This window comes from Kocuria sp. NBRC 114282, assembly GCF_030268385.1.
Lineage (GTDB): Bacteria > Actinomycetota > Actinomycetes > Actinomycetales > Micrococcaceae > Kocuria > Kocuria palustris.
In genome coordinates this window covers 396,189-451,826 of record NZ_BSQO01000001.1, presented here as the reverse complement: position 1 = coordinate 451,826, position 55,638 = coordinate 396,189, and the positions used below count along the sequence as shown (strand labels likewise).

Here is a 55,638-nt window from a genome sequence, read left to right as displayed (position 1 = left end):
GCGTGCGCCTCGGCGAGCATGAGCATGGCCCTGATCGCGTATTCGGCGCGTGCGGAGATCTCCATGTGTCGATTGTTTCACGGACTTTGACGCCCTTCCCAGGGCCCTGGAATGCTCGCGCACAGCAAATCCCATCATCCTGATGGGAATAGTGGATCGGCTGCGGAAGCGGCGCTCGCCCCGCCCGCGCGGCGCTGCCGAGTCAACGATCCGCCCCACCCCACTGCCCGGGAGTCCCGCATGCGCATGCTCGTCCTCATCGCCCTCGTCGGCCTGGCCGCCCAGCTCGTGGACGGCGGCCTGGGCATGGCCTATGGCGTCACGACCTCCACGCTGCTGCTCACGATCGGGGCCAACCCGGCTGCCGCCTCGGCCACCGTGCACCTGGCCGAGGTCGGGACCACGCTCGTGTCCGGGCTCTCCCACTGGCGCTTCGGCAACGTCGACTGGGGCGTCGTGGCCAAGATCGGCATTCCCGGCGCGATCGGCGCCTTCCTGGGGGCCACGGCCCTGTCGAACCTCGACGCCGCGGCCGCCAGGCCCTTCATGTCCGCAGTGCTGCTCGCCCTGGGCCTGTTCATCCTGGTGCGCTTCACGCTCGGCGGCCTGCGCAGCGATCGACTGGGACGAGCCATCCCCGCACGGCTGCTCGCCCCGCTCGGGCTCTTCGCCGGCTTCATGGACGCCGCCGGAGGCGGCGGCTGGGGCCCCGTCGGCACGCCCGCCCTGCTCGCCGACGGCCGCCTGGAGCCCCGGAAGGTCGTGGGCTCGATCAACTCCGCGGAGTTCCTGGTCACCGTGGCCGCCTCGCTCGGCTTCCTCTTCTCCCTGGGCAGCCAGGGGATCACCTGGTCCTGGGTGCTGGCCCTGCTGATCGGGGGCGCGATCGCAGCACCCATCGCCGCCGCGCTGGTCCGCTGCGTCCCCTCGCGCGTGCTCGGCCCGGCCGTGGGCGGGCTGATCGTGCTCACCAACGCCCGGACCCTGCTCGGGGCGGATGCGCTGGACGCCCCTGCGACGGTCTCCCACGCCGTGCTGCTGGGGATCGCCGTCCTGTGGCTGGCCGCCGTCGGCTGGTCGGTCCTGCAGCATCGCAGCGGCTCGCATGCGGGGAGCGTCTCGGAGGCGACGACCGCCGATGAGGTCGCGAAGCCGACGGCCGCGGCCGCGAGCGGGTCGTCCGCTGCTCAGTGCCCGGAGTCGGTGCACTCGGCGCGCTGAGGACGGGGCCCGGACGTCGCGGCCCCGTCGCGATTGATCGCGGGGTCGGGCCTCCCCGTACGATGGAGACATGATCCGAGCCATCCTCATCATCGGCGTGATCGCTCTGGCTGTGGGCGTGATCATCTACTCGCTGATCGACTGCGCGCGCTCGGACGCCCGCGACATCCGCGGCCTGCGCCGCGGTCCGTGGCTGGCGATCATCCTGCTCCTGCCGGTCATCGGCGGCATCCTGTGGCTGACGCTGGGCCGCCCGCGCTACGCCTCCCCCGGCTCCGTCCCCACCCGCGGCAAGGGCCCGGACGACGACCCCGAGTTCCTGCGCCAGCTGGACCGCCAGCGACGCCAGGCCGAGCGCGAGCGGCAGCGCCGCGAGCAGCCCGGCGAGGAACAGGCCGGCAACGATCCGGCCGATGAGCCGCAGTCCGACCAGGACCGGGCCCCGGGCTCGGAGGACCCGGACGACGACGCGCCGAGCGCCCCCGGGGCGGATCCCTCCGCGCGCTGAATCCCTCGGGATCCCCGCGCGCAGCTCAGCCCCAGGGATCGAGCTGCGGCGCATCCTGCGGGTCTGCTCGACCGGCCAGCCAGGCGAGCAGCCGGCGCTGGCTCGACAGCGATTCCCAGCTCTGCGGGACGGTTGCGAGCAGCTGCGGAAGGTCCCAGGCCACGTACTCCTGAGGCCAGTCGGCGGACGTGTACTCGAGGCCGAGGTCCACATGATGCATCTCGACCTCGCGCAGCCGGTGCGCCGGCTCCTCGCTCGTGTCGTAGGAGTCGCGGCCCAGGAGCTCAGGGTGGGGCCAGCCCGCCGCATCCATGGCGGCGAGCACCCCGTCCAGACGGCCGCAGGACTCCTGCAGGTCGCGCAGGATCTGCGCCGCGGGCCGACCCTCGCCCTCGTCGATCTCGTCCCGGCGCTGCTGCGCACCACCGGGATACCTCGGCTCATCCGCTCCCCGAAGGGCTGCGGCGAGTCGGCGGCTGTGCCCGTCGGCGTTGCGCGCCAGGTGGGTCAGCACGTGCCCGATTGACCACTCCGGCAGCAGCGAGGCACGTCGGATCTGGGCGTCATCGAGGCCTGAGGCGGTGCCGAGCAGGCGCTGGTGCGCCAGGCGCACAAGCTCTGCGGCGCGACGGGGCTCCGCAGAGAGGTCGCCGGAAGGATCGTCCATGGCAGCGGGCATGGCACCCCCTCCTCCGAGCCCACAGGACCCGAGACCCGCCCGAGAACTGCCATGAGGGGCGGCCCGGGAAGCGGAGGGACCCCGCGTCGTGCGACGCGGGGTCCCTCCGGTCTCAGGAAGCGGCCGGAGCCGGAAGCCGGCTCACAGCCCCGAATAGGAGTGCAGGCCCTCGAAGAGGGTGTTCACGATGAAGTAGTTGAACAGCACGCACAGGAAGCCGGCGATCGACAGCCAGGCCGAGCGGGTTCCGGTCCAGCCCCGGGTGGCGCGGGCGTGGAGGTAGGCGGCGTAGACCACCCAGATCACGAAGGTCCACACCTCCTTGGGATCCCAGCCCCAGTAGCGGCCCCAGGCGTCGCGGGCCCAGATCGCGCCGGCGGCCAGGGTGAAGGTCCAGAACACGAAGCCCACGCTGTTGAGGCGGTAGGCGAAGTTCTCCAGCGTCTTGGCCGAGGGCACCGAGCGCATGAAGGCCCAGCCCGGCTCGCCGCCGTCGAGGATGCGGCGCTCGCGGCGGTCCTGGATGAGCTGCAGGATCGACATGGCGAAGGTGACCGCGAAGATCGCGGACGACGCCACCGCGATCGAGACGTGGATGATCAGCCAGTACGACTGCAGCGCCGGCTGCAGCGGGGAGACCGGGGTGGGGTAGGCGATCGTGGCCATGGTCAGCAGCAGCGTGACCAGGCCCGAGATCATCACGCCCACGAAGCGCAGATCGCGACGGATCAGCATGATGAGGTAGATCCCGGCGATGATCAGCGCAGAGGTGGTCGAGAACTCGTACATGTTGCCCCACGGCACGCGCTGGGCTGCGATCGCTCGGGACACCACGGCCACGAGGTGGATCGCAAAGGCCATGACCATCAGCACGATGGCAGCGCGCGCTGCCGGGCGGCGCTCGGAGGTGCCATAGCCCATGCGGGAGTCGGCGACCTGGCCCTCGAGCTTCTCCGAGACGCCCCGGCGGCTTCCGGCGCGGTTGCCCGCACCGGAGTCGTTGCGCTCGTCGCGCTCCGGTTCCTCCGGCCCGGAGGCGCTCGAGGCCCCGCCGCCGGCGCCCACGAGCTCGCGGCTGCGGGAGGAGCTGCGCGCTGCCGTGCGCTTCTCGGCCTCGCTCAGGGTCTTCGAATGGGACGCCATGTCCCAGGCGAAGCAGATGAAGACGCAGAGGTAGACCAGGGCGGCCAGGAGCATGAACAGCTCCGACCATGTCCCCAGCGCGGTGTTCACTTCAGTGCTCATGCTCGTGATTCTCCCACCTTCGAGGCGCCGGGCGCCTCCGCATCCTCATCGATATCGTCTGCGACGCCGATGTGCTCCCATTCACCGCTGAACAGCTCGTGCAGCGCCTCGTCCTCGGACTCCAGCCGCGGGTCCTCCCCGCGGGCCAGCAGAGCGTACTCCAGGACCGCGCGCGGCCCCTCCGGGGTCTGCTCGGTGCGCACTCGCACCCAGGCGCGGCGTCGCACGATGAACAGCGACATGATCAGCCCGGCGAAGGCCAGGATGAACGAGATGAACACCCCGGCCGTTCCCGGATCGTAGTTCACGTCCAGCCCGACGTAGCGCTCGGTGCCCAGGTACTCGATCTCCCCCAGGCCGTTCGGCAGCTCGGCCTTCGGGTTCTGCTCGTTGAGCACCAGCGGACCGCCGGGGGTGCTCGGCGAGGCCTGCTCCTGCAGACCTTCGACGTCCAGGACGTACACGTTCTGGGGCGCACCGCTGTCCAGGCCCAGATCGCCCGAGTACACGGACAGCACCAGCGTGGGGTTGCCCAGATCGGGGTCGATCGACGTCAGCTGGCCGGAGGCCTCGTCGACGTAGCCGGTCGGCAGGAACGTGCCGGTGAAGCCGAGCTGCTCGGGCTGGGAGTCCGGGACCTTCAGCGTGAACGCCGAGATGTTCGTCAGGTCCTCGGGGACGGTGATGACGGGGCCCTCATACGCGACGTCTCCGTCGCCGTCGGTGACCCGCACGGTCGGCGCGTAGCCGTTGCCGATCAGGTACGAGCGCACCCCGTTCGAGGAGACCGGCTGATTGGTCGACAGCTTCTCCTGGCGCGGCTCGTCGTCGGGACCGTCCTGGACGGTGACGTCGGCGTCGAAGCCCAGCGGCTGGCCGTAGCTGCCGGGGTCATCGGTGTCGCGGTTGTAGTCGATGTGGAAGTCGTCCACGGTCAGCGTGAACGGGGCCAGCCAGTCGGCGTCGTAGTTCGAGCCCGGGGTGAACGAGTCGTAGCTGATCAGCGAGTTCGCGAAGGTCTCCCCCACCGTCAGGATCTTCTGGCCCTTGAAGCCGAACATCGCGCCGACTGCCATGAAGATCAGGATGCCGAGCAGTGCCACGTGGAAGACGATGTTGCCGACCTCCTTCCACATGCCGCGCTCGGCGCCCACCGACGGCGTCGGCGTGTCCATGTCGCGCAGGTGCACGCGGTAGCCGCGCTTCTTCAGCAGCGCCGCGCTGCGCTCGACCATCTCCGCGGCCGACGGGGCCTCGGTGCCATCGGCCCCGCCGATGCGCAGGCTGCGGTGCACGGGCAGGCGGGAGAACCGACGCGGAGTGCGCGGGGGCTGGGCCCGCCAGGCCTGCCAGTGCTTGCGCGCACGAGGCAGCACGCAGCCCACCAGCGAGATGAACAGCAGCAGGTAGATGGCCGCGAACCACACCGAGGAGAAGACGTCGAACATCTGCAGCCGGTCCAGGATCGGCCCCAGCCGCGGGTTCGAGTCGATGTAGTCGTTGACGGCCGCGACGTCCTGGACCCGCTGCGGGAAGATCGAGCCAGGAACAGCGGCGACCGCCAGCATCAGCAGCAGGAACAGCGCCGTGTTCATCTTGGTCAGCTGGGCCCAGGCCCAGCGCAGCATCCCCAGGGGCCCCAGCGACGGAACGGTCACCTCCTGGTTCGATCCTCCCCCGGGGTCCTTCTGCGCTGTGCTCACTGTGCTCCCTCGTCCGCTGCGGGCGCCGTGCGCCCTGGTGTGCTCATCCCTGCCCGTGCCGTGCTCCTGTCCGGGAGCCGGGGCATCATCCTGTGCGCTGTCCATCCTCCGCCTCAGATCACCGGCACGAAGTCCTGGACCAGCTCCGACTGGATCCACGAGACGATGGCCGTCCATACGCCGCTGACCATGAGCAGGCCGATGACCACGAGCATCAGCCCGCCGAAGCGCTGCAGGGCCACCCGGTGCCGCTTGAAGAAGTCCAGGGCGCCCATCCCGCGGCGCAGCGCCAGGGCGGCGATCAGGAACGGGATGCCCATGCCCAGGCAGTACACGACGGTCAGCAGAGCGGCCTTGCCCACAGAGGAGCCGCCGCTGTAGGCCAGGGCCTGCACCGCCGCGAACGTGGGCCCGATGCACGGGGCCCAGCCCAGTCCGAACGTGATGCCCAGCAGCGGGGCCCCCCACAGCCCGGGGGGCGGGCGCCGCTCGATCTTGCGCTCGCGCTGCAGGGCGCCGATCCCTCCCATGAAGACGAGCCCCATGACGATCACGAGCACCCCGAGCACGACCATGACCCAGCCCTGACCGCGCAGCCACGGCAGCGCGCCCAGCTGCGCCAGCACGACCGACATCAGCAGGAACACCAGGGTGAAGCCGAGCACGAACAGCCCGATCCCCGCGAGCATCCGCCCGCGCTTCTGCTTCTGCAGGTCGATCCCGGTCAGCCCGGTGACGTAGCCCAGGTAGCCCGGCACGAGCGGCAGGACGCAGGGCGAGGCGAAGGAGACCAGCCCCGCCAGCGCCGCCACCGGCAGCGCGGCCAGCAGCGAGCCGTCCAGGACGGTCTCGGCGAAGGGATTGCCGTCGATCACGAGCGCCTCAGGCCGACGTGACGTCGTCGAGGACGGTGCGCAGGATCGAGGGGTCGGCGATGCCCAGGATCCGGGTGGCCACGCGCCCCTGGGAATCGAGCACCAGGGTGGTCGGCACGGCCTGCGGCGGGACGTGCTTGGACAGGGCCAGCAGCACGCCTCCGTCGCGGTCCTCGAACGACGGGTACGGGATCTCGAAGGTGCGCTCGAAGGCCTCCGCAGTGGCCTGCTCGTCGCGCACGTTCACGCCGTAGAACGCGACACGGTCCTCGAAGTCCTGGGCCAGTTCGACCAGGTCCGGGGCCTCCTTGCGGCACGGAGCGCAGCCGGCGTACCAGAAGTTGAGCAGCACGGGCTTCCCGCGCAGCTGCTCGCCGGTGACCTCGGTGCCGTCGAACAGCGCGCCCTCGAAGTCCACGGGATCGGAGCGGTCGTCCTCGGGGTACTCGCTCACGGAGCCGTCCCCGGCGATATATCCGGTGTCCCCGCCGGCGTTGGCCTGCTGCGCGAGGTCGTCCTCCTTGGCCGAGCAGGCGGAGAGCACCAGGGCCCCCAAGCCGGCTCCGCCCAGGCCCAGCAGCACGCGGCGCGTGGGGCGGACCCGGGCGTCGTCGACCGCGCCAGCGGCGCTGTCGACGTGCGGGCGGGCAGTGCGGGGAGGACGGATCACGATGCGCTCACCTGAGGATGGGGTTCGGAACGGACGAGGGGCGCGGGCGGTGCGGAGGGGCCCGCGGAGGCGCGGGCCATCATGACCCGGGAAGCTGATTGACCCCTGAGTAGAGGTGCGCCGACGGCTCCGCATAGGTCACCGCGGGTCGGCGCCCGGAGTCGAGGTCAGTGAAGTGCAGGGAGGTCAGCGACCCCAGGTTGCACTGCCGCTTGCGGGGGTCATGCGGCAGGGGGCGCCCCTCGGCCGAGAGGCGGGTCAGCCAGATCGGCAGCTGGTGGGAGACGATCACGGCCTCCGCGCCGTCGCCGCCGATCTCCACGGCCCGGCGCCCCGCCGCCAGCGCCGCCTCGGCCATGCGCGCCACGATGCTGCGGTACGGCTCGCCCCACGACGGGCGCAGCGGGTCGATCAGGTGCGGCCAGTGCACCGGCTTGGCCAGCTCGGCGGCGTCCACGTGGAGGCCCTCGAAGTGGTTCCAGGGCTCGATCACGCGCTCATCCGGGTGGATCTGCAGATCGAGGGCCTCGGCCACCGGCTGCGCCGTCTGGCGGGTGCGCAGCAGCGGCGAGGCCACCAGGTGCACGATCCGCGCGCCCTGCTCGTCGCGTCGCTGGGCCAGCGACTGGGCGGCGACCCGGGCCATCTCCTGGCCGCGCTCGGCCAGGCGGAACTCGGGCAGGCGGCCGTACACGATCCGGTCCGGATTGTGGACCTGGCCGTGACGCAGCAGATGGACGATCGCTGAGGACATGGGGGCCATCATCCCAGACCCGGGCACAGGGCTCGAATCGAGCCCGCTCAGACCCCGCGCTGGACGAGCAGGCGCTCGAGCCTGCGCGGGTCGATCTGCCAGAAGTCGCGCTGCCGGCCGTCGATCAGCAGCACGGGGACCTCGATCTGCCAGCGCTGCGTCTGCTCGGACTCCGGCAGCTGCGTGATGTCGGTCTCGGCCCACTCCAGGCCGTGGCGCTGGGCTGCGGCGGCGACGGTGTCGCGGGCCGCCTGGCACAGGTGGCACCCCTGACGGGTGATCAGCCGCAGCGGCGGCACGGAGAGGTCGATCTGCCCCGGGGTCTGCTCGGTCATCGTCCGATCCTATGACGAGGGCGCCGCGCCCCCTCCACGAGGCCGCGCGGCCGGCAACGCGGCGTCATGCGAGGCTGCTGCCGCGCACATGGCGAGGGGCCCCGCTCGCGAGAGCGGGGCCCCTGTCGGCTCACTGCCAGCAGGTCACTTCTTGTTGCGACGCTGGTGGCGGGTCTTGCGCAGCTGCTTGCGGTGCTTCTTCTTGGACATGCGCTTGCGGCGCTTCTTGATCACAGAGCCCATGGGCTTCCCTCACTTCACGTTTCGTTGGTCCGAACCGGCGCGGCGCGTCGGCGCGCTGCTGCCCGGCACGTCTGGCACGACGCCCGTTCCGGTGCGCGACCGGGTGACGACGAGGCGGGCATGATCCGCCCAGTCGAGAATTCGTTCCCCGGAAGTCTACCTGCTATGCCCCGCAGGGTGGTATTCCGCCGGGGCCGTCGCCCTCAGCCGCCGGTGGACTCCGAGTCCTCGGCGGACCGGGAATCCTGCGCTGCCGGAGCGGCGCTCGGCGAGCCGCCCGCCTGGTTCTGCTCGGCGCTGCCGCCCTCGGCATGCGGCGCAGCCGGCATGGCGCCGGTGGCGGCCTCCTTGACGGGGCCGTCGTGCGAGGCCCCGCGACCGGCGGCCGCCGCCTGGACCAGTCCCCCGGCCCGCGACGACGCACGCCCCGGCTCCTGGCCCTCGTCCTCCGAGGCCCAGACCCGGCCCGAGGCCGTGGGCCCGGGGATCAGCCCCGTGGACACGGACTCGGGACCGCGCGTGCCGCGATCGGGATCCACTCCGGCCTCGACGTACTGGTACTCGATGTGCTCCTCGACCAGCCGGGCGGCCAGGTTGCGGTCCCCGGCGAGCACCGCCGAGAAGATCGCCTGGTGCTCGGCCCGGATGCGGTCCACGGTCTTGGACCACAGGGGCACATGGCCCACCAGCGCCATCGTGTACTCGTAGATGGAATCCCGCAGCGCCGACATCAGCGAGGCGACGAGGGTGTTGCCCGCCGTCTTCACCAGGGCGATGTGGAAGCTCACGTAGTGGTGGTGGAACTCCTTGAGGGAGATGTCATCGCGTGCCATCTCCCGCAGGATCGCTCGCAGCTCCGGCATGGCCGGGCTGCGGTAGTCCGAGCTGCGCAGCGCCCAGGTCTCGAGCAGGACCCGCGTCTGCACGATGTCCCTCAGCGGATATGCCGCTGTGGCCATGTGCAGCTGCAGCGCGGGTCCTGCCGAGGAGGCCGGTTCGCGCACGAGCATGGGCAGGATCGACTTGCGGCTCCCCTCGTAGAGCCGCAGGACACCCTGCGCCTCGAGGATCTTGAGGGCCTCGCGCATGGTCCCGCGGCTCACGCCGAGGATCGCCGCGAGGTCCTTGTCCGACGGGAGCTGCTGTCCGAGGACCAGGTTCCCGTCGAAGAGCTCGTTCTCCAGCCATTGGAGGACTCGTCGATGTGTTGCCATGTGCTCAGCCTACGTTCATCCTGCCTGCTCAGATGACGCCCTGGGCCAGCATGGCGTCGGCGACCTTGATGAAACCGGCGATGTTGGCGCCCGCGACGTAGTTGCCCGGCTGGCCGTACTCGTCGGCGTGGGCCGCGCAGGTGTCGTGGATGCCCTTCATGATCTCGGTCAGGCGGGTCGAGGTGTAGTCGAAGGTCCACGAGTCGCGCGAGGCGTTCTGCTGCATCTCCAGGGCGGAGGTTGCCACGCCGCCGGCGTTGGCCGCCTTGCCCGGGGCGAAGAGCACGTCCGCCTCCTGGAAGATGTGCACGCCCTCGGTCGTGGTGGGCATGTTGGCGCCCTCGGCCACGGCCAGCACGCCGTTCTCCACGAGCTTGCGGGCATCCGCGCCGTTGAGCTCGTTCTGCGTGGCGCAGGGCAGGGCGACCTGCGTCGGCACCTCCCACAGCGAGGCCTTGCCGACCTCGGTGAACCGGGCCTGGCCGCCGCGGCGCTGGACGTAGTCGTTGATGCGCCCGCGCTCGACCTCCTTGACCTCGCGCAGGATGTCCAGATCGATGCCGTCCGGGTCGTGGACGAAGCCGCTGGAGTCCGAGGCGGTGACGACCTTGGCGCCCAGGCTCTGGGCGAGCTGGATCGCGTAGATCGCCACGTTGCCCGAGCCGGAGACGGAGACGGTCTTGCCGTCGAAGTCGTCGCCCTTCGTCTTGAGCATCTGGCGGGCGAACTCGACGGTGCCGTAGCCGGTGGCCTCGGTGCGCACCAGGGAGCCGCCCCAGGACAGGCCCTTGCCGGTCAGGACGCCGGACTCGTAGCGGTTGGTGATCCGCTTGTACTGCCCGAACAGGTAGCCGATCTCGCGGCCGCCCACGCCGATGTCACCGGCAGGGACGTCGGTGTACTCGCCGATGTGGCGGTAGAGCTCGGTCATGAACGACTGGCAGAAGCGCATGACCTCGCCGTCGGAGCGACCCGACGGGTTGAAGTCAGCGCCGCCCTTGCCGCCGCCGATGGGCATGCCGGTCAGCGAGTTCTTGAAGATCTGCTCGAAGCCCAGGAACTTGACGATGCCGAGGTAGACCGACGGGTGGAAACGCAGGCCGCCCTTGTACGGGCCCAGCGCGGAGTTGAACTCGACGCGGAAGCCGCGGTTGATCTGGGTGCGCCCCTGGTCGTCGACCCACGGCACGCGGAAGATGATCTGGCGCTCGGGCTCGCAGATGCGCTCGAGGATGGCGGCGTCGAGCAGCTCCGGGCGACGTGCGACCACAGGCCCCAGCGATCCGAAGACCTCGTCGACCGCCTGGATGAACTCCTTCTCACCCGGGTTGCGGGCGATGACGGCCTCGCGGACCGGCTGCAGTTTCTCGTGCACGATGTGCTCCTCTCCGGAAACGGGACCCTCGTCCCGACCAGAGGCGAGTCTGGCAGACGCAGCGCGCCCGTGGCGACCAGTGCGCTCGGCTGCCGCGGAAAACATGCGGCGGCCGGCATCCCCGGGACCGCTGCGATCAGCGGCGACGCCTGCGCAGCACCGAGGAGACCAGCCCGCTCACGCCGCGCCCGCGAGCCGGGGGCTGCCCGTCCTGCACCGCGCTGAGCGGGTCCAGGCGCTGCGGCGCCGCCTCCTGGGCCGCTGATGCGGCCGGCGCAGCGGCCAGGGCGGCCTCCCCGACGACGGCCTCGTCGGCGGAGTCGGCCGGCTGCTGCGGGAAGCGAGCCTGCTGCGCGGCGGGACTGCGCTGCTCGACGGACGTCTGCTCAGCGGGTGCCGCCGGCTGCGCGCCCTCCTGGGGCTCGGGCGCCTCCTGCCTCACGATCCGCACGGGCTCGGTGCTCAGCGCCGGCTCGAGCGGCTCGGCCGTCTCGACCGGTGACGCGCTCGATGCCGCCTCCCGGTGCTGCCTGCCGACCAGCTCGCGCAGGGCCTCGGCGGTCTCCAGCAGGGGCGCGGCCTCGATGCGGTAGAAGCGCTTCTGGCCCACGGCGCGCTGATGCACCAATCCGGACTCCCGCAGCACGCGCAGGTGCTTGGAGACGGTCGGCTGGGAGGCCTCCACCGCGGCGACGAGCTCCCCGACTGCCCGCTCGCCGATGCTGAGCTCCTCCAGCAGAGCGCGTCGCGTGGGGTCGGCCAGAGCGGTGAAGACGTCCTGAGTCATTCCAGGGATCCTACCGGGCGAGGACCCGAGAGCTGGCCAGCGCGCGGCCGGTCAGTCGTACCAGGGGTCCAGGCCCCACAGCGGGAACACAGCCCGCCGCGTGGCCATGACAACCCGGTCCGTGGGGTCGTCGGGGTCGAAGCCGACCTCCCACGAGCGCCACCACAGATCGACGTCATCGCCCATCGAGGGGTGGGGGTCGGTGCCGTAGGCCTCGCGGATGTGCTCGCGCCACGCCTCGGGAACGGGGCGGGCCAGTCCGATCGGATCTCCGGTGGCCACCGCGACCAGGTGCGTCCAGGACCGGGGCACGGCGTCGTAGCAGTCGTAGCCGCCTCCCCCGGTGGCGATCCAGCGGCCCTCGCACCAGCGATCCGCCTGCCGGGCCACATCCATCATGATCTCGCGCTGGGCGTCGACGCTCACGCGCAGGTGGGTGAGCTGGTCCCTGAAGTGGGAGTCGCAGCCGTGCTGGGAGACGATCACCTCGGGGCGGAACTGCTCGATCAGCTGCGGCACGACCGCGAAGTAGGCGCGCAGCCACTGGGCGTCGTCGCTCATGGGCGGCAGGGCGATGTTCACCGCAGTGCCCTCGGCCTGCTCCCCTCCCAGCTCCGTGGCGAAGCCCGTGCCGGGGAACAGCGCCGCGCCGGTCTCGTGCAGGGAGATCGTCATGACGCGGGGATCGTCCCAGAAGATCGACTGGGTGCCGTCGCCGTGGTGGCCGTCCACGTCCACGTAGAGCACGCGGGAGACCCCGCCCTCCAGGAGGCGATGGATGCCCACGGCGCAGTCGTTGTAGACGCAGAAGCCGCTGGCCCTGTCCGCGAAGGCGTGGTGCATGCCGCCGCTGAAGTTCACGGCGCGCACGGCGGAGCCGTCGAGCAGCGCCTGGGCCGCCTGCAGGGTGCCGCCGGCCAGCCGGGCGGAGGCCTCGTGGATGCCCGCGTAGCCGGGAGTGTCCTCGGTGCCGAGCCCGCACTCGGCGATCTCCTTGCCGGGGTCCTCGCTCACGGCGCGCACCGCCCGGATGTACTCGTCCGTGTGCGCCAGCCCGAGCTCGGAGTCCTGCGCGGCCTCCGGCACCTGAACGGCGACACCGGGGCGCGCATCCAGCCCGAACTCCCGGACCATCCGCCAGGTGGCGTCCAGTCGCGACGGATGCATGGGGTGGTAGTCGCCGAAGTCGTACTGGAGCAGCTGCGGGCTCCAGAACAGAGCGGTGGGTGTCGTCTGCGTCACAGACTCATTAGAACACTCCGGGCGACTCGGTCGGGAGCCGACGGCGGCACACGACGCCAACCGGGCACCATGAGGTCCATACTGTGCGTGGATCCGAGCCGGATCCCGCCCCGCCGAGATGATCCTGGAGGCTCCACGGTGCGTGCCACCCTCGGGGCTTCTCCGCCCCAGACCGAGACCCGTCGGCTGCGCGATCAGCTGGGCGGGCTGCGCGATCTGCTCGACCGCGTGGCCCAGTCCTCCCCGGCCCGCCTGGCCGTGCTGGTCTTCGTCGGCGTGGCCGGGCTGTTCACCCTGCTGCTGTGGCTGCCGTGGTCTTCCCACGCAGGGCGCTCCACCACCTTCGTCGACGCCGCCTTCACCGCCGCCTCCGCCGTGACCGTGACGGGGCTGACCGTCGTGCCCACCGCCGATCACTGGTCCTTCACGGGCCAGCTGATCATCCTGGTCGCCGTGCAGATCGGCGGTCTGGGCACCCTGACCATGACATCGCTGCTGGCCCTGGCGATCGGGCGCAAGCTCGGCCTGCGCTCCAAGCTGGTCACGCAGAACGCCATGAACGTCGGGCGCCTGGGCGAGGTCGGCTCGCTGCTGCGCACCGTGGCCGCGACCTCGATCGTCATCGAGGGGTCGCTGGCGCTGATCCTCACGATCGGGTTCCTGGTGGCCGGCGAGGCCCCGCACACCGCCCTGTGGCACGGCGTGTTCTACTCGGTGTCCGCCTTCAACAACGGAGGCTTCACTCCGCACTCCGACGGCCTGGTGCCCTACTTCACCGACTCCGTGCACGTGTGGCTGATCCTGTTCCCGATCAGCATGGGCGTGCTGATCGGCTCGCTGGGCTTCCCCGTCATCCTGGTGCTGCGCCAGGTCGGCTGGCTGCGGTTCTCGCGGTGGAACCTCAACACCAAGGTCACCGTGGTCACGACGCTCGGCCTGATGCTGCTGGGCTGGGTCCTGTGGGCCGGGCTGGAATGGACGAATCCAGCCTCGATCGGCGACGAGTCCCCGGGGCAGAAGATCTTCAACGGCTTCTTCGCCTCCGTCATGATGCGCTCCGGCGGCTTCAACATCGTGGAGATGGCGGATCTGCAGCCCGTCACGCTGCTGCTCACCGACGCCCTGATGTTCGCCGGAGGTGCGCCGGCCTCGACCGGCGGCGGCATCAAGGTCACGACCTTCGCCGTCGTCGTGCTCGCGATCCTGGCGGAGGCCCGCGGCGATCAGGCCGTCCTCGCCTTCCATCGCACCATCCCCGACGGCGTGCTGCGCATCGCCATCTCCGTGATCGCCATGAGCGCCACGATCGTGCTGACAGCTGTCGGGATCCTGCTCGTGCTGACCGGCGAGCCGCTGGAGCGGGTGCTCTTCGAGGTCGTCTCCGCCTACGCCACCTGCGGGCTGTCGGTCGGGCTGTCCGGGGAGATGGGCGCGGCCGGCAAGGCCGTGCTGATCGTGGTGATGTTCATCGGGCGCATCGGCACGACTACCGTGGCCACTGCCCTGGCGCTGCGATCGCGCCGGCGCCTGTACCAGTACCCCGAGGAGAGGCTGATCATTGGGTGAGCATCGCCACCGCGGCAGGAGCCATGCCGTGCCCGTGCTGGTCATCGGCATGGGCCGCTTCGGCACCGCCACCGCCCTGCAGCTGGCCTCCCAGGGCCGAGAGGTCATGGGCGTGGAGCGCGACCACACCCTCGTGCAGAAGCTCGCCGGCCAGCTCACGCACGTGGTGCAGGCCGAGGCCACGGACATCGACGCCCTGCGCCAGCTGGGCGCCGCCGAGTTCACGCAGGCGGTCGTGGGCGTGGGCACGTCGATCGAGTCCTCCGTGCTGATCACGGCGAACCTGGTGGATCTGGGCGTGGGCAGGATCTGGGCCAAGGCGATCTCCAAGGCCCACGGCAAGATCCTCTCCCGCATCGGCGCCCACCACGTGATCTTCCCGGAGGCCGATGCCGGACGGCGCACCGCCCACCTGGTCTCGGGGCGCCTGCTGGACTACATGGAGTTCGACGACGACTTCGCGATCGTCAAGATGCACCCGCCGCGCGAGACCCAGGGATTCACGCTGGCCCAGGCGGATGTGCGCGCCAAGTACGGCGTGACGGTCGTGGGCGTGAAGGCGCCGGGAGACGACTTCAGCTACGCCACCCCCGACACCACCGTGACCGCGCGCGACACCCTGATCGTGGCCGGGCACGTGGAGCTCATCGAGCGCTTCGCCGCCCGGCCCTGAGCCGGGTGGCGCGACACCGCGAACCGAGAGGAGCCCGGCATGGGCGAACGACGGCGCATCGGAAGACGACGCCTCCTGACGGCTGCGGCGATCGTCGTCGTGCTGGCCGTGGCGGTCACCGTTGGAGTGCTCATCCGGCAGGACCGTCTGCGCAACTGCTGTCAGGCGCGCTTCCCGTCTTCGGGAGAGACCGCCCAGCCCGCAGCGGCGCTTCCCGAGCCCGGGGTGCCCGAGATCCTGGAGGGGCAGCGGCTCTCCGACCGGACGACCCGCTACCGGCTCTCCACCGAGCTGGTGCCGGCCGAGCAGACCCAGGACGGCCCCTCGGCGGTCGTGACCCTTCCCCGGGACTACGACGAGACCCGCGACTACCCCGTGGTCTACCTGCTGACGGGCACCGACGCCGGGGCCTCCCCTCGGGACTGGTACGACCGCGCCGCCCTGGAGGACTCCCTGGGGGATCTGCAGGCGATCACCGTGGCCCTCGATGACGGCGCGTACGGCTGGTACACCGACTGGACCGGACCCACCTCGCAGCCGCAGGGCTGGCGCACGCACCATCTCGAGGAGGTGCTCCCGTGGGTGGATCAGCGCTATCCCACGATCGCGTCCCCGGAAGGGCGAGCGGTCGTGGGCGCCTCCGCCGGCGGCTACGGCGCCATGGCCTACGCCGAGGACCGCCCTGATCTCTTCGGCGCCGCGGTGTCGATGTCCGGGCTGCTCAGCTTCGACGCGACCGCCGATCGGAAGCTGCTGCTGGGCGAGGCCGAGGCGGCCACCGGCGAGGGCTCGGACCTCTTCGGCGACGGACAGCGCACCACCCGCGCCGACTGGGAGTCCCACGACCCGTCCCGGCACACGCAGCCGCTGTCCGGCATGCCGATCTGGCTGTACTCCGGCTCCGGCGAGGAGTTCGAGGCCCAGCTGCAGAAGACCACCGCGGCCTTCGAGACCAGCGCGGAGTCGTCCGGGGCGCGGGTGAGCACGAGCACCTACGAGCAGATGATCGAAGACGGCGCGCCCATGCCCGCAGGCACCTGCTCGGCCGGGCACGAATGGACGTGCTGGTCGATGGCGCTGCGCTCGGTGTCCCCGCAGCTGCAGGAGCACTTCGACCGCGCCGGCTGAGTCGTCGGGCCCGCAGACGCCTGTGCCCGGAATCTGCCGGGCACAGGCCGATCCACCGGCTCCGGGCAGGACTCAGTCCGCGTACTCCTGCTCCATCTCGTCGCCGCGTGCGGCCGAGGCCTGGACCGCGCGGGCCACGAGGTCCTCGATGCCGTTGTCCAGGAACGTCTCGATCGCCCGCTCGGTCGTGCCGTTCGGGCTGGTCACGGCCTTGCGCAGGGCCTCGGGATCGGCGTCCGGATCCTCGAGCAGGCGTCCTGCGCCCGAGACGGTCTGCTTGGCCAGGGTCCGGGCGGTCTGCGCATCGAGGCCCAGGCGCTCGCCGGCCTTCTGCATCATCTCGGCCAGCAGGAAGACGTAGGCCGGGCCGGAGCCGGACACACCGGTGACGGCGCTGATCTGCTCCTCCGGGACCTGCACGACCACGCCCACGGCGGAGAGCACCTCCTCCACCGCAGTTGCCTGATCCTCGGTGACGTGATCGCCCGCCGTCAGGGACAGCGCGCCGTGCCCCACCGAGGACGGGGTGTTGGGCATGCTGCGCACGATCGGCTGCCCCTCGGGCAGGTGCCCGGCCATGGCAGCCATGTTCACCCCGGCGGCCACGGACACGACGACGGTGGACGGGTCCAGGGCCGGGCGGATGTCATCGCACAGCTCGAGGATCGCGTAGGGCTTCACGCCCAGCATCACGATGTCCGCGCCCTCGACGGCCCGGCGGTTGGCCTCGGCGTCCGCCTCCGAGGACAGGACCTGCACGCCGGTCTCCTGGGAGAGCCGATCGCGGGACTCCTGCGAGCGCGTGGTGGCGCGAACGCGCCGGGCAGGCACTCCCGAGGCCAGCACGCCGCGCAGGATGGCGCCGTTCATGGAGCCGCTGCCCAGGAAGGCGATCACGGGCTCGGCGCTCGAGCGCTCGGTCGATGCGGATGCGGTCTCGGTCATGAGAGGTCCTCTCGTGTCTCGGATGCTTCTGGCATCCACCCTAGGAGGCGCCTCAGACGCTGTGCGAGCCCCGCCCCTCAGGGCCCTCGGTCGGCTCTGCGGGCCCTGCCCCGGGGCCCTCCGCCGACTGCGCGGCCCCGAGGGCCATGTGGGTGCGAGCGAAGTCGAGGGACTCGGCGAGCATGGCATCGCGGGCCTCGTCATCGTCGGCGCCGCGGGTGTTGATCTCCACGCCGATGACGCCCTCCCAGGAGCTGGCGCCCAGCAGCTGCAGGGTCTCGGCCACCGGCTGCTCGCCGTGCCCGGGCACCAGGTGCTCATCCGAGGTGCCGCCGTCGCTGCCGTCGGTGAGGTGCACGTGGCCCAGCCGCGGCAGCAGCTCGCGGACGGCAACGAGCGAGTCGACCTTGGCGATCGAGGCGTGGGAGAAATCCCAGGTCACCCACTCGTAGTCGAAGCGGCGCGGGTCCCAGTGGGGGCGGTACATCTGCAGCTCCCGGCCGGCCACGCGCCAGGGATACATGTTCTCCACGGCGATCTTCACGCCGGTCATGTCGCCGACGGCGCGGATGCCCTCCACGAAGCTCTCGGCGTACTTGTGCTGCCAGGCGAACGGCGGGTGCGCCACGACCACCTCGGCACCGACCTCCTCGACCATCTTGGCGGCGAGCTGGATCTTGGTCCACGGCCTGCCCCAGACCTGCTGGGTGAAGAACAGGGTGGGCGCGTGGATCGCCGATATGGGGATCTGGTAGATCTGCACCGCATCAAGCAGCTCGTGGGTCAGCTGCGTGGTGCGCTGATGCGTGACCAGCACCTCCACCGAGTCGTAGCCCAGCTCGCTGGCGGTGCGGAAGACCTCGGGCATGGAGCCCAGGAACAGGCAGCTCGAGGACATGGCGACATGGGTGCTCATGCGTGGGCCTCTCGTCCGATCAGGCTGTGGGGCGGGTTCAGGACGGTCTCGGGATCGGCGCCGAGCCGGTCCATGCGCCGCAGGATGAGGCCCTCGCGCAGGGCCCACGGGCAGATGTCCAGGCTCTGGACCCCGAGCATGTCCATGGCCGTCTCTGCCGCGATGCCTCCGGCCAGCATCTGCTCGGCGCGGTTCACGGAGACCCCGGGCAGGTCCGAGCGCTCCTGGACGGTCATGGCCTCCATGCGCCGGGTCCACAGCCGCAGGTCCTGCAGGTGCATGGTCCGCCGCACGAACTGGCCCGCCCCGGAGGGAGCGGCGCCGCAGATGCGGGCCAGGGAGCGGAAGGTCTTGGACGTGCCGACCACGAGATCCGGGGCGCCCTGCGCCAGGATCGTCTCCACGGCCGGCTCCAGGGTGCGCCGCACGTGCTTGCGCAGGGCCTTGACCTCGCTGGGCCGCACCGGGTGCTGCGTGAGGAAGCTGCGCGTGAGGCGCCCGGCGCCCAGGGGCGTGGACACCGCTGCCGCCGGAAGCCCGTCGTGGCCGATGGCCATCTCGAAGGACCCGCCGCCGATGTCCAGATCCAGGATCGTGCCCGAGCCCCACCCGGACCAGCGGCGCACCGCGGAGAACGTGACCGCGGCCTCCTGATCCCCGGAGATCTCGGTCAGGGTGACCCCGGAGCGCGACTGCACGTGATCGAGCACATCGACGCCGTTGCCGGCCTCCCGGATCGCCGAGGTCGCGAACGCCAGCAGATCCTCCGCCTCGTGCTCGGCGGCGACGTCCCGGGCCTCGATCACGAACGCGGTCAGCGCATCGCGGCCCTGGTCCGAGATGCATCCGGCCTCGTCCAGGTACTGGACCAGGCGCAGGCTGACCTTGTGATCGGCGAAGGCCTCGGGCCGCGAGCCCGGGTAGACGTCGAGCAGCAGCAGATGGACGGTGTTGGACCCGACGTCCAGGACTCCCAGGCGCATGCTGGCTCCTTCAGGTGATCGATCGGTCGACCGGGCGGGCCCCGCCGCGGGCTCAGGAAGACGCGGAGGTCTTCTTCCGGGTGCCCGCGCGCTTGGTCGTGGAGGCCCCGGACGGCTTCTTGGCCCGGGAGCCCGACGACGAGCGGGTGGTCTTCTTGGGGGCCGGGCCCTTGGCGCGCTTCTCCGAGAGCAGCTGGGAGGCCCGCTCGGCCGTCATCTGCTCCACGGACTCCGAGCGCGGGATGGTCACGTTGGTCTCGCCGTCGGTGATGTACTCGCCGAAGCGCCCGTCCTTGATGATCATGGGCTTGTCCGTGATCGGATCCGTGCCCAGGTCCTTCAGCGGCGGCTTGGCGGCACCGCGGCCGCGCTGCTTCGGCAGGGCGTAGATCCGCTGTGCCTCCTCGAGGGTGATCTCGAAGATCTGCTCCTCGCTGGACAGCGACCGGGAGTCCGAGCCCTTCTTGAGGTACGGCCCGTAGCGCCCGTTCTGGGCGGTGATCATCTCGCCGTCCTTGTCGGCGCCGACCTCGCGCGGCAGCGAGAGCACCTTCAGGGCGTCGTCGAGGTCCACCTCCTGGATGTCCATGGAGGACAGCAGCGAGGCCGTGCGCGGCTTGGGCTTGTCGATCTTCTTGGGCTTGGGCTTGCCGTTCTTGTAGTACTCCGTGGGGATCGCATCGAGCTCCTCCTGCGTGGGCTCGGGGATCACCTCCGAGACGTACGGGCCGTAGCGGCCGTCCTTGACCACGATGGTGCGCCCGGTCTGCGGATCCTGCCCGAGCTCACGGCCATCGGCGCGCCCGATCTCCATGAGCTCCTCGGCCTTCTCGGCGGTGAGCTCATCGGGGGCCAGGGTGTCCGGGACGTTGGCGCGCACGGGGTCCGTGACCTCGCCGGTCTCCGGATCGACCCCGCCGCCGGACTCCAGGTACGGGCCGTACTTGCCCACGCGCAGGTCGATCGTGTCCGTGACCTTCAGCGTGTTCAGCGCCCGGGCATCGATCTCGCCGAGGTCGTCGACGATGGCCTTGAGGCCGTCGTCGGGCTCGTCCTCGCGGCCGAAGTAGAACCGCTGCAGCCACTGCGTGCGGTCCTCCTCCCCGCGGGCGATGCGGTCCAGGCCCTCCTCCATCTCGGCCGTGAAGTCGTAGTCGACGTAGTCGCTGAAGTGCTCCTCGAGCAGCCGCACCACGGAGAACGCGGTCCACGACGGGATCAGGGAGGTGCCGCGGACCTTGACGTAGCCGCGGTCGGTGATCGTGGAGATGACGGCGGCGTAGGTCGACGGACGCCCGATGCCGAGCTCGTCCATGGCCGCCACGAGCGAGGCCTCCGTGTAGCGGGCCGGGGGCTTGGTGCTGTGGCCCTCGGCGGCGATCTCCTGGGAGGTGAGGGCGTCGCCCTCCTCCATCTGCGGCAGGCGGCGGTCCTTGCGGCCCTTCGCCTCGCCGTCCTTGCCCTCGGTGGTCTCCGGGGCCTCGCGGTAGGCCGAGAGGTAGCCGTTGAACGTGATCACGGTGCCGGAGGCGCTGAACTCCGCCTTGCGGCCGTCGGTGCTGGTCGCGGCCAGGCGCAGGGTCGCGGTGAAGCCCTTGGCATCGGCCATCTGCGAGGCGACGGTGCGCTGCCAGATCAGCTCGTAGAGCTTGAACTCGTCCGCCGACAGCGAGCCGCGGACCTGATCCGGGGTGCGGAAGGAGTCGCCGGCGGGGCGGATGGCCTCGTGGGCCTCCTGCGCGTTCTTGGACTTGTTCGCGTAGCTGCGCGGGGCATCCGGCACGAAGTCCCCGCCCCACAGCTCCCGAGCCTGCTTGCGAGCAGCGCTCACGGCCTGCTGCGACAGCGCGACCGAGTCGGTTCGCATGTAGGTGATGTAGCCGTTCTCGTACAGGCGCTGGGCCACCTGCATGGTCGAGCGCGACGAGAAGTGCAGCTTGCGCGCGGCGTCCTGCTGCAGCGTGGAGGTCGTGAACGGGGCCTTGGGGCGCGAGAGGTAGGGCTTGGTCTCCTGCTGCGCGACCGTGAAGGCGGCCTCGGACAGCCCCTCGGCCAGCGAGCGTGCCTGCTGCTCGTCCAGGTGCGCGACGGCCTCCGGCTTGCGCAGCTGCCCGCGGTCGTCGAAGTCGCGGCCAGTGGCGACCTTTCGCCCGTCCACGCTGGACAGCCGCGCCTGGAAGGCGCTGCCGGCGTCGGGCCCGGAGACCGGGGCGAACTCGCCGGTCAGGTCCCAGTGATCGGCGGTCACGAACGCCATGCGCTCGCGCTCGCGCTGCACCACCATGCGGGTGGCCACGGACTGCACGCGCCCGGCCGAGAGCCCGGAGGAGACCTTGCGCCACAGCACTGGGGAGATCTCGTAGCCGTAGAGGCGGTCCAGGACGCGGCGGGTCTCCTGGGCGTCGACCAGGTCCTTGTCCAGCTCCCGCAGCTCGCCGAAGCCGCGCTCGATCGCCTCGCGGGTGATCTCGGGGAAGGTCACGCGGTAGACCGGGACCTTGGGCTTGAGCACCTCGAGCAGGTGCCACGCGATGGCCTCGCCCTCGCGATCGCCATCCGTGGCGAGGTAGAGGGCGTCGCTGTCCTTGAGCTTGCGCTTGAGCTCGGCGACCTTCTTCTTCTTGTCCGTGCTGACCAGGTAGTACGGGTCGAATCCGGACTCGACGTCCACGGCGAACTTGCCGTAGGGACCCTTCTTCATCTCGGCGGGCAGGTCCGAGGGCTGGGCCAGATCCCGGATGTGGCCCATGGAGGAATCGACCTCATAGGCGTCGCCCAGGTACCCCGCGATGGTCTTCACCTTCGAGGGGGACTCGACGATGAGCAGGCTCCTGCCTGATCCCGGGTTCTTCTGGGCCACGGTCGCTCCTAGGGGATGGGGACACCCCGGCCATCCTCCGCGCCGGAAGCGCGGGAGCCGGGAGGCTGCGGTGGACGAGCGCTTGCCCGTCCGATCGCCCCCACCATATAGCCGCCGCCGGACAGCCCCCGACACACGGGGTCGCGCCCGACCCTCCGGGCCGGCGCCGTCCGCGGACCCGGCCGCTCCCTCAGCAGACGACAACGGCCCGAGGGGGATCCCCTCGGGCCGTGCAGGTGGAGCAGAGGCGCTGCGGCGTCAGTCCTGGTCGTCGTCCTCGGAGTCGTCCGCGGGTCCGACAGGGAAGGAGCGGCCGTGGATCTGATCGGGCTCGATCACCACGAAGACCGGCTTGAAGCTGCGCACCCAGGTGCGCAGTCCCAGCGACTCGGCGAGCTCGCGCTCCTGCGCGTCGTCCACGCGGCGAGCCCGGCCCTGCAGCACGACCGAGGAGACGCGCAGCCTGTCCTCGTCCCGGTGATCGGCCTCGAAGGCGACCTGGTCGTTGACGGTCAGAGCGGCGAGCTTTGAGCCCGGAGCCGTGCGGAACCACAGCTTCTTGCCGTGGACCACGAAGTTGACGGGGAAGATGTCGACGAAGCCGCCGGCCTGCACGGCCAGGCGCCCGAAGGGCTCGTCGTCGAGCAGCTGCCACATCTCGTCACGGGTCAGGTCGCGGTACGGGTTCTCTGCAGTCATGCCTGCCATCCTCCCACCTCGGAAGCCGAGGCGGTAGGCGCAGATCAGGCCCTGACGGCCCCGGCGCGGTCCTCGGCAGCCGGCTCCAGGAAGCCGTCGACCAGCAGGCTGCGGGTCTGCGCCAGCAGATCCAGCGCCTCCTGCGAACGCTGCCCGGCGGGAGCCTCCCACCCCAGCAGCATGCCCAGGGCCTCGACGATCTGCCTGACGCTGAGCTCGCCGTCGCAGGCGCCCATCAGTCCGGCGGCTGCCGAGGTCAGGACCGCCGTGCGCTGCAGGCCGGCGCCCTGCCGGACGAGGATGACGGCCGGGTCCTCGGCTCCCGGGCGCCCGTGGCGCTCCTCGGTGACGTGCTCGGGCACCTCCAGGTGCAGCTCCTCCCAGGCCGGGCCCAGGCGCTCCAGCTCGAGCTCCCTCCGCACGGCCTCTGCAAGCACGCCGCCGACCGGCTGCTGAGCCGGGTGGCCGATGTGCTCGAGCCTGCGGCGGACGGGGCTCGTGCGCCCGGCTGCGGGGCGATCCAGGCGCACCCACCCGAAGCCGACGCCGGCGACCCCGCGGGCCTCGAAGTCGTCCAGGTACGCCGCGTAGGCCTTCTCCCACCGCTGCTGCTCGAGGTGCTCGGAGGCATCGCGCAGCCAGGTCTCGGCGTAGGCCTGCGGGGACTCGATCTCGCGCTGGATGACCCAGGCGTCCAGCTGCGCGGGGATCCAGCCCTCCACACGCCGCGACCAGGCGCGCTCCAAGCTGCCTCCGCCGCGCTCGACGTCCTCGGCCCGGATCTCCCAGTTGCCCAGCAGGTGCGCGCTGCCGCCCGGGGCGAGCACGGATCCCAGATCGCCGAGCAGCTCGGCCACGAGGGCGTCGCCCTCCCTGCCGCCGTCGCGGTAGGTGTAGCGGGAGGACGCGTCCTCGCCGGGCGTGCGCGGGGTGATCACGAACGGCGGGTTGGACACGACCAGGTCGAAGGACTCGCCCGCGACAGGCTCGAGCAGCGAGCCCTGCCGCAGCTCGATGCGCCGTTCGAGGTCCCAGGGGTCCAGGCGCAGGGCCTGGGCGTTGAGCACCAGGTTGAACCGAGCGAAGGCCAGGGCGCGCTCGGACAGGTCGGTGGCGACCACGCGATCGACCCGGCGCAGCAGGTGGAAGCTCTGCACGCCGCAGCCGGTGCCCAGATCGAGCGCGACGGCCGCCGGGCGCGGGTCCGTGATCTGCACGAGGGTCTGCGAGGCGCCTCCGACGCCCAGCACATGGTCACGGCGCAGCGGCGCGCCCGGGCGCTGGAACGCGCTGTGGTCGGAGGCGATCCACAGGTGGAAGCCGTCGTCCGCCTGGTGGACATCCAGGTCCACCAGGCTGCGGACCTGCCCGTGCGCGGCCTCCACCAGCCGGAGGCGCTCGAGGTCCTGAACGCGGATGCCCCGCAGGGCCGCCTCGAGATCACCGGAGCCGACGGGGCGTGCCAGCAGCAGCAGCTCGACGAGCACGGCCAGACGACGATCGGCCGACGGCGCCGTCTCCGCCGCGGCCTCGAGGCGGCGGAGGACTCGAAGCGCGGGGACCGCCTGATCGCGGGCCAGGGCCTCCGCGGCCTCCGTCCCCAGCAGCTCGGCGATCCGCTCGGCGCGGAAGCCAGCGTCCTCGAGAGCCAGCCCCAGGCGGGCCAGCAGCGCGGGGTCATCCGAGCGGGGCGCCTCCGGGACATCCGCGAAGTCGGGGGTGCGGGCGGTCTCGTGCGCTCCCGTGCTCATGCGCCCTCCTGGGTGCTGGTCGACGGATCGGTCGGGCGGGCGTCCCCGATCTCGGGGGCCGCAGCCGGTGTGGAGGAGCTCTGCCCGGAGTCGGCCTCGGGCGGCAGAGGGGCGCCGGTGCGGGCATCCCGGCAGCCATCGGGGCAGCGCAGGCCCGGGCCGTCGCGGTGAGCGGCCCGGTGGTCCTCGCACATCAGCAGGCGACGGTGGCAGCGGGATCGGGCGCAGTTCTCGAAGCGCCGGGCGTCGGCGCCGCAGAGGTCGCACTGCCCGATCACGGCGGCGTCCTCGGAGAACTCGAGGGCCCCGCGGTCGTCGAACACGGCCAGGGAGCCCTGCCACAGCCCGGCATCGCCCCGGGCCTCGCCGTAGCGCACGATGCCGCCGTCGAGCTGGTAGACCTCGCGGAAGCCGCGGCGGCGCATCATGGCCGAGAGGAACTCGCAGCGGATCCCGCCGGTGCAGTAGGTGACCACGGGACGGTCCTTCAGGTGGTCGTAGGCCCCGGAGTCGAGCTCGGCGGCGAAGTCGCGACTGGTCTCCACGTCCGGGACCACGGCTCCCTGGAAGCGCCCGATCCGGGCCTCCCAGGCGTTCCGGCCGTCGAAGAGCACCAGGTCCTCGCGCTGAGCGGCCATGTCATCGAGCTGCTGCGGGCTCACGCGCACGCCGCCGTCGACCACGCCCTGCTCGTCCACGGCGACCTCGTCGGGGGCGCCGAAGCCCACGAGCTCTCGGCGCACCTTCACCGACAGCCGCGGGAAGTCCGCGGCCGAGCCGTCCGACCACTTGAGCTCGAGGTCGCGGAAGCCGGGGTGGCGCCGGGTGGCCTTGGCGTACTGCTTGAGAGCGCCGACCTCCCCGCCGACCGTGCCGTTGAGACCCTGCGGGGAGACGATGATGCGCCCGCGCAGGCCCCATCGCTCGCACAGGGCCTCCTGCCACAGCGCGATCGCCTGCGGATCCGGCAGGGCGACGATCCGGTAGTGGAGCAGGATGCGTTCGACAGTCACCGCACCAGGCTAGCCGTGCAGCAGCCGGCCGTGGACGGCTCAGCCCTGCAGCGAGAAGCGCCTGCCCGTGACCTTGTACGGGTCGATCTCCACGACCTCGAGCTTCACGGTGTCCAGCCACGGGCGCAGGTCCAGGCGCTCGAAGCGCTCGAGGTCCTTCGGGTCCGTGAGCGTGCGGGCATGGCCGCGCACGATGACGGACCAGGCCTGGCCTCCCGCCACGTGATCGACCTCGAAGGCGACCTGCGAGTACAGGCTCAGGCGCAGCAGCTTGGAGCCGCGGGCCGAGCGGAAGTAGAGCTTGCCGTCATCCGCGATGAAGTTGACCGGGGTGATCTCGATCTCGTCGCCATCGCGAGTGCCCAGGCGTCCGAAGCGGCTCTCGCCCAGCAGCTCCCAGCACTGCTCGTCGCTCAGCGGCTCGGCCGGGGCCTGATCCTGTGGCTCGTCGTGCTCCGGCATGGGGTCGGGGCGGAGGATGTCCTTGTCCATGGCCTCATGATGGCCCGCTTCTGCCGACTGCGGCGAGGACTTGCCCGGGGTTTCTGCCGCGGGTCCCGCTGAGCCCGTCGTCGTCCCCACGAGCGCGCGGCGTGCGCGCACCGGACCGGTGCGCTGACGCCGGCCTGCCGCGGTGGGACAATGCGCGGATGCACGAGCCCCATCCCCTGCTCCCGCTGCTCGGTCGCGGCGCCGACCCCGAGCAGGTGCGCCATGTCCGCGAGCTGCCGGGACGCGAGGCCGAGACCGCTGCGTGGCCGGAGACGATCCACCCCGATGTGGTGGCGGCCTACGGCGCCATGGGCATCGACAAGCCCTACGCCCATCAGGCCCGGGCCATCCGCGCGGCCGGCGAGAGCCACGTCATCGTGGCCACCGGAACGGCCTCCGGCAAATCGCTGGCCTATCAGGCGCCCGTGCTCTCCGATCTGCACCGCGGGCGGCTGGCCGCGCGCAGGGCACCGGGCAGGCTCCAGCACCCCGACGAGGCCACCGCGCTCTACCTCTCCCCCACCAAGGCCCTGGCCGCCGATCAGCTCAGCGCTCTCGAGGGGCTCATCCGCCGCGGCGGCGGGCCCGACGGCGTCGGCCTGGACGTGCGCGCGAGAACCTACGACGGCGACACCCCCGTCTCCGAGCGGCGCTGGATCCGCGATCACGCCGATGCCGTGCTGTGCAATCCGGACATGCTCCATGCGGGCGTGCTGCCCAACCACCAGCAGTGGTCGCGATTCCTGCGCCGGCTGCGCTGGGTGATCGTCGACGAGGCCCACGTCTACCGCGGCGTGTTCGGCTCCCACGTGGCCGTGGTGCTGCGCCGGCTTCAGCGGGTCGCCGCGCTCTACGGCGCCGCTCCCGTGTTCATCGGCGCCTCGGCCACCTCGGCGCGGCCGCAGGACTCGTTCGCCCGGCTGATCGGGGCTCCGAGCGAGGAGGTCACCGCGATCCGCGAGGACACTTCACCCCATGGACCGGTCACGGTCGTGCTGTGGGAGCCCGAGCAGTCCGGGGCCGAGGGCGAGAACGGCGCACCCGTGCGGCGCAGCGCCGTGGTCGAGGCCGCCGAGATGCTCACCGACCTGGTGCTGCGCCAAGTCCGCACCCTGGCATTCGTGGGCTCGCGCCGCGGCTCGGAGACGATCGCGCAGATCGCCCACCGCCAGCTCGAGGAGGTCGAGCCCGGCCTGGCCCACCGCGTGGCCGCCTACCGCTCCGGCTACCTCCCCGAGGAGCGCCGCGAGATCGAGCAGCAGCTGCGCGACGGACGGCTGCTCGGGCTGTCCTCGACGTCCGCGCTCGAGCTCGGCATCGACATCGCCGGGCTCGACGCCGTGCTGGTGGCCGGCTGGCCCGGCACGCGCAGCTCGTTCTTCCAGCAGATCGGCCGCGCCGGCCGCGCCGGGCAGGACGCGCTGGCGGCGTTCATCGCCCGCGAGGACCCTCTGGACACCTATCTGGTCAACCATCACGAGGCGCTGTTCGACGATCCCCTCGAGGCCACGGTCTTCGACCCCGGCAACCCCTACGTGCTGGCTCCGCACCTGTGCGCCGCCGCCGCCGAGACGCCGCTGCGGCCCCAGGAGCTCGAGCTCTTCGGCCCCGGCGCCCCCGCGATCGTGGCGGCTCTCGAGCAGGCCGGGCGCCTGCGTCGTCGTCCCACCGGCTGGTTCTGGACCCATGCAGAGGACCCGGCGGGCATGGTCTCGATCCGCGGCGACGGCGGCGGGCCCCTGCAGATCATCGAGACGGACACCGGCCAGCTGCTCGGCTCGATCGGCACGTCCCAGGCCCATCAGCAGACCCATCCCGGGGCCGTGTACGTCCACCAGGGCAGGTCGTACCTGGTCGATGACCTGGATCTGGAGCATCACCTGGTCTCGGTGACCCGCGCCCAGCCCGACTTCTGGACCTCGGCTCGCGAGGTCACCACCGTGTCCGTGATCGAGGAGGAGCGCAGCCAGCAGTGGGGCCCGGTGACCGTGCGCTTCGGGCAGGTGCAGGTGACCTCGCAGGTCGTGTCCTTCCAGCGCAAGGCCGTGCCCGGCAACGAGGTGCTCGGCGAGGAGCCGCTCGACCTGCCTCCCACCGACCTGCGCACACGCGGGGTCTGGTTCACCGCGCCGGGATCGGAGCTGGCGGCCGCCGGCATCGAGGAGCCGGATCTGCCGGGAGCGCTGCACGCCGCCGAACACGCGATGATCGGGCTCCTGCCGCTGCTGGCCACCTGCGACCGGTGGGACGTCGGCGGGCTGTCCACCGCGCTGCACGCCGACACCGAGCTGCCCACGATCTTCGTGCACGACGGCCACCCCGGCGGCGCGGGATTCGCCGAGCGCGGCTACGACGTCGCCCGGCGGTGGCTGCAGGCCACCCGGGACGCCATCACGGCTTGCGGGTGCGAGGCCGGGTGCCCGTCGTGCGTCCAGTCGCCCAAGTGCGGCAACCGGAATCAGCCGCTGGACAAGCAGGCGGCGGTGCGGCTGCTCGACGCCCTGCTCAAGGCCGCGCCGGTGGCCGATCCGCAGGACTGATCCGGCGCTGCGCCCCGCGGTCCCTGCGAGCGCGAGACCTGGCCCCGCTGCCGGTGCCAGACTGGGGGCCCGAATCGATTCTGGAAGAGGAGCGGATGCGCCATGGAGCTGCTGCCCGATGAGGGCCTCCGCCGCGTGCTGTGCGTGGTGGCCCATCCCGATGACCTCGAGTACGGGGTCTCTGCCGCCGTGGCCAGCTGGGTCGCCCGCGGTGTGGAGGTCTCCTACCTGCTGCTGACCAGCGGCGAGGCCGGGATGCAGCGCGATCCCGCCGAGACCGGCCCGCTGCGCGCCCAGGAGCAGGCCCGCGCCTGCGCGGAGGTGGGCGTCACGGACCTGACGATCCTCGATCACCCCGACGGCCACCTGGAGCCCTCGCTCGAGCTGCGCCGGGACATCGCCCGGCACATCCGCCGCGTGCGCCCGGATGCGGTGGTGACCATGACCTGGGCTGACGTGGTGCCGTGGGGGCTGTCCATGGCAGATCACCGCGTGGCCGGACTCGCCGCCGCTGATGCCGTGCGCGATGCCGACAACCGGTGGGTCTTCCGCGAGCTCGCCGAGCAGGAGGGCCTCGAGCCGTGGGGCGCCACGTGGCTGCTGGTCTCCGGCTCCGACGAGCCCACCCACGCCGTGGACGTCAGCGGCGAGCCCCTGGAGCGCGGGATCGCCTCGCTCGAGCAGCACCGCGAGTACCTGGCGGATCTGCCGGGCCACCCGGCCCCGCGCGAGCTGATCACCGGAGTCACCGCGGAGGCCGGCCGCGAGCTCGGCGTGGAGGCCGCCGAGGCCTTCCGAGCCTTCCGGCTGCGCTGAGGGCCCTCACGGCGACGACCGCCGGCAGCTGCAGGCGGAGCTGTCAGGACACCCGGCGGCTGCCCCGCGCAGGGACGCCCCGCTCGCCTCATGAGAAGGGGCTGTCCTCCGGCGCCCCTGCGCGGCTTCGGCCATGGGCCTGACCGAAGACCGACAGCGACGGCGGCAGGTCGATGCCCACCTCCACGTCGACCGTGGTGGCCTCGGGGCCCACGACCGCGCAGTCGAGAACCTCCGCGCCGTTGAGCTCGGCCAGCTCGGCGGCGACCTCGCAGGGCTGCCCGATCCGCAGACCGCGGGCGGTGTCGGCGGCGGCCAGCGCCGAGAGGTCGGCGGCGTTGCCGGCGCGATGGGTCAGGATCGCGGCCTGCCCCACTCCCAGCGCCGCGATGATCAAGAAGACGGCGACCAGAGCGAGGATCAGTCCGAAGACCGTCCCCGCACCGAGGTCGGGATGATGCCGCCGATCCCACGCGGATCCGTCGGGATCGTCGCCCAGGATCCCGGGGTCGAGCCCGCCGCCCTCAGCCCACATCGACGATCACCTCCTCGCTGAACGTCGTGGCCTCGGCCGATACCTCGAGCGACTCCCAGCGCCCCAGGACCCCGGGAGCGGGAAGCCGCACGGCTGCGGTGGCCCGGTCGTCGTCGCGCTGCACGGAGACCACGGCGTCGTCGCCGGCGATGGCCTCGGCCTCCCGCTGGGCGTCGGCGGCGGATTCCCCGCGGGCCATCACGCGGGCGGCGGCTCCCGCCGCCTCCTCGGCGCGCACCTGCAGCATGGCCGCGCCGCCGCAGGCAAGGAGCACGGCCAGCAGCAGGACGATCGAGGGCAGGACGATGGCGGTCTCGACGGTCACGGCGCCCTCGTCCCGGGCGCTGCTGCTGTGGCGGTGCCGTGGCCGTGTGCGGCGGGCGAGCGCTGCGCGGATGCTGTTCATGGCGATGTCCTCTCGTTCCGGTCGTCGCCGGTCGGCCCGGTGCGCGCGGCACCGGGCCGACCGGGCCAGGGCCGGGAGGATCCGCGCGCGGAGAGCGCGGATCCTCCCGGCGATCAGATGGCGAGCGCCTTCTCGACGATCTTGAGCAGCAGGTCGGAGACGGCATCGGAGGCGAGGACCGCCGCCATGACGCCTCCGAAGGCGGCGGCGGCCAAGAGGATGATGGCGTACTCCACCGTGGAGGCGCCGAGGTCCGGATCCTGTGCGCTGAGCTCTCGACCGGGCTCGACGGTCCCGGACGGCTGCAGGGCGGTGACGATCTCCTCCGACGGCTCGAGCGAGGCGGGGGCGGTGGTGCGGGTGATGACGGACATGATGTCCCTCTCTCTCATTCGGGCCCCGAGAAGGGGCTCCTGGACCGGGCGGACGGTCGTCCGACCGGGGCTTATGGGCCGCCGCGGCTGCGACGGCGTCGCTCATCCGAGCAGGTCGGGCACGAGCCCGATGAGCACCGGGACGATGCCCCAGCACACGAAGGCCGGCAGGGAGCACAGCCCCAGCGGGACCATGAGGTGCACGGACAGCCGCTCGGCCGCCGCCTCCGCCCGGCGGTGCTCCGAGCGCCGGACCTGAGCGGAGGCCGCCCGCAGGGCCGAGGCCGACGGCGCCCCGGAGACGGCCGCGAAGGTCAGCGCCGAGCGCAGGTCCTGGACCTGGGGCGGAACCTCCCCGGCTGCCGACCAGGCCTGCTGCCACGACAGCCCCAGCCCGAGTGCGGTGGCCACGCAGCGAAGCGCCTGCCCGACGGCTCCGGAGTCCGTGCCGGCCAGCACCTCCAGGGCCCTGGAGACCGGGACGCCCGACTCGAGCATCGAGGCGACGAGCTCGATCAGGACCCCGGCGGAGACGCCTGCGGCAGCCTCGGTCCCGACGGGCGCCTCCGCCTCGGCCGCCGCAGCGGCCCTCGAGGCTCCGGGCAACCCGCTCGAGGGACGGCTCCTGCCGGGCAGCGGCGCGATCCCCGAGACGATCAGCGCTCCCAGGACCAGGAACGCGATCAGCGCCGCGCCGCGCAGGGTCTGCGGATCGGTCATGGCCGCCGCCTCCCCTGTGCCGCAGCAGGCGCTGCCCGGTGCCCGGAGGCGGCCTCTGCCTGGTGGACCATCCGGCGGGTCCACACCCGCCCGACGATCGTCAGGACCGCACCGAGCACGCCGGCGGTGATGCCCCAGGGTGTGGTCAGCAGCGTGCGCACCGGGTCGGCGCCGATCAGCATCCCGAGCCCCAGGGCGAGCACCGGCAGCCAGGACAGGATCCGCACGGTGGCCTTGGCCCCCGCCAGGGCGGTCTCGCGGGCGGCATCGGCATCCAGGTCGGCCTCCGCGGCCTCGGCCACGCCCTCCAGCAGCGAGGCCAGGGGCGCTCCGGTGCGCTCGGAGACTTCCCAGCACCGGGCCAGATCCCGCAGCACGGAGACCCGTGTGCGCTCGAGCCGGCTGCGGCCTCGGCCCGCAGCGGCCGCCTGGGCCCGCAGCGTCTCGCCCGGACCGCGTCCGAGGGAGGCGGCTGCGGCGACGCTGCGGCTGATCCGCTCCTGAGCACGGATCGACCGGCTGGGCGCAACCGCCTCGGCGGCGGTCTGCGCGCTGACGGAGAAGACCGCCGACGGGGTCTGCCCCGCCCTGACCAGAGCGGCCAGCTGCCGGATCCAATCGACCCACTCGCTGGCCTCAGCGGCGGCATCGCGTCGGCGCAGCCGCCGAAGCAGGGACTCGATCCCGGTGGCCCCCGCCGGCACCGGTTCAGCAGCTGCGGCGCTCCCGAGGACACCGAGGTGCGCCGGCAGCTGCCGCGGGAGCCACAGCAGCACCGCGGCCCCGAGGAGCAGGGCGCAGATGGCCGCGAACGCGCTCATGAGCCGGCCTGCCCGGGACTGCGCGCGGCCAGCGCCGCGAACTCCGACCAGCCTGGGCCGAAGGATGGACCCTGCGGCGTCTGCTCGAAGGCCGGGACCATGCGCAGCGCCCCCTGGTGCTCCTGCAGAAGCGAGACGGTGCGCAGGATCCGCCGACCGCCCTCGCGGTCCAGGTGGATCACCAGGTCCAGGGCCGAGCCGGCCTGCAGGGCCACCGCCTCCGGGGACATCCCTCCGAGGGCTCCGAGCGCTGCCAGGCGAGCCGGCACGGCATCGGCGGAGTTCGCGTGGACGGTCCCCGCCCCGCTGTGCCCCGTGTTCAGCGCTGTGAGCAGCTCCCGGACCTCGGCCCCGCGGCACTCCCCGATCACGATCCGGTCCGGGCGCATGCGCAGCGACTGCCGCACCAGCTCGACCAGATCCACCGCGCCGGCGCCCTCGACGTTCGCATGCCGGGACTGCATGCCGATCACGTGCGGGTGCTCGGGACGCAGCTCGGCGGCATCCTCGATCAGCACGATCCGCTCGCCGACGGGGCAGGCCGACAGCAGCGCGTTGAGCACCGTGGTCTTGCCGGATCCGGTCGAGCCGGTGACCAGCAGGTTCGCCCCGCCGGCTGTGGCGGTCAGCAGCAGCTCCAGGATCTCGGGGCGCAGGGTCCCGGAGGCCACCAGGTCGTTCACGCTGAGCACGGCGCGGTGCCGAAAGCGCACAGACAGCAGCGTGCCTCCCGTGGAGATCGGTGGCAGCACCGCATGGACGCGGATGCCGTCGTCGGTCTGGACGTCGGCGCAGGGGTGGGCGTCGTCCAGACGCCGCCCGGCCGAGGCGATCAGGCGCACGGCCAGTGCGCGCACCTCCTCCTCGCTGCGGAAGGGGGACTCGACCCGCACGGGCCCGGCACCGGCCTCCCACCAGACCTCGCGGTGGCCGTTGATCCACACGTCGGTGAGCCCCTCGGCGGGCAGCATGGCCTGCAGGGCGCCCAGCCCGGTCAGCTCGGCGCGGATCCTGCGCACGGCGTGCAGGGTCCCTGCGGCGCTGAGGGCATGGCCGGACTCGCGCACGGCACGGGCGATCCGCTCGTCGTCCACGCTGCCGCCGTCGCTGAGCAGCGCCTCGCGGACCTCGTGCAGCAGCTGCGGGTCCAGGTCTGCGCCACTCGTGCCGCGGAGGCTCGACGGCATCGCCGTCTGGGCGCTCATGCCCGCCGCCCCCATCCAGTGCCGGCCGCGGAGGCGACGTCCTCGGCCAGCAGGCCGTGCAGCTCATCGAGCTGCTCCCACAGGGCAGCCGCCGTCTCGGCGTGGCGTCGCCTGCGCCCACGGGGCAGCAGATCGCGGACCTCGCAGGCCTCCGCGACCCGCGCATCGAAGGGCAGCGCCCCCAGTGGACGGACGCCCAGGTGCTCGGCGGCGCCGTCGGCGGAGACATCGGAGATGGCCGGTCCGGCCAGGACGTACTCGACGGGGATCCCGCCGAGGCCCTGTCCGACGCGGAGGGCGCAGATCATCCCCCGGAGGGTGCGCGGCACGACCACCAGCACGGCATCGCACTGACCGGCCATCCGGAACGATCGTTCGGTGCCTCGGCCGAGGTCGAGCACGACCACGTCGCACGCACGGCGCAGCGTGCGCAGCACCTCGGGCACAGGCGCCTGCACGGGCTCGCGACGATCCCAGGACAGCCACCGGAGCGACTCCAGGCCCTCGATGTCCGGCAGCACCTCCCACAGCCGCTGCGAGCTCAGCGCCCCGTGGGATCCCACCAGATCCGGCCAGCGCAGCCCGCCGAGCAGCTCGGTGCCCAGCAGCAGATCGATGCCGCAGCTGTCGGGGTCGCCGTCCACCAGCACGACGTCGTGCTCCTGAGCCGCCGAGGCCGCCAGCCAGCAGGACAGGGTCGAGGCGCCCGCTCCTCCCGCAGCGCCCATGACGCCCAGCACCCCTGCGCTCATGCGTGCCGAGTCCGCGTGCACATCCGCCAGCCGGTCGGCCAGCCACGGCTCGGCCGCCGGCAGCACGGCCACGGTGCACTCGCCCACGCGGGAGGCCAGCTCCCACAGGTCCTCGTCCTCGGCCGTCCCCAGCAGCACCGCCGGAGCCGGCAGCGTCCCTGAGCGCACCTCGACGGCGCGGAGGCTGCGGGCATCCAGCAGGATCAGCTCGGCCGATTCCGCCGCCGCCTCCTCCAGCTGTCCGGGCTCGAGCCCACGAGCGCGGCTCAGGCGCGCCTCGGCGGCAGCGCAGACCGCGGTCATCTCCTGGACCAGGCCGGCGTCCGCGCTGATCAGCACCACGCGTCGACCGGGCCCCTCGAGCACGAGGCCCGAAGGAGCCCTCTCCGCCCCGGGCGCAGCGACCCCGCGGGGGTCCGCAGCCGTCGGCTCGGCCGTCGCACGCAGCGCGGATGCCGGAGGCGGCACCGCAGCGCTCGCACTGATCACCGGATCACCCGCGGCCAGAGGCAGCCCGGGCAGCGAGCCCGCTCGCTCGAGCTCCCGGTCCGCGACGACCGCGTCGAGATCCGTCTGCCGCTCGGCCTCGCGGTCCGCTCGCGCCGTCAGGTCGAGGGCGGCGGCGCGCCGCCCGGAGGGGCGTCGCCGCCGCTCGATCCGCGGCTCCTGGGGCAGGTGCTGTGCTGTCATGCCCCGAACGATGCGCCGCCGGCGGCCCCCTCGGGACGGCAGTCGCGGATCCGAGCACGCCCTGGCGGGGCGCTGCCGCCGATGCATGGCCTGTGGAGGCTCTCGCGCACGGGCGGGTGTCAGGGGCCCCTGTGCTGTCGGTGCCGACGGCGAGAATGCCGAAGTGCTGATCGTCGTGACCGCCCCGGATCCGCGCGCCGCGACCACAGGGCTCGCAGGCGCGAGAACCTCGGCCGTCCACTGGGCGCAGGTCCTCGACGACCTCACCCGGCCCCTCAGCGCCCCGCAGCAGCTGGACTCCACGGGGCTCGCCGCCTTCATCCACGACCAGGACGCCCGGTGCCGGACGGAGACCGGCCGCAGCCCGCGCTGGGTCCTCGAGCGCTCGCCGCTGATCCTGCCCGGGCTGCTGGCCGCGGATCCGGCCGTGCCGCTGCCGCACCTGCACGACCTCCGACTGGTCTCGGCGATCCTCTCCAACGCGGCGAGCGCACCGGCCGCACGGGTGGACTACTCGCCGGTGCTCGAGCCTCTGCCGGCCCACGAGCACCCGGGGATCGCCCCCGAGCCCCCGCCGCGCTCCGTGTGGAACGGTCCCGGCGAGGGCCAGATGGGCCTCTTCGACGATGCCCCGGAAGGCATGGCTGCCCCGGACTCGGACGCGGGGGGCGCCGAGCGGCTCTCTGCAGTCATCGAGGAGCTGCGCGCCCAGCTGGCCGCGATCGAGGGCTCCCGCTCCCCCGGGAAGCTGCGTCTGCTCTGCGGGCTCGAATCCGCCGGGGCGCTGCTGGCCGCGGACATGCACCGGATCGGGATCCCCTGGGACGCAGAGGTCCATCGCCGCCTGCTCGTCGAGGCGCTGGGCCCGCAGCCCGCGCTCGGACATCGTCCGGCCCGCATGGAGGAGGCCGTCCAGCGGGTCCGCCGGGTGCTGGGCGCCGCCGAGCTGAACCCGGATTCCCCCCAGTCCCTGCTGCGGGCGCTGCGCGGTGCGGGGCTCAACGTCAGCTCCACGAGCCAGTGGGAGCTCACCGGCTGGGTCCAGGCCGCACTGGTCTCCTCACCCGGGGAGCGCGAGCGCCGCGAGCAGCTGGTCGCCCCCGTGCTGGAGTACAAGAAGCTCTCCCGGCTGCTCACGGCCAGCGGCTGGCAGTGGCTCGAATCCTGGGTGCGCGATGACCGCTTCCGCGCCGAGTACGTGGTGGGCGGCGTGGTCACCGGGCGCTGGGCCGCACGCGGCGGCGGGGCCCTGCAGATCCCCAAGGTGATCCGCTCGGCCGTGCGGCCGGGCCCGGATCGTCGACTGGTGGTCGCCGACGCCGCCCAGCTCGAGCCCCGCGTCCTGGCCGTGCTCGCCCGCGACGACGCCCTGGCCGATGCCTCTCGCGGTCGCGACCTCTACCTCTCGATCGCCGAGCGCGGCCGGGACTCCGGGACGGGACTCACTCAGCGCGATCACGCCAAGGTCGCTCTGCTCGGCGCCATGTACGGAGCCACGAGCGGCGAGTCCGGCAGGCTCATGCCCCAGCTTGCCCGGCTGTTCCCGCAGGCCGTGGCCTTCGTGGAGCACGCCGCCCGCGTGGGCGAGGACGGCTCCCAGGTCTGCACCTGGCTCGGGCGCTGGTCGCCGCAGCCCGATCAGCGCTGGCAGGAGGCCGTGGCCCGCACGGCCAGCGCCGAGGACGAGCGCCGCGCAGCCCAGCTGCGCAGGTCGCAGGGGCGGTTCACGCGAAACTTCGTGGTCCAGGGCTCAGCGGCCGAATGGGCCATGGCCTGGATGGGCTGCGTGCGCGCGCAGCTGCATCGCCGCGGCCTGGACGCCGCCCTGGTCTTCTTCCTGCACGACGAGATCATGGTGGACTCCTCCGCCGAGCACGCCGAGGAGGTGGCCGATCTGATGCGCGAGTGCGCCGAGCAGGCCACCGGGATCGTCTTCGGCCGGGTGCCGGTCGAGTTCCCGGTGACCGTGGCGGTCGTGGAGAGCTACGACCAGGCCAAGTGACGACGGTTCCGCTCAGCCCAGCGGCGCGGGACGGACGTCGTCCTTCGGCCAGGGGCGAGCCCAGCCGGCTGCCTCGAGCACCCGGTCCAGCAGGATCCCGGTGAAGCCCCACACGACCACCTCGTCCGCGCCGCCCACCGGGTCAGTGATCTGCCGGGGCACGCGGAAGGCCGGCGAGCGGTGGCGCAGCGTGGGCCGGTTCGCCCCCTCGCGCGTGACCTCGGCGGTGTGGCGGCGGTCAGGATCCACCAGATCCAGCACCGGAACCCGGAAGACGAGCGATGACTCCGCGTGATCCACCACGTCCACGGCCGAGGGCCGCGTCCACCAGCCGACGACCGGGGTGACGTCGTGCCCGGAGACCGGCACCGGCGCCTTGGGCAGTGCGCCCAGGATCTCGATCCCGGACGGATCCAGCCCCGTCTCCTCCTGCGCCTCGCGCAGCGCCGCGCGCACGTAGGCGGCTGCGACCGGCCCGCCGGGCAGCTGCAGGACGTCGTCCGGGTCCTCGGGGTCGCCGTCCTCGGGATCCAGCCGCCCTCCGGGGAAGGCCACCTGGCCGGGATGCGCGCGCAGGGTGGCAGCGCGCTGGACCAGCAGCAGGTCCAGATCGGCCGCGGGGCCGTCGGGGGCGGGCCCGTCCGACTCGGCGGCCACGTCGTCGAGCACGCCCACGAGGATCAGCACCGCAGATTCCCGCGGCGTGGTCCGGTGCTTGAGGACGTCGATGCGCAGCGGACCCTGCTCCCGCAGGGAGGCCACGGCGCCCAGCAGCTGCTCGCGGGCGCTCATGCGCTCAGCCCGTGCCCGGCCGCGCGCAGCTCGCGGCGCGTCCGGCCCTCCATGTACCCGGCGAGCAGGTCCTCGCGCCCGGGCTTGAACTCGTAGGCCAGCAGCTGCGCGGCGGCCTCCTGCTCGACCGGGCCCAACCCGTAGGAGGGGCACAGATCCGCCACCGGGCAGACTCCGCAGGCAGGGCGCTTGGCATGGCAGATCCGGCGGCCGTGGTAGACGAGCCGGTGCGAGAGATCCGTCCAGTCCTCGGGCTCGAACAGCGCCCCCACCTCGTGCTCGACCTTGACCGGATCCTCCTGACCGGTCCAGCCGAAGCGGCGGGCCAGTCGGCCGAAGTGCGTGTCCACCGTGATGCCGGGGACGTCGAACGCGTTGCCGAGCACCACGTTGGCGGTCTTGCGCCCGACCCCCGGCAGCTTCACGAGATCCTCGAGCCGGCCCGGCACCTGTCCGTCGTGCTCGTCCTCGATCGCCTGGGCCAGCCCCTGCGCGGAGCGGGCCTTGGAGCGGTAGAAGCCCAGGGGCCGCAGCATCTCCTCGACCTCCGTGCGCTCGGCCTCTGCCAGCCCGCGCGGATCCGGCCAGCGCTCGAACAGCGCCGGGGTGGTCGCGTTGACGCGGACGTCGGTGGTCTGCGCGGAGAGCACAGTGGCCACGAGCAGCTGCCAGGGGCTGTCGAAGTCCAGCTCGGCCACCGCATACGGATAGGCCCGTCCGAGCTCCTGGTTGATCCGGCGAGCGCGGCGCTTGAGCGCCAGCGGGGTCTCCGCCCTGCCCGTGCGCGCACGGCGGGCCGCACCGGCGCGGGCCTTGGCCGGATCGACGATCCGCACATGATCCGGCACCGGCCCGCCCTGACGGCGGTGCAGCGGGTGCTGCCCGTGCTCGGCGCTGAGGTCGCTGACCGGCCCCGCGCTGGGCTGGGCTGGGTCCGCAGTGGGCTCGGGCTGGGTCATGGCCCCGATGCTACGCGGGGCCCACGACGCCCTCCGCCGCGTGCGGCCCGCCCGCATTGGAGGTGGCTCGGAGGGTGAACTACTCTCGAGGCAGACGACAGTGACACACCGCACACCGGACTGGAGATGCAGCAGATGACCGATCAGCAGCAGAAGCCGACCTTCGCCCCGTCAGAGGAGTTCGCGGCTCAGGCGAACTTCGGCGCAGAGGTCTACGACCGTGCAGCCGCAGAGGGGCCGGAGTTCTGGGCTCAGCAGGCCCGCGAGCTGCTGAGCTGGTCCCAGGACTTCACCGAGACCCTGGACTGGTCGAACCCGCCGTTCGCCAAGTGGTTCGCCGACGGCACCCTCAACGCCGCCTACAACGCCGTCGACCGGCACGTGGAAGCCGGCAACGGCGACCGCACGGCCCTGCTCTTCGAGGGCGAGCCCGGTGACGAGCGCACCTACACCTACGCCGAGCTCAAGGACGAGGTATCCAAGGCTGCCAACGCGCTGCTCTCGCTGGGCATCGCCAAGGGAGATCGCGTGGGCATCTACATGCCCATGGTCCCGGAGGCCGTGATCTCCATGCTGGCCTGCGCCCGGATCGGCGCGATCCACTCGGTGGTCTTCGGCGGCTTCTCCGCCGACGCCGTGCGCTCGCGCATGGAGGACGGCGAGGCCAAGCTCGTGATCACCGTGGACGGCTCCTACCGCCGCGGCAAGCCCTCGAAGATCAAGCCGGTCGTCGACGAGGCCCTGTCCAAGGGCGCCCCCACCGTCGAGAACGTGCTGGTGGTCAAGCGCAACGGCGAGGACGTCGAGTGGACCGAGGGCCGCGACCACTGGTGGCACGACCTGGTCGACGACCAGTCCGCCGCGCACGAGCCGGAGGCCATGAGCGCGGAGGACCCGCTGTTCATCCTCTACACCTCGGGCACCACCGGAAAGCCCAAGGGCGTGCTGCACACGACCGGGGGCTACCTGACCCAGGGCGCGTTCTCCATGAAGGCGACCTTCGACCTCAAGCCGGAGACCGACGTCTTCTGGTGCACCGCCGACGTCGGCTGGGTCACGGGGCACTCCTACGTGGCCTACGGTCCGCTGGTCATGGGCGCCACCCAGGTCATCTACGAGGGCACCCCGGACTCACCGCACCGCGGCCGCTTCTGGGAGATCGTGCAGAAGTACGGCGTGACCACGCTGTACACCTCGCCGACCGCGATCCGCACCATGATGAAGTGGGGCGAGGACATCCCGGCCGAGTACGACCTCTCCTCGCTGCGCCTGCTGGGCACCGTGGGCGAGGCCATCAATCCGGAGGCCTGGGCCTGGTTCCACGAGCACATCGGCGGCGGCCGCTGCCCGATCGTGGACACCTGGTGGCAGACCGAGACCGGCGCGCACATGATGACGCCGCTGCCGGGCGTCACCGTGGCCAAGCCGGGCTCGGCGCAGACCCCGCTGCCGGGCATCAGCCTGGACGTGGTCGATGAGTCGGGCGCGAGCGTCGGCAAGGGCGAGCAGGGCTTCCTCGTGGTGCGCGAACCGTGGCCGTCCATGATGCGCACCATCTGGGGCGATGACCAGCGCTTCATCGACACCTACTGGTCGCGCTTCGAGGGCATGTACTTCGCCGGCGACGGCGCCCGCTTCGACGAGGACGGCGACATCTGGGTCCTGGGCCGCGTGGACGACGTCATGAACGTCTCCGGGCACCGCCTGTCGACCTCGGAGATCGAGTCCGCGCTGGTGTCGCACACATCGGTGGCCGAGGCCGCCGTGGTGGGCGCCGCGGATGAGACGACCGGGCAGGCCGTGGTCGCCTTCGCGATCCTCACCGACGACGCCGTGGACGAGAACCGGCCCAAGGACGAGCTGTCCGAGGAGCTGCGGGCGCACGTGGGCAAGGAGATCTCCCCGATCGCCAAGCCCAAGCGCGTGCTGATCGTCCCCGAGCTGCCCAAGACGCGCTCCGGCAAGATCATGCGCCGTCTGCTCAAGGACGTCGCCGAGGATCGCCCGGTCGGCGACGTCTCGACCCTGGCCGATCAGACGGTCATGGACCAGATCGTGGACTCGCTGGGCAAGTGAGCCCAGCGCAGGCCTGAGCCCGTCGGAAGGAGGGGCCGGGAGGAGCCGTGCGGCTCCTCCCGGCCCCTCACTTCCGCATCCACGGCGCGACGGGCGATCTCAGCCCGCCGCGGCGGGCTCGCAGGCCTGCGTGGAGACGGCCTGCTCGGCCCCGTCCGCCGCGGACAGTGCGGCGTCGAGCTGCTCGGTGCTCACCGCGAAGCCAGCGGGCCCGGACGACGAGCGGGCGAACACCACGCCGATCACCGCCCCGTCCTCATCCACCAGGGGCCCGCCCGAATTGCCCTGCTGGACGTCGCCGGCGAACTGCAGGACCTCGACGGGTGCGGCGGAGGCCTCGGCGTCGATCGAGCTCATGGAGGTCAGCGCCGTGCCCTGGACCTCGGCCGGGCCGATCGTCAGCGGCCCGCCGCCGGGGTGGCCGATGAAGGCCCCCAGGGTGCCCTGCGCCGGGGCGCCGCCGATCGGCAGCGTCGGGACCGCGAGGCTCGCGACGTCCAACACGGCCAGATCCTCCTCGGGACGGAAGAGGACCACCCGGGCCTCGTGCCGCCGCCCCTGGGCGTCGTGGACGAACACGGTGTCGGTGCCCGCCACCACGTGGGCGTTGGTGACCACCTGGCCCTCGGCGGCAGCGAAGCCCGAGCCGCTCTGGCGCGTCGAGCACTGCGGGGCGAAGCCGACCACCTGGACGACCGAATCGGCCGCCGCGAGGATCTCCGGGTCCTCGACCTCTCCCTCCGGCGGGGAGGCCGGGGCGAAGAGCAGCGTGTCGAGCTCACGCGCGGCGGCGCTTCCGGCCACTCTGTGCTGGGCCTGCTCGAGCAGACTCGTGAGGCTCCGGGGCACGGAGCCGTCGATCGCGCGCATCATGGGCGAGCGCTCGGCGTGGGCGCCCAGGGCCGGGGCCGGCCCGCTGGCCAGGGTGGAGACCGCCGCGAGCACGACGAGCGCTGCCGCCGCCGTGCTGAGCAGCGCGCCGCCGAGGGCGTCGAGCACCGCCGCGGCCCGCGAGTCCCGCTGGGACGGTATCCCGGCGATCCGCCCGAGCAGGGCCTCGCCGAGGGCGTGCCCTCCGAGCATCCCGAGCACGACCAGCCCGCCCAGCACCAGCAGCCGCACCGAGGACCCGCCGGTCTCCAGCGGGATCAGGGGGATCAGCCACAGGGCCAGGGCACCTCCGAGCAGCAGCCCGACGATGCCGCCGAGTGTGCGCCCGATCCCGCGCACCAGGCCGTGGAGCATCCCCAGCACAAGGAGAAGCACGATGATCAGGTCCATCAGGCTCCAGGTCATCGCCGCCTCCTCCGCGCTCGTGCCGACCCGTCGACGGGGCGGCTCCCCCCGGCGCCTCGACGCGCTGAGGCGGTCCGATCATGTCCGGTCCGTTGGGAATCGGAGTATCTCGCATTACAGTGGGGACAGGAGTGTCGAATGCGTCACAGCAAGTCGGCACCGAGATCAGCTACCACCTTTCGAGGAGCACCATGGATACCGAGGTCCTGCGCCGGGCCCCCCTCTTCGCGTCTCTTGACGACGAGGCCTTCGCCGCGCTCACCGACGAGATCACCGAGGTCGATCTCCCGCGCGGGGCCACCCTGTTCCACGAGGGCGATCAGGGCGATCGCCTGTACTTCATCATCTCCGGCAAGGTGAAGCTGGGCCGCACGGCCAGCGACGGCCGCGAGAACCTGGTCGCGGTCATGGGCCCCGGCGAGGTCTTCGGCGAGATGGCCCTGTTCGACCCCTCCCCCCGCTCGACCGCCGCCACCGCGGTCTCCGAGACCCAGCTGGCCGGGCTCAACCACGAGAACCTCATGAAGGTCCTCGAGCGCAACCCCGCGGTCTCGCAGCAGCTGCTGCAGGCCCTGGCCCGTCGCCTGCGCCGCACGAACGAGAACCTGGCCGACCTGGTCTTCTCCGACGTCCCCGGCCGAGTGGCCAAGGCCCTGCTGGACCTCGCCGAGCGCTTCGGCCGCCAGACCCCCGACGGCGTGCTCGTGGCCCACGAGCTGACCCAGGAGGAGCTGGCCCAGCTGGTCGGCGCCTCGCGCGAGACCGTGAACAAGGCCCTGGCCGAGTTCGTCCAGCGCGGCTGGATCCGCCTGGAGGCCCGCGCCGTCGTCATCCTGGACACGCCGCGCCTGCAGCAGCGCTCCCGCTGACGCACCGCCGGCTCTGCCCCGGACCGCTTCGGCGAGCAGACCGGCAGGAGCGATGAAGAGGAGGCCGCGACCCATCGGGTCGCGGCCTCCACTCGTCTGCGCGGAAGGGCCCGCCGTGGGATCCGTAATCGCGGCGCTGAGGCGCAGCTGAGCAGCGAGCAGGCGGCTTCCGCGGGTCAGCGGCGGCGGCGCCCTCCGCTGGGGCGGTCGACGGCGAAGCACAGCCTGCCGTCGTCGTCGCGGTCGAGCCGGGCCATGCAGGGAGCCAGGTGGGGCCGGTGGGCAGCGGCGGCGATCGCGCAGCCGGCTCCGGCCAGGTCCTCGAGCAGCAGCAGGGTGAACGGGGTCAGCAGCCGGTGCAGGTCGGCATGCGGCTCGGCCCCCGCCAGCGCCTCCCGGGCCGTGAGCCCCAGATCGCCGGAGCGCGCGGCATCCGCGAACCCGGTGTCGGTCTCCCGGGCCCGCAGGATCTGCTCCGGGGAGACCCAGGCGCCGGGACGATCGCGGGAGCGCAGCGGCGAGGGCTCCTGCCGCTCCGGCAGGATCACCAGGAAGCAGCGCAGGTCGAAGCGGCGGTGCACGAACTCGGCGGTCACCCACCGGGCCATGGGCCGCAGCAGCTCGGTGCGCAGCACCAGCCGGCGCTCGTGGAGCAGCTCGGCCATGCTGGACTCCCCGGCAGCGACGTCCTCCCGCACGGACATCCAGTCGTGCCCGCCGGTCATGGTGATCGTGGAATCGCTGCGTCGACCCGCCAGCAGCACGCCGGTGCTCACGAACAGGGTGCGTGCGGCGGCCATCACGGCGCGGCGGGCATCGCCGACGTCCTCCTGCAGCAGGCCGGCCCACTGCTTGCTCGTGGGCCCGGACCAGGGCACGGGGTCGTCGTCGGCGCCGGTCACCCTCCCGCCGGGAAAGGCCACCGATCCGAACGGCGAGCGCAGCTCGTGGGCGCAGAGGTAGGTCTGCACGCCCTGGGGGCTGTCGCGCAGCAGCACGGTGCAGGCCGCGTCCAGCGGCGTGACCGGAGCAGTGTCATGCTCTGGATCCAGCCAGAGCTCGGCCGCCGCCCTGTACTCCGGCAGCAGCGGGAAGCGGCGCACCGGGGCGATCGAGTCCGGGCGCCGCTGCTCGAGCCCCGGCGGGTACGACGAGGGCCGCCCGGCCGGCTCCTCCTGAGCAGCGCGGCCGGACGGCCCGGTGGGAGCCTCGAGGGGCTCAGGCGAATTCGACAACGAGCTCGAGCTCGACCGGGGAGTCCTTGGGCAGGACCGCCACGCCGACGGCCGAGCGGGCGTGCACTCCGGCCTGACCGAGCAGCTCGCCCAGCAGATCCGAGGCTCCGTTGATCACGCCGGGCTGCTCGGTGAAGGACGGGTCGGAGGACACGAAGCCCACGAGCTTCACCACGCGGGTGATGCGATCGAGGTCGCCGATCTGGCCCTTGATCGCCGCAAGCGCGTTGAGCACGCAGGTGGCGGCCAGCTGCTGGGCCAGCTCCGGGGCGACCAGGCCCTCGCCGTGCCCGACCTTGCCGGTGCTCGGCAGGGCGCCGTCGACGAACGGCAGCTGCCCGGAGGTCCAGACGTGGGTGCCGTCGATCAGGGCCGGGACGTAGGTGCCGGCCGGGGCGGGGACCTCGGGCAGGGCCAGGCCGAGTTCGGCCATGCGGGCCTCGACGCGTCCTGCGGATGCCGCTGCGGACATGATCAGGCCTCCTTGGGGCGCTTGAAGTAGGCGATCGGGTTGGTCTGCTGCGGAGCGTTCACGGCAGCGTCCGGCGTGGAGGCCTGCTGCTGGCCGGGCAGGATCGCCACCAGCTCCCAGCCCTCCGAGCCGAAGTTGTCGAGGATCTGCTTGGTCGCGTGGATCATGATGGGCGCGGTCATGTATTCCCAGGTGGTCATGACCCCGATCCTAGTGCCTGGGCCCGTGGCGCAGGCCTCATCGCGCGCCGCCCGCCGCTGCCAGGCTTCGCTTGTACCATGACCGAATGGCCTCATCTCCGAGCTCCCCCGGTGCCCCGCAGGGGACGTCTGCCGTCGGTCGCGTCATCGCCTTCCTCCTCGCCAGCATCCTGGCCGGAGGCGTCGTCGCGGCCCTCGTCCTGCCCTCGGCCGCTGCGGCGGGCCTCGCCGCCAACGGCTCGGTCGCGTGGATGAAGGACCTCCCCGAGGACCTCTCCAACGGCCCCATCTCCCGCTCCTCGACCGCGTACGCGCGTGACGGCGAGACCGAGCTGGCCACGTTCTACGCGGAGAACCGCACACCGGTCGCGCTCGACGACATCTCCCCGTACATGCAGGATGCGATCGTCTCGGTCGAGGACCGCGACTTCTACACGCACGGCGGCGTCTCGGTCACGGGCATCTTCCGCGCGGTCGCGAACAACCTGACCAACTCCGAGGGCCGTCAGGGCGCCTCCACGCTGACCCAGCAGTACGTCAACAACCTCATCATCGACCGCGACGTCCGCGCCGGCGACGAGGCCTCCACGCTGGGCGCCAACAAGGGCTACGCGGACAAGATCCAGGAGATGAAGCTCGCGGTCTCCATGGAGAACGAGGTGCCCAAGGAGGAGATCCTCGAGGGCTACCTGAACATGGTGCTGTTCGGCCCGCGCAACTACGGCGTGGAGACCGCTGCCAACTACTACTGGGGCATCAGCGCCTCGGAGCTGAACCTCCAGCAGTCGGCCACCCTGGCGGGGCTCGTGCAGTCCCCGGAGTACTACAACCCCGCGACCAACCCGGAGCAGTCCATCGACCGCCGCAACACGGTGCTGTGGACCATGCTCGATGAGGGCAAGATCTCCCAGGAGCAGTACGACGCCGCCGTCGCGGCCCCGCTGGACCTGGATCTGCACCCGGAGAACCAGGGCTGCACCGCCTCCGAGGACGCCCCCTACTTCTGCACGTACGTGGAGAACGAGATCCTCACCTCGCCCGAGTTCGGCGAGACCCCGGACGACCGCCTGAACAACCTCCAGCGCGGCGGGCTGAAGATCGTGACCACCCTGGATCCGAAGGCCCAGTCCGTGGCCCAGGAGCAGGTCGAGGCCACGCAGCCTGCCGACGACAACCCGGACTCCGTGGGCTCCTCGATCGTGTCGGTCGAGCCGGACTCCGGGAACATCGTGGCTATGGCGCAGAACTCGAACTACTCCTCAGCGGAGGAGGAGGACCACCAGAACACGGTCTACAACTTCAACACGGACACCCTGGACGCCGGCACCGGCGGATACCAGGTGGGCTCGACGTTCAAGCCCGCCGTGCTGCTGGCCTGGATCGACGCCGGCAAGTCGGTGGGCCAGAACATCGACGCCTCGCGCACCCGCTACCCGGCCGATCACGCGTGGGAGGCCTCCTGCGTGGAGGGCGGCTCGGTGTTCGAGCCGGGCAACGACGGCAACGGCTTCTCGTTCCAGAACGCGACCAAGGGCTACGAGCGGGACATGTCCGTGGAGTACGGCCTGTACAACTCGATCAACACCGCGATCTACGCCATGGCCGATCAGCTCGACCTGTGCCGCATCGGCGAGCTCACCGCGGATCTGGGTCTCCACAACGGACAGACGGGCCTGCCGATCGACACCACGCACCTCTCCGCGCTGCTGGGCGGTTCGTCGGACAACGTGTCCCCGCTGACCATGGCCACCGCCTACGCGACCTTCGCCAATGACGGCGTGCGCTGCGAGCCCCGGTCCCTGCTCAGCGTCACCGGCGCCGACGGCACCGAGTACGCGGTCCCGGAGGGCAACTGCCAGCGCCAGATCAGCGAGGACGAGGCGCGGACGGTGAACCACGTGCTCGAGCAGGTCCTTGTGCGCGGCTCCGGCTACGAGCTCGGCATCGGGCTGCCGGACGCGTCGGCCGCGAAGACCGGCACCACCGACAACTCCACGCAGACCTGGCTGCTGGGCTACACGCAGGGCCTGTCCACGGCCTCCTGGGTCGGCAACTACGCCGAGGGCAGCAGCTCGCTCAACGACGTCTCGATCGGCGGCAGCACGCCGGCCTCCCAGACCTCGGATCCCGACGACTGGGTCGACGGCGCCTCCTATGCCGGTGAGCAGTGGCAGAAGTACATGGAGGAGATCGCGCCGGACTACAGCACGGAGGAGTTCCCCTCGGCCCCGTCGGACCTGACCCGCGGCAGCGACTCCGACTCGAGCAGCGACTCCGACTCGAGCAGCGACTCCGGCTCGAGCAGCGGCGGCACGGCGACGGGCGACAGCGGCGGGACTGCCAGCAGGACTGCTACCACCGCCCCGGCTGCGTGATCCCTTGAGCGCTTCCTGGGTGAGGACCTTCGGCCAGACCGGTGCCGCTGTCGCGGCCTCCGGCCTGGCCGTCGGCGCATGGGCCGTGCTCGGCGAGCGCCGCCGCTTCCGCGTCCGCCACGAGACCCTTCCCGTGCTGGCACCCGGCTCGCGGGATCTGCGCCTGCTGCACATCTCGGACCTGCACACGGTTCCGGGCCAGGAGGCCAAGAAGCGCTTCGTGCACGGTCTGGCCGAGCTCGAGCCGGATCTCGTGATCGACACCGGCGACAACCTCTCGCACATGCAGGCGCTGCCGTACCTGCTCGAGGTCCTCGGGCCCCTGCTGCGCCTGCCCGGCCTCTTCGTCCCGGGCTCCAACTGCTACTTCGCCCCGGCCTTCAAGAATCCCGCGCGCTACCTCTGGAAGCGCACCTCGCAGGACGACGACCGCACCCAGCTGCAGCTGCTGCCCTGGCAGCAGATGCACCGGGCCTTCGAGGACGCCGGCTGGCTCGGGATGGTCAACCGCTCCCGCACGGTGCGCATCGGCGGGCAGCTGCTCGACGTCTCGGGCGTCGACGACCCCCACCTGCACTTCGACCGCCACCCGGGCTTCAGCCTGCCGGCCGGCGCCGCACATGCCTCCGGATCGGTTCGGACCGCAGACGCGGTTCCGGCCGAGGAGCCCGTGCTGCGCCTGGGCCTGGCCCACGCCCCCTACATCCGCACCCTCGAGCGCTTCGCCGACGACGGCGCGGACCTGATCCTGGCCGGACACACCCACGGCGGGCAGGTCTGCCTGCCCGGCGGCCGGGCACTGGTCTCCAACTGCGATATCGAGCCCGAGCGCTGCAAGGGCATGACGGAGCAGAAGGGCGTGCCCGTGGGGATCTCGGCCGGACTCGGCGAATCTCGCTTCGCTCCGGTGAGGCTGTTCTGCCGCCCCGAGGCCGTCCTCATGACCCTGACGGCGCGCGCCTGAGCGAACGTCGTCCCGCAACGCCCGACGGCCCCGGGTCGCGATCCTTCGGGAATCGCGGCCCGGGGCCGTCGTCTCGGGGTGGCCGCCTCGAAAGGTGCCGTGCCTCAGCGCGGGATGCCGCGTGCTGCATCGCGCAGGCGCCGGTACTGGGCGGCCAGGCGCACGGGAGCATCCGCCGCTCCGTAGCCGCGGTAGCCCCCGAGGCGCTCGAGCACCTCGAAGAAGACCCCGCCGAGGGTCCCGGTGTAGAAGTGCAGCAGCTCCCCGCTGTCGTCGCGGTCGTAGAGCAGCCCGAGCTCGCGCAGCTCGGCCACGCGGTCGTCGTCCAGCCCGAAGCGCGCCTGCAGGTCGGCGTAGTAGTTCGCCGGCACGGGGAGCCTGTCCAGCCCTCGCTGCGCGGCCCTGCGGGCCACGCCCTCGATGTCCCGGCAGGCGAAGGCCACGTGCTCGGGGTACACGGCGCCCATGGAGGCGGACTGCTCGGCGTCCTCCGGAGCCACGTTCAGCGGCATCCGGATCGCGTCGTCACTCGAGCGCATGACCTGGCTGCGCACGAGACCCGCCGGCCCCGGGACGTCCTGGGGCTCCTGGGCCTGCAGGCCGAGCAGCGCGGTGAAGAACAGCACGGCCTCGTCGCGGTGCTGCCAGGGCTGGGCGGTGTTCACGTGGTCGATCCCCGTGATGCCCGGTCCCTGCTGCGCCGGGCCCTGCGAGGCCTCCAGCCCGAACTCGAGCGCCCAGCTCGGCACCTGCCCCTCCTCCTGCGGGCAGAAGAAGATCTCCGTGCCGTCGGGGGCGAACACGCCGCGCAGGTCCTGCTCATCCGATCGCCGGCTGCGCTCGACCCTGCGCGCCCCCAGGAGGTGAGCACGGGCGTCTGCGGCCTCGATGTCCGGGACCTCGAAGGCCAGCCCCGCCAGTCCCGCGCCCTGGCCGGTGGGGCCCAGGTCGGCGACGACCACGCGGGCCTCGCCCTGGGTCCACAGCTGCACGCCCTCCTTGCTGCGGTGATGGCCGCCCAGCGCGAAGCCGAGCTGATGCAGCACGCGAGAGGTCTCCCCCAGCCTGCCCGTGCGCAGCTCCACGAAACCCCAGTCCTCTGGCTGGACCGCCGGGGGAAGTGCGCGCAGCTCCAGGGGGCCCGCACCAGTCGGGCCCGACCCGTCACTGCGGCCCGCGCCGTCGGCGGTGCCGATGGCCTCCTCCCGGCCCTGGACGAGGACGTCGCCGAGATCGGCCTCCCCCAGCTCGACGAGGCGGGCCAGGGTGCGGTCCTCGAGCCAGCGCAGCGACCGCAGCCCGTCCACGGCGGTGCGCGCCACGTCGGCCTGGCGGAAGGAGTCGTTGAAGATCTCCAGGGACACCGGGCCGTCGTAGCCGCAGCGGTGCAGGTGCACCATGAAATCGACCAGGTCGAAGCCGCCCTGCCCCGGGAACACCCGATGGTGCCGCGACCAGGACAGCACGTCCATGCTCAGCAGCGGAGCGTCCGCGAGCTGGACGAACAGCACGGTCGGCGCATCCAGGTCCTCGATCGGCGCCGGGTCCCAGCCGCGGGAGAGGATGTGGAAGCTGTCCAGGCAGGTGCCCACGTTCGGGTGATCGGCCATCCGCACGATCCGAGCGGCATGCTCGAAGTCGTTGACGAACCTCCCCCAGGCCAGGGCCTCGTAGGCCAGCCGGATGCCGTACTCCGCAGCCAGATCGCCGGCCCTCCTGAGCTGCTCGGCGCAGACCTCGTCATCGTCGATCGTGGCCGTGCCCACGTTGGAGCACAGCAGCATCGTGTCGATGCCCAGCTCGCGGGCCACGTCGAGCTTGGCCTCCAATCGCCGCAGGCCGTCCCGGAACACGTCCTCCTCGACCCCGTCCAGGTCCCGGAAGGGCTGGTAGAGGTCCAGGCTCAGCCCCAGATCGGCGGCGCGCTGCCGGATCTGCGCCGGGGTGTGCGGCGAGACGACGAGATCCTGCTCGAAGATCTCGATCCCGTCGAAGCCCGCATCCGCGGCGGCGCGCATCTTCTCCGCGAGCGTTCCGGACAGGCACACGGTGGCGATCGACGTCCTCATCGGCCGGCTGCCTCCTTCTGCGCCTTGCGCTCCTGCGCGGCCTCGATGGCCTTGAGATCGATGGCCTCGGTGCGGGTGGTGTGCAGGTCGTCCAGGCTGTCGAGCGTGCGGTGGCCCGTCTCGGTGGCGGTCAGCGCGGCACCTGCCGAGATGAGGCACATGAGGGTCACGAACATGGCCACGCCCATCCAGTTGTCGCCGGTCTCACCGGCCAGGTAGGCCGACAGCGCCGGAGCCACGCCGCCCGAGACCGCGAAGCCGATCTGGGTGCCCAGGGACAGGCCGGAGACGCGCACCGCGGTGGGGAACATCTCGGCGTAGAACGACGGCCACACGCCGTTGGCCAGTGAGTAGAAGCAGCCGGACATCAGGATGCCGAGCAGGAAGATCAGCGGCCAGCTGCCGCTGTGGACGGCACCGAGGTAGCCGTACATGCCTGCCGCCGCGCCGATCGCCCCGGCGATGAACACCGGCTTGCGCCCGATCCGGTCCGCGAGCAGGGCCGCCAGCGGGATCGCCAGCAGCGCGACGGCGTTGACCACCACGGGCACCAGCAGCATCGTGGAGCGGTTCAGGCCCACCACGGAGGTCGCGAAGGAGACCGACCAGACCGTGAAGACCATGTTGACGGTGTTGACCATGGCAGCCAGGGCCACACGAGCCACGGCCGCCTTGTGGTAGCGGAACAGGATGCCCAGCGGGTTCGGCGCCTTGGTGGGGCCGCTCTCGAGCTGCTCGGAGACCTCGTGGAACTTGGGCGGCTCCTCCAGGGTGCGGCGGATGACCCAGGCGGTCACGACGACCAGGGCCGAGACGAAGAACGGGACGCGCCAGCCCCAGCTCATCAGCTGCTCCTCGGTGAGGATCAGCGTGAAGGGGATGAACACGGCGGTGGCCAGCAGCGTGCCGGCCTGGGTGCCCTGCAGCGTCCAGCTGGAGGTGAAGGCGCGGTGGTCGTCATCGGCGTGCTCGAGCGAGACCGAGATCGCGCTGGCCTGCTCGCCGGCGGCGGAGAGGCCCTGGATGACGCGGCACAGGGTCAGCAGGATCGGGGCCAGCAGGCCGGCCTGCTCATAGGTCGGCAGCAGGCCGACGGCGAAGGTGGCCCCGCCCATCAGGAACAGGGTGAGCATCAGCACGAACTGACGTCCCATGCGATCCCCCAGCGGGCCCATGATCAGGGCGCCCAGCGGACGGACCACGTAGGCGACGCCCACGGTGGCCATGGAGAACAGGATCGCAGCCCCCGGGCTGGTGTCCGCGGGGAAGAACAGGTGGTTGAGCACGAGTGCGGCGGCGGTGCCGTAGACGGCGAAGTCGTAGTACTCCAGGGCGGAGCCCACCCAGCTGGACAGCGCGGCCTTGCGCGGAGTCTTGCCGGAGGGCGAGGCGGCGGGCTGCGCAGCAGCCGAGGCAGTGGTCATGGCAGTTCCTCACGATGGCGGGCATGGGCGGCGAGCTGATCGACGCGCGCCGGGTCCTGCGGGACAGATGCCCCGCGCGGATGATTTCCATATATTGGAAATGACTTCCGAATAGTGATAGATTCACTGTGATCCACACAACAGTGCCTGTCAAGCAGAACCCAGAGGGAGAAGCGCGTGAGCACCCAGAGCACCGGCACGGTGGGCAAGGCCCTGGACATGCTGAGCCTGCTCGGCGAGCATCCGGACGGCGCGACCGCCCACGAGCTCGCCGACGCCTCGGGGCACCACTTCTCCACCGCCTACCGCCTGCTGCGCACCCTGGTGGCCACCGGCTTCGCGGAGCACTCCCCCCAGGACAAGCGCTACCGCCTGGGCCTGCCCGTGTTCCAGCTCGGGCAGAAGGTCGCTCACGCCCGGGGCTTCGACGCCTCGGCGGCACCGGTGCTGCAGGGACTGGTCGAGACCACCGGGGAGAGCTGCCTGCTGGCCGTGCTGCACGGGCAGCGCTTCCTCACCACAGCCAAGATCGACGGCCCGGAGTTCCGGGTCACCACGGACCCGGGCGATCAGGGCACCCTGCACTCCTCGGCGATCGGCCGCGTCCTGCTCGCCTTCGCCCCCGCCGCCGAGCGCGACCGCCTGCTCGAGTCGATCCCCCTGCCGGCTCGGACCGAGAGCACCCTGACCGAGCGCGATCGGCTGCGAGAGCTCGTGGCGCAGACGCAGCGGCAGGGCTTCGCTTCGCAGTCGGAGGAGCACGACGACGGCATGGCCGCCGTCGCCGTGCCGGTCCTGGACCCCGCCGGGGGGCTGATCGCCGCCCTGTGCCTGGCCGCCCCCATCTTCCGCAGCACCCGGGAGGACCTGCAGGATCAGCTGCCGCTGCTGCGAGAGGCCGCCGATCAGCTCGCAGCCGTGCTGCCGCCGCGGCCCCGCTGAGCTCGCCCGACCTTCTACGCTCCCATCCCCGATCCCAGATCCCGGCCGCCGCGGCGGCCCCGAGAGGAGACGCACCATGACCCGTCCGCGCATCCTGGTCCTCAACGGCCCCAACCTGAACATGCTCGGCACGCGCGAGCCCGAGATCTATGGCAGCCAGACCCTGGCTGATATCGAGGCCCTGGTCGCTCAGCGCGCCCAAGAGCTGGGCGCCGAGGTCGACTTCCGCCAGTCCAACCTCGAGGGCGAGCTGATCGACGCCCTCCAGCAGGCCCGCGGGAACCATGTGGGCTGCGTGCTCAACGCCGCCGGGCTCACCCACACCTCGGTCAGCCTCCACGACGCCGTCAAGGCCTCCGAGCTGCCCACGGTCGAGGTCCACCTGTCCAACCCGCACGCCCGCGAGGACTTCCGCCACGTGTCCTTCCTCTCGCCGATCGCGGACGCCGTGATCGCCGGCGCCGGGGCGCAGGGCTATCTCTACGCCGTGGACCTGCTGATGACCCGCTACGGACGGGGCGCAGACGCATGAGCGAGCGCACGCTGCTGCTGGGGCTGATCGGCGACGACATCGCCCTGTCCCGCACTCCCCCCATGCACGAGGCCGAGGGCCTGGCACAGGGCCGCCCCACCATCTATCGGCGTCTGGACACCCTGCGCTCGGGGCTGAAGGGCCGGCCGCTCGCGGAGATCCTGCACGCGGCCAGGGACCTGGGCTTCGACGGGCTGAACATCACGCACCCGCACAAGCGCGCCGTCGTCGAGCTGCTCGACGAGATCGACGACGACGTGCGCCGCCTGGGCGCGGCCAACACCGTCGTGATCCGGGAGGACGGGACGCTCGTCGGGCACAACACCGACGTCTCCGGGTTCCGCAGCGGGTTCCTGGAGGGTCTCCCGGATGCCGAGACCGGGACTGTCGTGCAGATCGGCACCGGCGGGGCGGGCACCTCGGTGGCCTCGGCCCTGGTCGGGATGGGCGCGCAGCGCCTTCTGGTCAGCGACCTGGACCCCGTGCGGGCCCAGGAGCTCGTGGCTTCCCTCAACCGCGGGGCCGGCCGCCAGGCGGCAGAGGCGCTGCCCCAGGATCGGCTCGAGCCCGCGCTGCAGGCATGCGACGGCGTCGTCAACGCGACCCCCATGGGCATGCCCGCCCACCCCGGGACCTCCTTCGACACCGGCCTGCTCAGCCCGCGGCAGTGGGTCGCGGAGATCGTCTACATGCCGCTGCGCACGCAGCTGCTCGAGGAGGCCGCCCAGCGCGGCTGCCGCACCCTCGACGGCGGCCGCATGGCGGTCTTCCAGGCCGTCGACGCCTTCCGCCACTTCACCGGACTGGAGCCCGACGTCCAGCGGATGCGCGAGGCCTTCCTGCTCGCCAGCTCCTGAGCGGCACGGGCTGCGAGGAACGGATTTCCCATCCCCCCGCGGATGCCCTTACACTGGTCGGGTTGCGCGCGACGCGAGTCCGCGCAATCGGGATGTGGCGCAGCTTGGTAGCGCGCCTCGTTCGGGACGAGGAGGTCGCAGGTTCAAATCCTGTCATCCCGACCATGTGATGTCTCAGGACATCGCAACGGCCGGATCCGCCGCAGCGCGGATCCGGCCGTTCGTCATTCCGGTGTCGGACTCGCGGGTCTGAGCTCCATCCTCGTCACGGTCCTCGTCGGCACTTCCCTGAGCGAGCGGCTGCGGCTGCCCGCACCCATGGTCCTCATCGTCCTGGGCGTGATCGGCTCGTTCCTGCCCTTCGTCCCGGTGATCGAGCTCGGCCCGGAGCTCGTGCTCGTGGGGCTGCTCCCGCCGCTGCTGTACTCCTCCGCGCTGCAGACCTCGATCATCGACATCAAGGCGAACCTGACCTCGGTGATCCTGCTGTCCGTGACGGCCGTGGTCGTCACCACGTTCACCGTCGGATGGACGCTGCACGCCCTCGTGCCGGACATCCCCTGGCCGGTCGCGCTCGCCCTGGGTGCGGCAGTGGCCCCTCCGGACGCCGTCTCCGCCAGCGCCGTGGCCCGCCGCATCGGGCTGCCCCGCCAGATCGTCACGGTGCTCGAGGGCGAGTCTCTGCTCAACGACGCCACCGCCCTGGTCAGCCTGCGCACGGCGATCGCCGCCATCACGGGTGCCGTCGCCGTCGGCTCGATCTCCCTGGACTTCCTCATCGCCGCCGGCGGGGGCATCCTGCTCGGGCTGGCCGTGGCCGTCGTCGTGAACCTGCTGCGCCGGCGCATCCACGACCCCCTGATCGACACGGGGCTCTCGTTCGTCGTCCCGTTCCTGGCCTACCTGGCGGCCGAGGAGATCCACGCCTCCGGAGTGATCTCGGTGGTCGTCGCCGGCCTGCTCATCGGGCACAAGGCGCCCGTGGTCCAGACCTCCGGATCCCGGATCACCGAGCGCGTCACCTGGTCCACCGTGGCGTTCCTGCTGGAGCACGCGGTCTTCCTGCTGATCGGCATGCAGGTGGTCTCCATCATCACGGGCCTGGACGGCACCGTCCCCTGGTCGCGCGTGGTGCTCGCGTGCGCAGGCGTGCTCGCCGCGGTGATCCTGACGCGCATGGCCTGGGTGCTGCTGACCCAGTGGCTGCGCGGCCTGCGCCAGGCCCCGCAGGAGCGGGAGCCGTGGTCGCACGCGATCATCACGGGCTGGGCGGGGATGCGCGGCGTCGTCACGATCGCCGCCGTGTTCATCATCCCGGCCGATGTCCCCCACCACGACCTGCTGGTGCTGTGCGCCCTCGTGGTGGTGCTGGGAACCCTCTACCTGCAGGGCCTGTCCCTGCCCTGGCTGACCCGCGCGCTGGAGGTCAGGCCCAACGACCCCGCCGTGGACGCGCTGGCCCGGGCCACCCTGCTGCAGCAGGCGAGCGAGGCAGGTCTGCACGAGCTCGATCGTTGCGACCACCACGAGGACCACGGCGTGGCCGAGTCCATCCGCGCCCGCCTGGACCAGCGCACCTTCGCAGCCTGGGAGCGGCTGTCCACCCGCACCGGGGAGGAGTCCCCGTCGGAGGCCTACACCCGGCTGCGGCTGAGCATGATCGCCGCCGAGCGCCAGCGCGTGCTGGAGATCCGGAGGGAAGGCCAGGTGCCCTCCCACGTGGTCCGCGAGGTCCTGGGCATGCTCGATCTCGAGGAGTCCATGCTGGACTCCGGCGCCGAGGCGCGCGAGGAGATCGTGGCCACCGGCGACGGCCAGGGCGGCACCTGCGACGAGCT

52 protein-coding genes and 1 tRNA gene (2 of these 53 running past the window's edge) are annotated in these 55,638 nt (G+C 72.0%); 17 read left to right on the top strand and 36 right to left on the bottom strand.

Going from position 1 to position 55,638, the window contains the following annotated elements; genetic code table 11:
- On the bottom strand, positions 1–65 hold the start of the coding sequence (locus QSJ40_RS02055) for an RrF2 family transcriptional regulator (RefSeq protein ID WP_006213752.1). 430 nt of this gene lie to the left of the window's left edge; 65 of the gene's 495 nt are visible here — the first part of the coding sequence; its start codon is at positions 63–65; its stop codon lies beyond the left edge, outside the window.
- A gap of 175 nt (positions 66–240) precedes the next feature.
- Between QSJ40_RS02055 and QSJ40_RS02050 the strand changes: the two genes are divergently transcribed.
- Positions 241–1,221: a sulfite exporter TauE/SafE family protein gene (locus QSJ40_RS02050; protein ID WP_251714540.1), complete on the top strand. Its 981-nt coding sequence runs from the start codon at positions 241–243 to the stop codon at positions 1,219–1,221.
- Between the two features lie 70 nt (positions 1,222–1,291).
- Positions 1,292–1,729 (top strand): PLD nuclease N-terminal domain-containing protein, encoded by a 438-nt coding sequence (locus QSJ40_RS02045; protein WP_251714539.1) that lies wholly within the window; start codon positions 1,292–1,294, stop codon positions 1,727–1,729.
- A gap of 25 nt (positions 1,730–1,754) precedes the next feature.
- Here the strand turns inward: QSJ40_RS02045 and QSJ40_RS02040 are convergent, their stop codons facing one another.
- The 12 genes from QSJ40_RS02040 to QSJ40_RS01985 all read right to left on the bottom strand — a co-directional run bounded on the left by QSJ40_RS02040 (position 1,755) and on the right by QSJ40_RS01985 (position 12,851).
- On the bottom strand, positions 1,755–2,408 hold the full coding sequence (locus tag QSJ40_RS02040; RefSeq protein ID WP_285728441.1) for a maleylpyruvate isomerase N-terminal domain-containing protein: 654 nt from the start codon (positions 2,406–2,408) through the stop codon (positions 1,755–1,757).
- A 141-nt stretch (positions 2,409–2,549) separates the two neighbouring features.
- Positions 2,550–3,653: a c-type cytochrome biogenesis protein CcsB gene (gene ccsB / locus QSJ40_RS02035; protein ID WP_251714537.1), complete on the bottom strand. Its 1,104-nt coding sequence runs from the start codon at positions 3,651–3,653 to the stop codon at positions 2,550–2,552.
- Positions 3,650–5,356 carry a cytochrome c biogenesis protein ResB gene (gene resB, locus QSJ40_RS02030; RefSeq protein WP_285728440.1) on the bottom strand — a complete coding sequence of 569 codons (1,707 nt, stop codon included), beginning with the start codon at positions 5,354–5,356 and terminating at the stop codon, positions 3,650–3,652. Before resB ends, ccsB begins: the two co-directional genes overlap by 4 nt.
- 113 nt (positions 5,357–5,469) lie before the next feature.
- The gene (locus tag QSJ40_RS02025) at positions 5,470–6,228 is read right to left on the bottom strand and encodes a cytochrome c biogenesis CcdA family protein (protein WP_259870555.1); all 759 of its coding nucleotides are present in this window, start codon (positions 6,226–6,228) and stop codon (positions 5,470–5,472) included.
- A gap of 10 nt (positions 6,229–6,238) precedes the next feature.
- Positions 6,239–6,901, bottom strand: a complete 663-nt coding sequence (locus QSJ40_RS02020) for a TlpA family protein disulfide reductase (RefSeq protein ID WP_285728439.1) — start codon at positions 6,899–6,901, stop codon at positions 6,239–6,241.
- Positions 6,902–6,980: 79 nt separating this feature from the next.
- On the bottom strand, positions 6,981–7,655 hold the full coding sequence (locus QSJ40_RS02015) for a histidine phosphatase family protein (protein ID WP_053447866.1): 675 nt from the start codon (positions 7,653–7,655) through the stop codon (positions 6,981–6,983).
- Between the two features lie 47 nt (positions 7,656–7,702).
- Positions 7,703–7,990, bottom strand: a complete 288-nt coding sequence (locus QSJ40_RS02010; RefSeq protein ID WP_285728438.1) for a glutaredoxin family protein — start codon at positions 7,988–7,990, stop codon at positions 7,703–7,705.
- A gap of 144 nt (positions 7,991–8,134) precedes the next feature.
- A complete protein-coding gene (locus QSJ40_RS02005) occupies positions 8,135–8,233 on the bottom strand; it encodes a 30S ribosomal protein bS22 (protein ID WP_009882927.1) in 99 nt (32 codons plus the stop codon).
- A 203-nt stretch (positions 8,234–8,436) separates the two neighbouring features.
- The gene (locus QSJ40_RS02000) at positions 8,437–9,447 is read right to left on the bottom strand and encodes a FadR/GntR family transcriptional regulator (RefSeq protein WP_024289861.1); all 1,011 of its coding nucleotides are present in this window, start codon (positions 9,445–9,447) and stop codon (positions 8,437–8,439) included.
- A 28-nt stretch (positions 9,448–9,475) separates the two neighbouring features.
- On the bottom strand, positions 9,476–10,822 hold the full coding sequence (gdhA, locus tag QSJ40_RS01995; RefSeq protein WP_285728437.1) for an NADP-specific glutamate dehydrogenase: 1,347 nt from the start codon (positions 10,820–10,822) through the stop codon (positions 9,476–9,478).
- A 136-nt stretch (positions 10,823–10,958) separates the two neighbouring features.
- A complete protein-coding gene (locus QSJ40_RS01990) occupies positions 10,959–11,609 on the bottom strand; it encodes an ArsR/SmtB family transcription factor (RefSeq protein WP_285728436.1) in 651 nt (216 codons plus the stop codon).
- 51 nt (positions 11,610–11,660) lie between these two features.
- Entirely contained in the window at positions 11,661–12,851 is a 1,191-nt protein-coding gene (locus QSJ40_RS01985) for an acetoin utilization protein AcuC (RefSeq protein ID WP_285728435.1), read from the bottom strand.
- A 69-nt stretch (positions 12,852–12,920) separates the two neighbouring features.
- Here QSJ40_RS01985 and QSJ40_RS01980 point away from each other — a divergent pair, with 69 nt between their 5' ends.
- Genes QSJ40_RS01980 through QSJ40_RS01970 form a run of 3 tightly spaced genes read left to right on the top strand, consistent with a single transcriptional unit; the run spans position 12,921 to position 16,218 of the window.
- Positions 12,921–14,417, top strand: coding sequence for a TrkH family potassium uptake protein (locus QSJ40_RS01980; RefSeq protein ID WP_285728434.1), 1,497 nt, complete (start codon positions 12,921–12,923; stop codon positions 14,415–14,417).
- A complete protein-coding gene (locus QSJ40_RS01975; RefSeq protein WP_029643605.1) occupies positions 14,410–15,090 on the top strand; it encodes a potassium channel family protein in 681 nt (226 codons plus the stop codon). The genes QSJ40_RS01980 and QSJ40_RS01975 overlap by 8 nt, the downstream gene beginning before the upstream one ends.
- 39 nt (positions 15,091–15,129) lie before the next feature.
- A complete protein-coding gene (locus QSJ40_RS01970) occupies positions 15,130–16,218 on the top strand; it encodes an alpha/beta hydrolase (RefSeq protein ID WP_278856826.1) in 1,089 nt (362 codons plus the stop codon).
- Between the two features lie 72 nt (positions 16,219–16,290).
- Here QSJ40_RS01970 and proC read toward each other — a convergent pair whose 3' ends face one another.
- The 8 genes from proC to QSJ40_RS01930 all read right to left on the bottom strand — a co-directional run bounded on the left by proC (position 16,291) and on the right by QSJ40_RS01930 (position 25,877).
- Positions 16,291–17,163: a pyrroline-5-carboxylate reductase gene (gene proC / locus QSJ40_RS01965; protein ID WP_285728433.1), complete on the bottom strand. Its 873-nt coding sequence runs from the start codon at positions 17,161–17,163 to the stop codon at positions 16,291–16,293.
- Between the two features lie 52 nt (positions 17,164–17,215).
- Positions 17,216–18,079, bottom strand: a complete 864-nt coding sequence (locus QSJ40_RS01960) for a sugar phosphate isomerase/epimerase family protein (RefSeq protein WP_058871862.1) — start codon at positions 18,077–18,079, stop codon at positions 17,216–17,218.
- On the bottom strand, positions 18,076–19,062 hold the full coding sequence (locus QSJ40_RS01955; RefSeq protein WP_285728432.1) for a Ppx/GppA family phosphatase: 987 nt from the start codon (positions 19,060–19,062) through the stop codon (positions 18,076–18,078). The genes QSJ40_RS01960 and QSJ40_RS01955 overlap by 4 nt, the downstream gene beginning before the upstream one ends.
- A gap of 52 nt (positions 19,063–19,114) precedes the next feature.
- Entirely contained in the window at positions 19,115–21,922 is a 2,808-nt protein-coding gene (gene topA, locus QSJ40_RS01950; protein ID WP_285728431.1) for a type I DNA topoisomerase, read from the bottom strand.
- Between the two features lie 258 nt (positions 21,923–22,180).
- Positions 22,181–22,621: a pyridoxamine 5'-phosphate oxidase family protein gene (locus QSJ40_RS01945; RefSeq protein WP_231861249.1), complete on the bottom strand. Its 441-nt coding sequence runs from the start codon at positions 22,619–22,621 to the stop codon at positions 22,181–22,183.
- A gap of 44 nt (positions 22,622–22,665) precedes the next feature.
- Positions 22,666–24,372, bottom strand: coding sequence for a DUF7059 domain-containing protein (locus QSJ40_RS01940; protein WP_285728430.1), 1,707 nt, complete (start codon positions 24,370–24,372; stop codon positions 22,666–22,668).
- The gene (trhO, locus tag QSJ40_RS01935; protein WP_285728429.1) at positions 24,369–25,385 is read right to left on the bottom strand and encodes an oxygen-dependent tRNA uridine(34) hydroxylase TrhO; all 1,017 of its coding nucleotides are present in this window, start codon (positions 25,383–25,385) and stop codon (positions 24,369–24,371) included. The genes QSJ40_RS01940 and trhO overlap by 4 nt, the downstream gene beginning before the upstream one ends.
- Positions 25,386–25,424: 39 nt before the next feature.
- Positions 25,425–25,877: a pyridoxamine 5'-phosphate oxidase family protein gene (locus QSJ40_RS01930; RefSeq protein WP_285728428.1), complete on the bottom strand. Its 453-nt coding sequence runs from the start codon at positions 25,875–25,877 to the stop codon at positions 25,425–25,427.
- A gap of 158 nt (positions 25,878–26,035) precedes the next feature.
- Between QSJ40_RS01930 and QSJ40_RS01925 the strand changes: the two genes are divergently transcribed.
- Positions 26,036–28,417, top strand: coding sequence for a DEAD/DEAH box helicase (locus QSJ40_RS01925; protein WP_285728427.1), 2,382 nt, complete (start codon positions 26,036–26,038; stop codon positions 28,415–28,417).
- Between the two features lie 102 nt (positions 28,418–28,519).
- Positions 28,520–29,233 carry a PIG-L deacetylase family protein gene (locus QSJ40_RS01920; RefSeq protein ID WP_285728426.1) on the top strand — a complete coding sequence of 238 codons (714 nt, stop codon included), beginning with the start codon at positions 28,520–28,522 and terminating at the stop codon, positions 29,231–29,233.
- Positions 29,234–29,321: 88 nt separating this feature from the next.
- On the opposite strand, the gene QSJ40_RS01915 is transcribed toward QSJ40_RS01920, so the two are convergent.
- From QSJ40_RS01915 to ssd, 7 genes are all read right to left on the bottom strand, one after another.
- The gene (locus QSJ40_RS01915; protein WP_006213781.1) at positions 29,322–29,768 is read right to left on the bottom strand and encodes an Rv3654c family TadE-like protein; all 447 of its coding nucleotides are present in this window, start codon (positions 29,766–29,768) and stop codon (positions 29,322–29,324) included.
- Positions 29,758–30,174 (bottom strand): TadE family type IV pilus minor pilin, encoded by a 417-nt coding sequence (locus tag QSJ40_RS01910; protein ID WP_204782204.1) that lies wholly within the window; start codon positions 30,172–30,174, stop codon positions 29,758–29,760. The genes QSJ40_RS01915 and QSJ40_RS01910 overlap by 11 nt, the downstream gene beginning before the upstream one ends.
- A gap of 113 nt (positions 30,175–30,287) precedes the next feature.
- A complete protein-coding gene (locus QSJ40_RS01905) occupies positions 30,288–30,548 on the bottom strand; it encodes a DUF4244 domain-containing protein (RefSeq protein WP_024289846.1) in 261 nt (86 codons plus the stop codon).
- Positions 30,549–30,650: 102 nt separating this feature from the next.
- Complete coding sequence (locus tag QSJ40_RS01900) at positions 30,651–31,268, bottom strand: type II secretion system F family protein (protein ID WP_053447881.1); 618 nt, start codon at positions 31,266–31,268, stop codon at positions 30,651–30,653.
- Positions 31,265–32,089: a type II secretion system F family protein gene (locus QSJ40_RS01895; protein ID WP_285728425.1), complete on the bottom strand. Its 825-nt coding sequence runs from the start codon at positions 32,087–32,089 to the stop codon at positions 31,265–31,267. Before QSJ40_RS01895 ends, QSJ40_RS01900 begins: the two co-directional genes overlap by 4 nt.
- Entirely contained in the window at positions 32,086–33,294 is a 1,209-nt protein-coding gene (locus QSJ40_RS01890; RefSeq protein WP_053448324.1) for a TadA family conjugal transfer-associated ATPase, read from the bottom strand. The genes QSJ40_RS01895 and QSJ40_RS01890 overlap by 4 nt, the downstream gene beginning before the upstream one ends.
- The gene (ssd, locus tag QSJ40_RS01885) at positions 33,291–34,736 is read right to left on the bottom strand and encodes a septum site-determining protein Ssd (RefSeq protein ID WP_053447882.1); all 1,446 of its coding nucleotides are present in this window, start codon (positions 34,734–34,736) and stop codon (positions 33,291–33,293) included. The genes QSJ40_RS01890 and ssd overlap by 4 nt, the downstream gene beginning before the upstream one ends.
- Positions 34,737–34,899: 163 nt before the next feature.
- Between ssd and QSJ40_RS01880 the strand changes: the two genes are divergently transcribed.
- Complete coding sequence (locus QSJ40_RS01880; protein ID WP_285728424.1) at positions 34,900–36,738, top strand: bifunctional 3'-5' exonuclease/DNA polymerase; 1,839 nt, start codon at positions 34,900–34,902, stop codon at positions 36,736–36,738.
- A gap of 12 nt (positions 36,739–36,750) precedes the next feature.
- Here the strand turns inward: QSJ40_RS01880 and QSJ40_RS01875 are convergent, their stop codons facing one another.
- Complete coding sequence (locus QSJ40_RS01875; RefSeq protein ID WP_285728423.1) at positions 36,751–37,530, bottom strand: NUDIX hydrolase; 780 nt, start codon at positions 37,528–37,530, stop codon at positions 36,751–36,753.
- On the bottom strand, positions 37,527–38,489 hold the full coding sequence (nth, locus tag QSJ40_RS01870; RefSeq protein WP_006213792.1) for an endonuclease III: 963 nt from the start codon (positions 38,487–38,489) through the stop codon (positions 37,527–37,529). Before nth ends, QSJ40_RS01875 begins: the two co-directional genes overlap by 4 nt.
- Before the next feature lie 126 nt (positions 38,490–38,615).
- Between nth and acs the strand changes: the two genes are divergently transcribed.
- The gene (gene acs, locus QSJ40_RS01865; protein ID WP_006213793.1) at positions 38,616–40,565 is read left to right on the top strand and encodes an acetate--CoA ligase; all 1,950 of its coding nucleotides are present in this window, start codon (positions 38,616–38,618) and stop codon (positions 40,563–40,565) included.
- 99 nt (positions 40,566–40,664) lie between these two features.
- Here acs and QSJ40_RS01860 read toward each other — a convergent pair whose 3' ends face one another.
- The gene (locus QSJ40_RS01860) at positions 40,665–41,861 is read right to left on the bottom strand and encodes a MarP family serine protease (RefSeq protein ID WP_006213794.1); all 1,197 of its coding nucleotides are present in this window, start codon (positions 41,859–41,861) and stop codon (positions 40,665–40,667) included.
- Between the two features lie 191 nt (positions 41,862–42,052).
- Between QSJ40_RS01860 and QSJ40_RS01855 the strand changes: the two genes are divergently transcribed.
- Positions 42,053–42,730: a Crp/Fnr family transcriptional regulator gene (locus QSJ40_RS01855; protein WP_006213795.1), complete on the top strand. Its 678-nt coding sequence runs from the start codon at positions 42,053–42,055 to the stop codon at positions 42,728–42,730.
- Between the two features lie 176 nt (positions 42,731–42,906).
- On the opposite strand, the gene QSJ40_RS01850 is transcribed toward QSJ40_RS01855, so the two are convergent.
- The 3 genes from QSJ40_RS01850 to QSJ40_RS01840 are packed head-to-tail and all read right to left on the bottom strand — an operon-like array spanning position 42,907 to position 44,637.
- Entirely contained in the window at positions 42,907–43,965 is a 1,059-nt protein-coding gene (locus tag QSJ40_RS01850; protein WP_053447884.1) for an NUDIX hydrolase, read from the bottom strand.
- Positions 43,949–44,437, bottom strand: a complete 489-nt coding sequence (locus QSJ40_RS01845) for a RidA family protein (protein WP_006213799.1) — start codon at positions 44,435–44,437, stop codon at positions 43,949–43,951. The genes QSJ40_RS01850 and QSJ40_RS01845 overlap by 17 nt, the downstream gene beginning before the upstream one ends.
- Positions 44,438–44,439: 2 nt before the next feature.
- Positions 44,440–44,637, bottom strand: a complete 198-nt coding sequence (locus QSJ40_RS01840) for a DUF4177 domain-containing protein (RefSeq protein ID WP_006213800.1) — start codon at positions 44,635–44,637, stop codon at positions 44,440–44,442.
- A gap of 86 nt (positions 44,638–44,723) precedes the next feature.
- Between QSJ40_RS01840 and QSJ40_RS01835 the strand changes: the two genes are divergently transcribed.
- Together QSJ40_RS01835 and QSJ40_RS01830 are read left to right on the top strand one after the other, a co-directional pair.
- Positions 44,724–47,012, top strand: coding sequence for a transglycosylase domain-containing protein (locus tag QSJ40_RS01835; RefSeq protein ID WP_285728422.1), 2,289 nt, complete (start codon positions 44,724–44,726; stop codon positions 47,010–47,012).
- Between the two features lie 4 nt (positions 47,013–47,016).
- A complete protein-coding gene (locus tag QSJ40_RS01830) occupies positions 47,017–47,976 on the top strand; it encodes a metallophosphoesterase (protein ID WP_285728421.1) in 960 nt (319 codons plus the stop codon).
- Positions 47,977–48,080: 104 nt separating this feature from the next.
- Here QSJ40_RS01830 and QSJ40_RS01825 read toward each other — a convergent pair whose 3' ends face one another.
- Positions 48,081–50,045 carry a bifunctional sugar phosphate isomerase/epimerase/4-hydroxyphenylpyruvate dioxygenase family protein gene (locus QSJ40_RS01825; RefSeq protein WP_278856443.1) on the bottom strand — a complete coding sequence of 655 codons (1,965 nt, stop codon included), beginning with the start codon at positions 50,043–50,045 and terminating at the stop codon, positions 48,081–48,083.
- Positions 50,042–51,469, bottom strand: a complete 1,428-nt coding sequence (locus QSJ40_RS01820; protein ID WP_006213805.1) for an MFS transporter — start codon at positions 51,467–51,469, stop codon at positions 50,042–50,044. Before QSJ40_RS01820 ends, QSJ40_RS01825 begins: the two co-directional genes overlap by 4 nt.
- 177 nt (positions 51,470–51,646) lie before the next feature.
- Here QSJ40_RS01820 and QSJ40_RS01815 point away from each other — a divergent pair, with 177 nt between their 5' ends.
- From QSJ40_RS01815 to QSJ40_RS01795, 5 genes are all read left to right on the top strand, one after another.
- A complete protein-coding gene (locus QSJ40_RS01815; protein ID WP_006213806.1) occupies positions 51,647–52,411 on the top strand; it encodes an IclR family transcriptional regulator in 765 nt (254 codons plus the stop codon).
- A gap of 76 nt (positions 52,412–52,487) precedes the next feature.
- Positions 52,488–52,943, top strand: coding sequence for a type II 3-dehydroquinate dehydratase (gene aroQ, locus QSJ40_RS01810; RefSeq protein ID WP_285728420.1), 456 nt, complete (start codon positions 52,488–52,490; stop codon positions 52,941–52,943).
- Positions 52,940–53,800, top strand: coding sequence for a shikimate dehydrogenase (locus QSJ40_RS01805; protein ID WP_285728419.1), 861 nt, complete (start codon positions 52,940–52,942; stop codon positions 53,798–53,800). The genes aroQ and QSJ40_RS01805 overlap by 4 nt, the downstream gene beginning before the upstream one ends.
- 88 nt (positions 53,801–53,888) lie before the next feature.
- Positions 53,889–53,965, top strand: a tRNA-Pro gene (locus tag QSJ40_RS01800).
- A gap of 93 nt (positions 53,966–54,058) precedes the next feature.
- Positions 54,059–55,638, top strand: partial view of a Na+/H+ antiporter gene (locus tag QSJ40_RS01795; RefSeq protein WP_285728872.1) — the 5' portion only. Its footprint extends 244 nt past the window's final position; the window shows 1,580 of its 1,824 coding nt (coding positions 1–1,580); the start codon lies at positions 54,059–54,061; its stop codon lies beyond the right edge, outside the window.

Coding starts and splice junctions, on each gene's coding strand:
- QSJ40_RS02040 (WP_285728441.1), bottom strand. CDS start 2,408: ATGCCCGCTGCCATGGACGATCCTTCCGGCGACCTCTCTGCGGAGCCC.
- QSJ40_RS01845 (WP_006213799.1), bottom strand. CDS start 44,437: ATGTCCGCAGCGGCATCCGCAGGACGCGTCGAGGCCCGCATGGCCGAA.
- QSJ40_RS01825 (WP_278856443.1), bottom strand. CDS start 50,045: ATGAGGACGTCGATCGCCACCGTGTGCCTGTCCGGAACGCTCGCGGAG.
- QSJ40_RS01980 (WP_285728434.1), top strand. CDS start 12,921: ATGAGGTCCATACTGTGCGTGGATCCGAGCCGGATCCCGCCCCGCCGA.
- QSJ40_RS01940 (WP_285728430.1), bottom strand. CDS start 24,372: ATGAGCACGGGAGCGCACGAGACCGCCCGCACCCCCGACTTCGCGGAT.
- QSJ40_RS01945 (WP_231861249.1), bottom strand. CDS start 22,621: ATGACTGCAGAGAACCCGTACCGCGACCTGACCCGTGACGAGATGTGG.
- QSJ40_RS01925 (WP_285728427.1), top strand. CDS start 26,036: ATGCACGAGCCCCATCCCCTGCTCCCGCTGCTCGGTCGCGGCGCCGAC.
- QSJ40_RS01960 (WP_058871862.1), bottom strand. CDS start 18,079: ATGAGCACCCATGTCGCCATGTCCTCGAGCTGCCTGTTCCTGGGCTCC.
- QSJ40_RS02000 (WP_024289861.1), bottom strand. CDS start 9,447: ATGGCAACACATCGACGAGTCCTCCAATGGCTGGAGAACGAGCTCTTC.
- QSJ40_RS01990 (WP_285728436.1), bottom strand. CDS start 11,609: ATGACTCAGGACGTCTTCACCGCTCTGGCCGACCCCACGCGACGCGCT.
- QSJ40_RS01955 (WP_285728432.1), bottom strand. CDS start 19,062: ATGCGCCTGGGAGTCCTGGACGTCGGGTCCAACACCGTCCATCTGCTG.
- QSJ40_RS01875 (WP_285728423.1), bottom strand. CDS start 37,530: ATGAGCGCCCGCGAGCAGCTGCTGGGCGCCGTGGCCTCCCTGCGGGAG.
- QSJ40_RS01900 (WP_053447881.1), bottom strand. CDS start 31,268: ATGACCGATCCGCAGACCCTGCGCGGCGCGGCGCTGATCGCGTTCCTG.
- ssd (WP_053447882.1), bottom strand. CDS start 34,736: ATGACAGCACAGCACCTGCCCCAGGAGCCGCGGATCGAGCGGCGGCGA.
- acs (WP_006213793.1), top strand. CDS start 38,616: ATGCAGCAGATGACCGATCAGCAGCAGAAGCCGACCTTCGCCCCGTCA.
- QSJ40_RS02005 (WP_009882927.1), bottom strand. CDS start 8,233: ATGGGCTCTGTGATCAAGAAGCGCCGCAAGCGCATGTCCAAGAAGAAG.
- ccsB (WP_251714537.1), bottom strand. CDS start 3,653: ATGAGCACTGAAGTGAACACCGCGCTGGGGACATGGTCGGAGCTGTTC.
- QSJ40_RS01820 (WP_006213805.1), bottom strand. CDS start 51,469: ATGACCACTGCCTCGGCTGCTGCGCAGCCCGCCGCCTCGCCCTCCGGC.
- QSJ40_RS01860 (WP_006213794.1), bottom strand. CDS start 41,861: ATGACCTGGAGCCTGATGGACCTGATCATCGTGCTTCTCCTTGTGCTG.
- QSJ40_RS01905 (WP_024289846.1), bottom strand. CDS start 30,548: ATGTCCGTCATCACCCGCACCACCGCCCCCGCCTCGCTCGAGCCGTCG.
- QSJ40_RS02015 (WP_053447866.1), bottom strand. CDS start 7,655: ATGTCCTCAGCGATCGTCCATCTGCTGCGTCACGGCCAGGTCCACAAT.
- QSJ40_RS02010 (WP_285728438.1), bottom strand. CDS start 7,990: ATGACCGAGCAGACCCCGGGGCAGATCGACCTCTCCGTGCCGCCGCTG.
- QSJ40_RS01855 (WP_006213795.1), top strand. CDS start 42,053: ATGGATACCGAGGTCCTGCGCCGGGCCCCCCTCTTCGCGTCTCTTGAC.
- QSJ40_RS01805 (WP_285728419.1), top strand. CDS start 52,940: ATGAGCGAGCGCACGCTGCTGCTGGGGCTGATCGGCGACGACATCGCC.
- QSJ40_RS02050 (WP_251714540.1), top strand. CDS start 241: ATGCGCATGCTCGTCCTCATCGCCCTCGTCGGCCTGGCCGCCCAGCTC.
- nth (WP_006213792.1), bottom strand. CDS start 38,489: ATGACCCAGCCCGAGCCCACTGCGGACCCAGCCCAGCCCAGCGCGGGG.
- QSJ40_RS02045 (WP_251714539.1), top strand. CDS start 1,292: ATGATCCGAGCCATCCTCATCATCGGCGTGATCGCTCTGGCTGTGGGC.
- aroQ (WP_285728420.1), top strand. CDS start 52,488: ATGACCCGTCCGCGCATCCTGGTCCTCAACGGCCCCAACCTGAACATG.
- QSJ40_RS01895 (WP_285728425.1), bottom strand. CDS start 32,089: ATGAGCGCGTTCGCGGCCATCTGCGCCCTGCTCCTCGGGGCCGCGGTG.
- QSJ40_RS01920 (WP_285728426.1), top strand. CDS start 28,520: ATGGAGCTGCTGCCCGATGAGGGCCTCCGCCGCGTGCTGTGCGTGGTG.
- QSJ40_RS01910 (WP_204782204.1), bottom strand. CDS start 30,174: ATGAACAGCATCCGCGCAGCGCTCGCCCGCCGCACACGGCCACGGCAC.
- QSJ40_RS01930 (WP_285728428.1), bottom strand. CDS start 25,877: ATGGACAAGGACATCCTCCGCCCCGACCCCATGCCGGAGCACGACGAG.
- QSJ40_RS01915 (WP_006213781.1), bottom strand. CDS start 29,768: ATGTGGGCTGAGGGCGGCGGGCTCGACCCCGGGATCCTGGGCGACGAT.
- QSJ40_RS01840 (WP_006213800.1), bottom strand. CDS start 44,637: ATGACCACCTGGGAATACATGACCGCGCCCATCATGATCCACGCGACC.
- proC (WP_285728433.1), bottom strand. CDS start 17,163: ATGACCGAGACCGCATCCGCATCGACCGAGCGCTCGAGCGCCGAGCCC.
- QSJ40_RS01970 (WP_278856826.1), top strand. CDS start 15,130: ATGGGCGAACGACGGCGCATCGGAAGACGACGCCTCCTGACGGCTGCG.
- QSJ40_RS01890 (WP_053448324.1), bottom strand. CDS start 33,294: ATGAGCGCCCAGACGGCGATGCCGTCGAGCCTCCGCGGCACGAGTGGC.
- QSJ40_RS01835 (WP_285728422.1), top strand. CDS start 44,724: ATGGCCTCATCTCCGAGCTCCCCCGGTGCCCCGCAGGGGACGTCTGCC.